The sequence below is a fragment of the Paraburkholderia mimosarum LMG 23256 = NBRC 106338 genome, from assembly GCF_000739815.1.
In the GTDB taxonomy this organism is placed as follows: domain Bacteria; phylum Pseudomonadota; class Gammaproteobacteria; order Burkholderiales; family Burkholderiaceae; genus Paraburkholderia; species Paraburkholderia mimosarum.
The window spans coordinates 55,049-97,669 of sequence record NZ_BBJJ01000027.1 but is presented as its reverse complement, the minus strand read 5'-3'; the positions used below and the strand labels follow the sequence as shown (position 1 = coordinate 97,669).

Sequence of the window (42,621 nt, the reverse complement as noted above, 5' to 3'; positions counted from 1 at the left end):
CGCTCGAGCAGGCGAGAATCGGTTGGATGGGCGATCGCCTTTTGCATGACCGTCGTGTCGACAATTACACGCTTCGCGCTTGAGGCCTTGATCACGCCCGCGCGCTTTGCCGCTTCGATCGTCTCGGCCAGCAACTCCTCAACTCCGGCTTCACCCAGGCGCTTGCGCCAGCGCGTCAGGCTCGACGGATCGATCGGCGGCTCGGTCTGTAAAAATGTTTCGCCGGTGAAGACCTGCCAATACGGGTTCTCCACCCATTGCCAGACCACTTCCTCATCCGACAGATCGAACGCATGCTGGAGATACAACAAGCCAGCAATCAGCCTCGGTGAGCTGGCCGGTCGACCCTTGCGTGAGACGAAGCTCGCGCTCATCGACGCATTCAATCCATCCCAGTTGATCAGATCGGCCAGACGCACCAGTGGATGCTTCAGGTTGATCTGCTCGCGCAGAGGATGCCGGAACAAATCGCCTTCGCTCACCGCTGTCTTCGGACCCATCCAGACCTCGACAGAATTTGCAGGAAACAACCCATAATCTGCCAGGTTCCTGCAAATGCATCAACAACTATCAGCTTCAAACCCTTGCTGCGCAAGGCGCTTCGAGTTTTTCAGGGCCGACTACTGAAGGCCTGCGCAGTGACGGCGCGGGTGCGCCCGCCGTGCTCGCCGAGCGTGCCAAACAGGCTGTCGAGTTCGGCCTGCACGCTAGTACACATGGCCGATATCATCATCGCGGCCATGCGCGGCAATGTAAGCGTGCGATTGCGGGTAAAGGCGGTGGGAGTACGGCGCACGCGCTCAGCGAGCGCTGGATCGAACAGGAAATCGGAGAACTCAGCCAGAAGTCGGGAAGACGCCGGTATTTGAGTTCATATCGTTGATTTATCAGGAAGTTATGGTGTGAAGTTTACAGGTCCTACGCCTTTATACAAGCACTTCCGGGGCTTAAGTTGAGAGCATTGGGGCGCACGGGCCCGAAACCATACCGTGATACTACTCTTTCGACCAAGTCCGGCCTCACCGCCGCGCCTTGTCTTTGGAGCGAGTCTTTCGTTGTCAGCATGCGTTGACCGAGGCTACGCGCCTTGTGGCCCGCAGCAAGGCTACCAGGGTCAGTATGCAGCGCCTGCGTGTAGCCAGCTCGCCTACGCGCAACCGGGCACTGTGCAGCAACCTGTGCGCCGCCGCCGCCGCCGCCGCCTCCGCCGCAACAGCTTACGGCAGGATCTCAAGCGTCTGGCTTCTCAGTACCGCGATGGGTACTTCGGGCATTACCGGAACCGTGGTCGGCGCGCTGGTTGGGGCGTACTCGGGAATCAGATCGGTGGTGGCCAGAGCCGCGACGCCGCGACTTTATCGGCGCACTCGGCCGAACCGGCGCATTATCGGCAGAGCACCCTTTGCGCTACATCGAGCGAGTCAGCTTCGCGTCGCTCATGCGGGAGAGCCCCGCGGGCGATGGCGAGCACCGCGACCAGAGTGGACGACAGACCGCTCGTTGCTATTGGCCACCGTCTCGATGGCTGCATCGCTGCATCCAGCATAGTATTCACATGATCAGCATCCGGACGCCTACCTATCGACAAGCTGATGACCAACCCATCGAAACAGTCGATTAGGGTGAGAGATACACCCTGCCAGCCGGCATCTGGAACTCGGTCAGTCAGCCACTTCTCATTCGGGGCTGCCGCCTGGAAATCCCGGTTGATGATGTTTTCAAGGGTTCGAGCGAAACACATCTGCGAGCAGTAGGGCAAAGATCAGCGGTTGCATCCGTCCAATGCGCCTCGTTCTATCCCCGGAATCGGGGTGACCCTGATTGCTCGCTCCCCTTGCTGATCGGCGTCTCGGCGCACCTTTGCCTTGGCACACTTATATCGGTACCGCCGGATCTCCCGGAATTCTGACTTTGATTGTGGTACCGGCTCCCGGCGAACTGATGATCTCGATCTCCCCGCCAAGCATCAGAACACGCTCTTCCATTCCCGCCAGTCCGAACGATCTCTTTCTGGTTGCACGGACATCGAATCCTTGTCCGTCGTCACACACTTCCAGGACACACCCGTCCGGCGCTCGTCCCAACGTAACGATCACCTGACGGGCCGCCGCGTGACGGGCGACGTTGGTTAGCGCCTCCTGGACGAGGCGAAACAGGACGATAGCGCGATCCTCGCTGACGACGATATCCTCGTATTGCAAGTGGAGGTGGCAGATTGTTCGGCAGTTGCGGTTAAACTCCGCAGCGAGCCACTCGAGCCCAGTCGCAATCCCGGTATCGAGTGCCGCTGGACGTAGAGACGTGATAACGCTCCTTACGACCTGCATCGTTTCGTCTACAAGCGAAATCAGCGCTTGGGTTTGCTCAACCAATTCCGGGCGATCATCGCCGAGGCGCATGCGCAATACCGACGCCCTAAGGCGAAGGGCAGTGAGGTGTTGCCCAAGTTCGTCGTGCATTTCCCGCGCAATGTGCTTGCGCTCTTCTTCGCGAGCCGTCTCGCGATATGAGGTTAGTTCACGTAGCATTTCGTAGGACTCACGCAAGCGTTGTTCTGCTTCCTTGCGCTCGGTCAGGTCAATGACGAAAGCAACGCCTTCCTTTCCACTCGCGTCGAACGCGGCCCGGCCGACCAGGACCGGCACTCGAGTGCCATCCATCCGAGTGTACTCTTTCTCGGTTGGTGGAACACATCCGTCATGCCTGAGCTGTGCCAGAGCCCGTTCGCTGTTCTCGCGCCAATCCGAGGGCGTCAGATCCCTCCAGCTCAGGCGACCGGACACCACATCCTCGCGCTCGTATCCCACCATGCGCAAAAAGGCGTCGTTGGCTTCGAAGACGTCGCCTTCGTCGTTCCAAACGATAATGCCTATGATATTGGCGTCAACGAGCCGCCTGATTCTGGCCTCGCGTTCTGCCAGGTCCCGATAAAGCCGGGTGTTATCGATAGAAGTCGCTGCCTGGGAGGCGAGGAGTCGGAGTATCGCAATACGGGTCGACGTAAAAGCGCGGGTGGTCAAATTGTTTTCGAGGTACAGGACGCCGGTGAGCTTAGCCTGATTCATCAACGGCAGGCAGAGAACGGAGCGGGTGTGATGCTCCCGGATATGAGGATCCGTAGCGAATGTGGTCTCGCTCACCGCATCGTCGAGAATGACGCTCTCGTTGGTACGCAGTACATGGTAGAAGATCGACTCGGGTATCACGCTCGCGCTCACCCGCGCATTGCGCAGTTGCACGCAAGGTTTGTCGTCCTCCGTCCTGACTTCTGCTGCGACCCAATGCTCGCCAGAATGCGAAAGAACCAGCAACCCCCGCTGTGCTCCCGCTTGTTCGATTGCCGTGCGCATGATTGTGTCGATCAGCCTGTCAAGAACGACTTCTCCTGAAACTGCCTGCGATACTTTGATCACGGTAGCAAGGTCGAGATGTTCGACCGGCGCGCCGATCGTGTTGCCTGGCCCGGGCACTCGGTCTTCGTCCATGAGATGCGGGAACTGTTCGTCGAGTTGGCGCACCTTGCCTTCAGCGCCCCAGCGTCGGTAACTGCGGCGAGCGTCCAGCATATAAGCGCGGGCAATCTTGACAAAATCGCGTGCCGCGTAGAATTTGGATGCGAGTTCGTTGGCAAGCGCTTCGTTCTGTACAAAGCCGTTGGCACGCGCCAGGCGGATGCCCTCGTCGTAGAGCCGCATAGCGTCGACGTCACGGCATTCTAGGCGCGCGATCTCGGCGCGCAGTAGCGCGGCGCGGTTGTCAAAATTCGCCGGGCACTGATTCGCCCATAACTCCAGTTGCCGGCAATGTGCATAGATGGCATCGAGGTACCGCCGTCGCTCGTCGGCTGGTGCATGGTCATAATGTGCGGCCAGGGCGAGCGCGCCGTAGAAGTGGTACTCGCATTCCTCCAGGTGTGACGAGGAGCTCCAGAGTAGCTGCTGAACTACCGATGCCGCGTTAACGGCGGCTACATGATCGCCAGAAAGGTAATGCCCTTGCAGCTTTCGGACCCAGTACCAGCACGCTGCAGTCGCGAGTGCTGGGTTACCGCACAAATGCTGCTCGGTACGAAGCTCGTTGAATTCGTCATAGTCGAAGCGACCAAACTTCAGTGTAGAGCCGCGGAGCATCCGAATCAGCGCGAGTTGTGTGGAGAGGTTATCTACGACAAGGCCGAAACGTGACTTCATGGAAAAAGCAAGGCCCTGTTCAGCCTCGCGCTGCACATCGATCAACGGATCACCAGCGAAAAGGTGGTCCGAAATGATATGGCAACACGTATATGCGCCGGACGGAAGGTCGCCGGTCCTGGCAGCTGCCTCAAACGCGTCGCGCAGCACCTCGCTGCTAAAGCGAACATGTTTCGTCCAGCGCACGACGTAGAGCGCGAAGCAGAGATACGTCACTGCCTCGAAACGTTTGAGTCCGCGGCGCTCGACGAGATCAAATCCGAGTTGGCCAAACCGGATCCCGAAGTGATAATCGCCAAAGCGTGGTCCAGCAACCCTAGAGAACATAACATACGCAAAACACGACGCGTCGCAATTGCCATGTTGTAGACTAAGGCTGATCAATTTGCATATGGCTAGAGCCGCAAGCTTCGCGTCGAAAAACCAGGCTGGTCGCAGCAGCTTGCTCAGTACATCGGCCACCGAAAGGGACGCTGGGTCCGTCATCAATGGTAAATCGATGAGCGCCTCGATAGGCCGGCCAGCAAGCAGTGAGCGGATGTTTTCGTATTCCCGCTGTACGTCGCTTTCTTGCGGGTGCGCTAACCACTCGATACCGACTTCCCGGAGGTGTTGGAGACAGACGTCGACAGCGCGATCGCTCCGGTCGAGCGTCAGGTAGACATCCATTCGCAGACACGCGACCAGCGCCTGTTCGACGGTGGTTGTCGCCCGGCGGGATAGCGTGGCGAGCCGCACTCGTGCGTCCGTAAGCCGCCCAGTGAGGAATTCACATTCGGCCCGGTTCAACTCCAGCCCGAAAATCAGTTCGTGCCCGCAGTCCCAGCAGTCGTCCGTGAGGAGCTCCGAACCGGCTGCGAGATAAGAGAGCGCCGACGCATAGGCCGTTGACGCCTTGGCTCGCTTGCCGGCGATTAGGTTGAAGCCGGCCAGTTGTTCGCGTTCCTGCCTGCTGGTCACCAGCTCCGCGCCACGATTGAGCTGACTTACGATCTCGAAGATTGCCTCTTCCCGTTTGTCTGCGGGAGTTTGTGCCGCGAGCAGCCGCCCGATACGCAGATGAGTGTCTGCACGCAATTCACCTGGAATCAGTGAATAGGCGGCTTCCTGTACCCGGTCGTGCACAAACGCGTATATATCTTTCACTTGCCCGACCAGCTCCTGCTCAACTGCCGGTAGCAGCAGCGCCCTGATTCCCTGCGTTGAGACGCCAAGAACCTTCCTGAGCATTGCAAGCGAGGCGGTGTTGCCAAGGCAGGCGAGTTGCTGCAACGCGCGCTGCGTTTCCGAAGGCAGACGCGCCAGTTTCGCGACCATCAGGTCCACCACATTGTCGGCGTACCCTTTGTCGCGGATGCGAGGCAGATCCCAGCACCAGCATGCCGTATCATGGTCGAAGCTAATCAGATAGGCATCGGCGAGCGCATGCAGGAACTGGATGACGAAAAAAGGGTTACCCGCTGTCTTCTCATGCACGAGCTGTGCAAGCGGTGCTGCACGTATTGGCTCGCAATGAAGGGCTTCGACGATAAGCTGCGCAACATACTCACGAGTGAGTGGCGCGAGAGCGATTTCGTCCAGCCGTGCTTCTGCCACCCTTAACATCTCTAGCTTGCGCGGCAGTGGATGGCCGACATTCACCTCATTGCTTCGATAGGCGCCGATCAGCATGAGGTACTGAAGACCCGAGCGTGTGAGAAGATTGTCGAGCAAATCGAGCGTCGCGGTGTCGACCCATTGCAGATCGTCGAGAAAGAGTACCAACGGATGCTCTTTTTGTGCAAAAACACCCATAAAGCGCTGGAAGACGCGTTCGAAGCGGCGCCGCGCCTGGTTAGGCTCAAGCTCAGGGACTGGCGATGTGTCACCGATGACGAGCTTTAACTCTGGGATTAGGTCGGTCACGAGCTTCGCATCTGGACCAAGCGCCCTGACCAACGTGTCGCGCCAGATTGCGAGTTCCGTGTCTGGCTTGCCGAGGAGCGACCGCACCAAGCCCTGAAAAGCCTGCACGGGGGTCGAATACGGTATGTCTCGCTTGTACTGGTCGAATTTGCCTGATGCGAAGAGGCCGCGTAATGGCACCAGTGCCTTATGCAGTTCACTGACGACTGCGGACTTGCCGATCCCCGAATAACCGGAAACCAGCACGAGTTCAGGCGTCCCGGTGCTGACCACCCGTTCGAACGCAGCCGTCAGGGAGTCGACCTCACTCTGTCTCCCGTACAGCTTCTCGGGGATCTGGAGGCGGTCGGGCATGTCGTATTCGCCAAGCAAGAAGTCATTGATGTGGCCTTGACGTTGCCATTCGGTAAGGCATCGGCGCAGGTCACGCTCGACACCCGCCGCAGTCTGATAACGCTCCTCGGGGGTCTTCGCGAGCAGCTTCATGACGAGTTCCGAGACGGTGGGTGGAATCATATCTGAGCGCGCGCGCGGCGGCACAGCTTTCCGGGCAATGTGACAATGCACCCATTCCATGGGCTCGGTGGCCGTGAAAGGCAAAGCTCCCGTGAACAATTGATAGAGGATGACTCCGAATGCATAGAGGTCGCTGCGCGAATCGGTCGAGCGATTCATTCGCCCGGTTTGCTCGGGCGCCATATACGCGAGAGTGCCGGCGATCGTTTCGGGCGGCTGTGGTAATTGCCGCTCGCGAGGCAGCCGCGAAGCGATACCAAATCCAGTGAGCCGCGTCTGACCGTCTGTACAGCTAACCAAAATATGAGCTGGCTTGAGGTCCTTGTGAACGATACCGCACTGATGAAGCTTCCCCAACGTCGAGGCGATGTCGACGGCGAGGCACAAGACCTTTTCCACGCTGACAGGCACACCCATCAGTCGCTCGAGTGGCTCGCCACCCGGATCTTCGAGCACAAGCGTCATCCGTGCGTCTTCGCGTACCAACTTGATGGGGCGCACTGCCCATGTACCGTCGAGCTGCTCCTTCAGCGCGAACTCGTGAGTGAGGCGCTCCATGAGGGCGGTTGAGTGATTTTCGTCGGCGGTACGCACAACCAGCACACTGCCGGTACCGCGAGGGGACCGCACGCGGCAGAACGTGCGTTCTTCATCCTCCCACATGATGTGGACACTTGAGCCCGTGTCGGAGCCGTGTGGAGAGTTCATCTGCCGCCATTCAATATGAGGCTTCACCCTTAGTGCTACCAAGGGAGCAGGGCCTATTCGTCTGTCGATTCTGCCTGGAACGTGCGAAAGCTGCGAGCGAAGCGCGTGCGCTCGGTGTCATCACATATACGGCAGCACTTGTCCGAAATGCGACAAGGGGCCGCGAATAGCAACTGTATCGCACCGTCGCAATGAGAAGGAAATCCGTTACAAAGTACCTGTCTCATGCTGATGGATGGGTTGATTGCGGTCAGCCGATATCCCCGTCCGTTGTTTGCGCTGATGCAGTCGCGCGACGTCAGTTCCACCACGGCCAGTGCCCAACTCTCGAGTATCGGTGCCAGGCACTAGTTCCTCGCAGCCATAGAAGTCGACGGGGGCTCAAGAATTCGCTGCTCATGGTCTTTTTGCTCGATTTAAGGGACGGAAAGTAACTCAACAACCTCGGCAAAACCGTTCCATAGCCCATTCCGCCCCCCTATTCGACAAGGCACAAAGCGTTTCGCCGGGACACTCACGCTAAGCTGCCGGAGGGCTTTGTCCAACACGGAGAGCCCGCCAAACCGGCAGTAACGTCAGTGCGGGATAAGTATCCGCAAACCTCCTCTTGCTCACGTTCCGTGGATCTCACGCCGTTGCGACAGGGTAATAAAGGCCGGTTAGTCTGCTTTCCGAGTACTTGGTTTCAGGATTAAATCAAGCCATATTTAAGAAGTTCCTCAGACCTTCGCATTGCGTATTGATTTCCAGAAAGAAACTCGGCCCCAGAATTGTCTTACAGGCGAATCCGGCATCGACGCCGCCATACGGCGTCACGCTGCTCACGTTTAAATGCGCTGCACCGGCAGAGAACGGCTTTGCGCGTAAACATGACCGACCAATGACATCGCGGCTGCGATGGCGAGCGGGATTCTTCTCACAGGGATCTCCCGAGGTTAATCGGACGAGGCGCCTCGCGTTCATCCGCGATGTAAGCGATGCCACACTGTAGCGCCGTAATTTCCCAGTTGTATTCAAAATCAATCAACCAGACGTTGCACGCAGTGCAAAGCTCGTCGCCCGCGCTACCTTGTGCTGGATGCCAGTCATGTGTCGGCTTGAGGTCCGCGATCAGATGATGGACAAACACGGTGGCGCGTTCGGTAATGGATGCGTTTCGGGCGTCCTGACCTGCAGGCGTTGCTGTTCCAATAGTGCATTGGAAGACGGAGCCGCAATCAAATCCGTCTGCTTCAAATCGTTTCCCGACACGGCGTTTGGTGTTAGCAGGATGGCATCCGAATGATCTGGGTGAACCGGCAAAGCGATGCGACGTAGCGGCTGATGATCGGTGCCACCTCGATATCGTCGACGTTATAGGCGATTCAAATAGCTGGCGAACGCTCGTGCCTGAGTGCTGCGACAGGACTGGTAGAGACGAAGATCCGGCAATGCAAGCGATTGACGCTTCGGAAGCGGGCCTTTAGAGACGGTTTCAAAAAGATCCCATGGCGGCTGTTAACTTTTTCAGCATCCTGTTAACCTTGGCCGTCGTGACAGACAGGGCAGGGAGATGGGTAAGCCAATCATTGATGACGAACGGTGGCACTGATCGAACCACTGCTACCTCCGCCAAAGCCGCGCCGCTTCAAGTGTCCCGCTCGCAAGGCAGTGGCGGACCGCGCGGCTTTGACGGGCATCTTGTTTGTGCTGAAGACGGGCGTTCGTTGGCGCGACTTACCATCCGAAATGGGATGCGGCTCAGGCGTAAGTTGTTGGCGCAGTCTGCGTGATTGGCAGCAAGCCGGCGTGTGGGATCGACTGCATGCAGTGCTGCTGGCGAAACTACGAGCGGCCGAGAAGATCGACTTCTCCCGCGTGGTCGTCGACTCATCGTCGAATCGTGCGATTGGGGTGGGCGAAAAACTGGCCCGAACCCCACCGATCGAGCGCGACCCGGTTCGAAGCGCCACATCGCCACCGACGCCAACGGAACGCCGATCACGGCAAACCTGACCGGCGCCAATCGTAACGACGTCACCCAACCGGTTCCGCTGATCGAGGCCATCGTGCCGATCGGCGGCGTGCGTGGACGGCCTCTGAGCCGTCCTGCCCGCGTCTACACCGACCGCGGTTACGACCACGACAAATACCGACGCATCCTTCACGAGCGCAACATCCCGCCAGTATCGCGCGGTGTGGTCAGCCGCACGGTAGTGGCCCTGGAAAAGTCCGTTGGGTCGTCGAAAGTACTCATGCTTGGCTGCATCATTTCCGCCGTCTACGTATTCGCTTTGAACGTCGCACCGACATTCATGAAGCGTTCCTCAAACTCGGCTGTTGAGCGTGAGCACGTAAATCGATGGGGCAATAGGCAAGCTAAATGATGTTCAAGGCACGAAGTAAAACGGGGGTGATGAAGCCCCCGTTGTTGTTTCAGAACGGCTCGTCGACGACCTGATGCGGCGGTTGCGTCGGACCGCGGTACCACGGCTCACGGTAGCGCCGGATCTGGGTGGCGTAGGCGCGGCTGAACCAGAGATAGAAGTCTTCGATGAAGAACTGCATCATGTACGCGGCTTCGTCGGAGAGCTCGGGCAACGGCAGGCGTCGGGCTGCATCGGGTTTGTGAGGTGATGTTTTACGGGACATGTCATCGGGCTCCATTGGGTTGACGTGCGGGCGTTCGGCGCGAGGATGGCGTTGACGGGGCAAAGACCTCGAAGTACAGCTTCTCGTCGAGTTCGGTCAATTCCCGCTGCGCGGCGGTGGCGAGCAGATCGTTGGCAAGCGTGGTGAGCACGCGGTAGTTGCCCAGCGCATGTTCGCACAGCGTGTGGCGCAGCGTCGGCGTCATCAGCTGCGGGGCGCCGGCGCTCGCGAGCAGATGATCGAGGCAGGCCAGCAGGTCATCCACCGTGGCCTTCTCGGTCGCCAGACGCGAGCGGATGCGGCTGCCCAGCGGCAGCAGTTCGTCGCGCCGCAGCTTGTCGGTCAGGCGCGTGTCGCCGGCGAGCACCACGCACAGCAGCGGCTGCGAATCGAAGCGCGCACTGGCCATGAGCCGCAGTTCGTTGAGCACGCCGGCACTCATCTCCTGGGCCTCGTCAATCAACAGGGTCGGACGTCGGCGCGTGCTCTGCAGATGTGATAGCCACCGCTCGCGCAGCGACCGGAAGCCGCCCCAGCGGTTGTGTGCCTTGAGCTCCAGATTGAAGATGTCGCCCATCTCGCGATAGAAGTCGGCGAGACTGCTTTGCGGGTGATTGATCGAGACGACCATCAGATCGGTGAACCGCTCGAGCTTCTCGGCCAGCACGCGCATGACGACGCTCTTGCCGGTGCCGGGCTCGCCGTGGATCATCGCGAAGCCGCCTTCGCGCACGAGCGCGTTCTCAATGCGCCAGCAGAAGTTCTCGATGCGCGGCGGCACGTACAGCGCCTCAAGCGGTAGCTCCGGTGAGAACGGGTTCCACTTCAGGCCATAGAGGGCTTGCAGACGCTGGCTCATGCCCCCTCCTGCCACTTGGCGGGAATCCAGGCCGGCGGCAGGCCGGTCGCCGCATGCTCGGCCAGCATCTGGCGCAGCAGCGGTGCGATGCCGGGCGCACTGGCCGGCGGCTCGACATTGACGGCATCAAGGCGACGGCGCTGGCCGTCGGCATTGGCGGCCTTGTCCAGTGGGCGCAGCGGGCATAGAACCGTGTCACCGTCGGCGTCAACCAGATCGACGCGGCTCAGGTCCCAGCGCGCGTAGCGCAGGCGCACGCGCTGCAGGTGCCGGTACGCCGAGGGGATCTCGAGGCGAGTGCCGGCCAGGCTGACTGTGCCGTCCGAACGCCGCTGGGTTCGCGTGACGTCAATACGGAATGCGCCGCGCAGCGCGTCGCTCGGCGGGCACTCACGCCTCACATCAGGGCCCGCCAGGTAGCGCTTGAGCGGCGTGCCGCCGATCTCGGAATGATGCGCGTGGTGATACTCGCGCTCGATCCAGGCGTGGGTGGCCTGATTGAGCAGTTCGAGCGTGAGATTGGGCTCGCCTTCGAGCATGGCCATCACGCGCCCCTCGATGCGTGCCCAGAACGTTTCCTGCTTCGCGTTCTGGTACGGAGAATATGGCAACGTCGTCTGGTGCAGCACGCCGAGCGCGAGCAGCCCAGCGGTTGTCTCCTCGGCCAGCATTGCCGCACCGTTGTCGGTCATCAGCGCGCGCGGCAGCACCCGGCGCTGGAACGCCTGCGCAAGTCCGTGGATCAGGCTGCGAGCCGTCTCGTCGAGAAACCATTGCGCGTGACAGACGACGCGCGAGCGGTCATCGATCACGCATAGCAGCATCGGCGTGATCCATTCACCGTCACTCGTGAGCAGCTTGCGCGAGCCGTGATGGAAATCGAGATGCCAGAGCGCGTTGATGTGCTCGACCTCGAAGCTGCGGACCTCGAGCTTCTCGAGACGCTCACGCGCGAGCATCGCGCCGGCGCTCGTGTGCCGGGGCTGGCGTTCCCGGAACAGGCCCTGCGCACGCATGTAACGGCGCACGGTCGTGTACGACGGCAGGTTCGCCGTCCCGAGCGTGACCTTGAGGTTGTCGAAGTGCAACTGGCAGGTCCAGCCGGGATGGTCCCGGTACTGCGTGCGGATCGCCTGTACCGTCTGCGGCGACAGGCTTGCGCCGACGCCGCTGGGGCGCTTGCGGTTGCGCAACCTCGCCACCGGATCGTGTGGCGCCTTGCGGGCCTGATAGAACCATCGCTCGATGGTCGAGCGGCCGAACTGGATATCGTCGCCAGTGACGGGATGACGCCAGCGTCTGGCGGCCAGCGCGGTGACGAGTTCGCGCAGTTGCCCCGACTCGGGCGGTGCTGCAAGCAAGGGGCCGATGATCGCAAAGCGCAGGCGCGCCCAACGATCCAGCACGGATGAATCGTGAAGTTCAGTCATACGTTCTCCAAAGATGCGGCGTACCGCGCCGCGATTCAGGGGAGAGGCGAGACTACAAGCGCTATCCGGAGGGGGCGAGCGAGAAGTTCTGCGGGCGGCTACCGACCCTCACGCACGGTGCTCATGGCGCTGCCGCTGGTAAGCGGCGAGAGCCATCGCAGCAGGCACAGCAGTGGCTCAGGCTGTGACGCCGCAGCGAAGCGCTCGAGCAGGCTTGCGGGTGCATGCGCAGTCTCGACGGGTGGCACGAATGCCGCCCGCCCAAGCGTCCAGAACGGCGTGCTGACGAAGTCGGTCTGCCACCACTGCTGCCATCGCGCGATCGTTGCGCGCGGCACGCCCAGCGCGTCGAGCTGGCGCATCGCTGCGGCCGTGCCGGCGCTCGCGCGCGTGGCACTGACGACGACCATGATCGCGGCAACGTAGACGCGGCGGCCAAGAAAGCGTACGGAGAACGGTGTGGTGCGACGGCGGCACTCGGCGCAGCAGAAGCTGTACCGGAAATCGCCGCACTCGGCACGGGCTTCGCGGGCAAGGCCGCGCGGTTTGCGGGGATAGCGGGCGCTGTGCAGAACGCCGCTGCAGCAGCGGCAGCGCTGCGAGCGGGTCTGCTCGGCGAAGTCTTGATCGATGCGCAGCAGCAGGCGATAGAAGTCGGGATTACGGGCACTCGTGTGGCACACTGCAAAGGTCTCGGGTCTTGGAAAACGCGAGACTCTCCCCTGGGCGTCGTTTGTGCAAGATGCCTGAGGGAGATCCCCTCCGCTACATCACGCAAGCCGCTCAAAACGCCCCGAATCCCCATCGACTTGCGTGCTCATGCTCACTGTTGCCTGATTTGCTGGAATACCTTGCGACGAGCTCAACGGTCTGTATGAAACCGTCTCTAAGGCGTCCGACCTGCCCGGTTGTAGTACCGCAGTCCTTCACCTTCTCACACGACGCCGGCAACGCTGATTCGAACAGAAAGCCACGTAGGGTGCTTGCGCTCAACGGGGGAGCCCTTGTAGTCATTTCTGGGACAGAACACTGACCCGCGGTCTCGAACCATGGGTGTCTACCGGCCCCGATTCGGGTGCAGCCCGGCGCAGCGATGGAATACGTTGAACATTGGGTGCCCCATAGGTCTTCACCTAATCGAGCTGCCGAGCCGAACCATAGGCGTTCACTGTTCTGAGGCATGACAATTCCCGCTGGCTGCGCACCGTTAGCCGTACTTCCCGGCTAGCATTTGAGCTTTGTCCGGGGTGATGGCTAATCTCTCTCCGTTACGCGTGCGGGATCGCTGCGTTCCGCCGTCGAAGCATCTCTTTAGCCTCGGCCTGCATCGATGCCTCGAACATCGCGAAAGCGAGCGCCATGTAGTCTTCCAGTTTTCCAACGTCCCGCAATAGCCTGATCGCGATCGGTGTCTCGATCCGCAACGCTTTCCTGTCGCGCGTCAGCCTTATCCGAACGGCGCTCTTTTCGCGTGGCTCCGGCAACCTGTTCGTCAAGACGTACTCGAGCACATCCTCGATTGAAGCATACCCCAGGTCTTTCGCGGTTCGCGCCCTAGCTGCAACGCCGTCCTCTCCGACGGTGTCAATGGCTGAAAGTATTAGAGGTCCGACTCGAAAAGAAATTCGCGCAGGTCCACCTAATAGCGCAACGACGGTGGGCGGAATGCGAGCAATAGATAGAGTTTTAGTAACGTGGGCCCGCGAGAGGCCGAGATCCTTGGCGATGCTCGTTTGCGATCGCCACAAACCCTGTGTCAGCATTGTCCGATAGAAGACGCCGAATTCGTAAGGGGACGCGCGTCCTGCGATCAGACCGGCATGAACAGCCTTCGCAGTCGCCTTGTTCGGAATTGACTTGGAAGTTATCGATTCGATCATCGTGGGTGGATTCGTTGTTCGTGACCGCGGCGCCCATCGGGCTCTATGGAGTTAGATCGCCGGCTTTAGGCATTCCTCATCCCCATGCGGGCGAGAAGCGCATGCGCGCAATCCATTAAATCCGACGTTGCGCTACAACTGGGCTTTGACAAAACCAGTGGAGAGTCGCTCACGTGATCGATCGCTTTAGGGAAGTCCCCGCTGCGGCGAATCCAGCATTGCAGAAGTGACTGCTTGTGCGTTTGCATGATCGTGCTCAACTGCGTCATTACGTGGATGCTGGCTGAATCGAAGAAATTTGCCACGATGATGACTTCAGGACTTCTTCCGAACTGATCGTGCATTTGCGTCAACACACTCGAAAGGTAAGAAAGCCCCTTGCTGGAATTGTGCTCCATCGAAACCGGGCAGATCACGAAGTCAGATGCGAGCAAAGCACACCGCGTAATGCGGGTCGTCGACGCAGGCGCATCGAAAAGCACGATGTCGTATTCGGAAGTGTCGAAGTGTGGGTCCTTCTTTACTCGACCGTCTTGCAGGAGCTGCGCGAGCATCCGGTCGCGGGCGGGGTTTTTCTGGTCTTGGTCTTCGTAGCTCAACATCGCATCAAGTCGATCGAGCGTGACATCCGCAGGGACGAGATGCGGGCCGTTTTCCCCGTACGGTTTCTTAGCGACTTCGGGTAGCGTGCGGCGACCCATGGGCCAGTTTGGCATCAAGTTGCCAAAGTGGTATTCGACGAGGCGCGATCGAGGAACGCCCGTCTCGACTGCCTCGTCAGGTGTGAGATCGGCGTTGTAACCGAAGCTCAAGGTCAGATCGGCCTGCAAGTCGAGATCGATGCTAAGGGTACGCAATCCGCGAAGACCAAAGCACAACGCAAGGTTGCCAGTCAGCGTTGTTTTCCCGACGACCCTTTTCGGCGCGTACACGGTTGCGACGACTTGTTTCCTATCGCCACGTCGATCTTTTGTTTTTCTCGTTGCCTGGTGGCGAGCGAGATCGAAGATGTTCTCCGCTGAAAAGATCCGAGTCTTGGGGCCGTGCTCCTGACGCACGACATCGATACCGGATTCATCGAGCATACGACGAACGTTGACGGTGCTAGTTCCAAGCAGTTGCGCAACCGCCTGAACCTTATACGGCTTGATATCCAAGATCCCGGCCCCCCTTCGTGGACGTTTCTAAGGTTCCCTGATTATGGGCACAAAGAACGTTGTTTTGCAAAGATTTGTCGATTCATGGAGGAAAAAAGCTAACATTGGATGGCTGTTATGATGCACTCAGGCTGTAATGGAAATAGCGAACAGTTCCCCAACGAACCAACTGAAATGAAAACAATAGACATATTGATGCGGAAACGCTTGTAATTGATGGTCTTGTGCGGGCCCTTGGCACCAACATTCTCATTAAATGCAAAGGTGCGTGCAGGCGCCTGCACGAAAGTGACCGTTTTTCAGGGTACCGGTTGACGCAATGCACTGATTCGCAAGGTTTTTGCGGTTAGGCAGCCCCGCGCTTGACGTGTGAAATTGGTTACGCAGACGTGGTCAACACTATGTCGGGGATTCGACGCGCCGAGGGGGGTAAAAGCTCAACAAAAAGTGCAGCTTTCCAGGAAAAGACGTGCAGGCGCCTGCACGAGATAGGCCGCGGTCGATGGCCGCCCGCAATGGTATGCAAAATAGCTTCCCTTTTGCCCCGAAGGAGGAGGTGCCGGACTGTTTCAATCGACGCAAGCCAATCTGTCCGCGCGCGTCATGTCCCTGTTCCGTCGTTCCCGCAAAGATGTTGCCCTTTCGCCTGCACCGGGAGGGTATTCCGAGGAAGATCCCGAAAAGATCATTTTCGATCGCGGCACTCGCCTGCGTGTCGAGGCCAACCACTGGAAGACCTTCTGCTTCGTGCTCGCGTTTATCGCCGGCGGGGCAGTGTGGACGCGCCAGCCGCCGCCGTCGGTCGTCAAGACCTACGGCATTGCCGCCGATGCGGGTGGCCGTCCTCTCATGAAGCAGCTCGCCGCCTACAAGCCCGACGACCTTGCGCTGCGCTCGTCCGTCGCTGACTCGGTCCAGCGCTGGTTCACCATTGAGCCGGTCCTGACGCCGACGATCGAGGGCTCGCGCCTCGCGCGCAACATCAATGCCGTCAAGGCTCAGATGACAGGCAACGCCAGAAACCAGTTCGGCGACTGGCTGCACCAGGACGCGCCGTTCCAGTCGATCCTCACCAACCCGAAGCTCGTGCGCGAGGTGACGGTCAGCAGTGTTTCCGTGCTTGACGACTCGACGGTCGTCGTTGAATTCTCCACCTCCACCACGCAGTTCCCCTCGGACAAGCCCGTCGTGCAACGCTATGCGCTCACGCTGCGCTACCAGATCGTGCCGGCCAGCTCGGACGAAGCCGTGGGAACCAACCCGTTCGGGATCTTCTTCCCGTTCTTCACTCTCCAGAAAACGGTATGACGATCCAGGCCCCCCGCGCTCTGGCGCTCGTGGTTGCGCTCGCACTGTCCGGTTCCGCCCTCGGCGCTTCGCGGGCCGCTTCCGGCGCAGCCGCCCTCGACGTTGGCTCGATCATGGGCGACCCGATGAGTCCGGTGAACCCGTACAACTCCGGCACCGATCCGGTCACGATGCCCAACGACGCGCGCATCGTCGTGTTCAGCTACAGCCGCGACCAGATCTTTCGCATCATCACCGCACCGGCCAAGAACACCACCATCGAGTTCGCGCCGGGCGAGAAGCTTATTGCCGAACCCGCCATGGGCGATTCGGTGAGCTGGCTCATCGACACGGACGGCGCAAACCACGTGTTCATCAAGCCGGTCAGGCCGGGGCTGGTGAACACGCTGCACCTGACGACGAACCTGCGCGAGTACGACATGACGCTGGTGTCGTCGCCGCTGGGTGGCCTTTTCTATCAGAGCGTGCGCTTTCACTATGGCCAATCGCTGATGGTAAAGGTGCGCGCGCGCGGCGATGCCGACGGCGCGGATGGTGCGGTGAGCGGGAACGGCGGCGGGACCGATTCGGGACCTCTTGGCGTGCCGCCCGACAAGCTCAATTTCGACTACAAGGTCGACGGCTCTGCAGCGTTCAGGCCCGAGACGGTCTTTGACGACGGCAGGTTCGTGTGGCTGCGGCTGCCCGCGGGCGCGCCGTTCGCGGTGCCCATCGTCAAGGACCACGGCGACGACGTGAGCCCGAATTTCATCCGTCGCGGGCAGTACATCGTTGTCCAGCAGATGGCCGACCGGATCGTGCTGCGCGCGGGCGACGACGAGGTCACCGTCACACGCCGTCGTCCCGGCATCTTCGGGTTCTGAGCCATGTCGAGCCAGAGCCAGGGGGTAACCGCGGATCAGGAGCGCGTGGTCAAGGGCAAGTCGCCGCGCAACGCGCTCATGGCGGTGGGTCTCATCTTCGCGCTCGCCATCGGGGCGATGGGCTTCTATTACCAGTCGAAGGTAAGCGCCCGTGCGGCCGAACAGGCGAAGGAGGACAAGGCCGCGAAGACCGCCGCGTCGGTGGATCATGCACCTGCCAGCGACGATATCGACCGGATCATTGCCGACCAGCAGGCGCGCGCCCGCGCAGCCGAGCAAAAGGCGCGCCGCGAAGCTGCCGCCGCATCGGACGCCCAGCCCGTCTCAACGAAGCCGGCGCTGTCGCTGGACCAGTACGAGCGTGAGTCGAACAACGGGAACCTGGCGGCCAGCGCGAAGCAGGACAGTCTCTACGCCTCGCCGATTTTCATTCCGGGCCTCAAGGTCAAGGAGCAGGCGGTTTCCCAGAACAACGCCGCCAACGGGATCATGACGCCCCAGCAGATGGCAGTGCAGCAGCTTGCCGCGCAGCAGGCGGCGGCAGGCCAGGCCGCCGCGCAAGCCGGGGCGCTCGCGGCGGCGGTAGGGCAGGGCAACGCCCGTGCGTCGTCGGCACAGCGCGATCTCGATTTCCTCAAGGACGCCAAGGCACAGTCCGCCTCGGGTGAGGGCTTCCTGAGCGCTGGTTTCGTTGGGCAGGCTCAGTCCTGCACGCTTTCGCCGCCGCATCACATCGGCGTGCTGGTCATGGAGGGCGAGAACTCAGATCGTCCGGGTACCGCAGCGCTCATGGTCGAGCAGGACGTCTACGACAGCGTGACGGGCAACTGCCTGATGATACCCAAGGGCTCGATGATCACCGCCCCTTACCAGAGCGACATCAAGGTAGGCCAGGAAAGCATTCTCGTCGCGGCGACGGAGCTGCGCCTGCCCAACGGCAAGCAGGTTCCGCTCTATGGCTCGGAGGGCGCGGACCAGAACGGCTACGCCGGGTTTTCGGGCGACGTGAATAACCACTTTCTAAAGATCTTCGGTGCGTCCTTCCTGACCGCGATCCTGCTGAACCACTTCACCAGCGATACGACTTCGACCACGACCGGTCCGTTGGGCGTCACGCAAGTGGGTAACACGGCGGGGCAGGTCGCGGCACAGACCTCACAGTCGATCCTCAACCGCTACGAGAACATTCCGCCGACGATCACGATCAAGCCTGGTCAGCGCTTCATGATCAAGGTGAACCGCGACATCCACCTGGAGCCGTACCGTGGCTAGGCGCGTCATGGTTCGGTTCATGGCTCCAGTCCTGTTGTCGGTCGCGGCAAGTGTGGCAGCGCACGGCGCGACCATCGAGCAGGTCATCAGCCCAGACTCGTTCGTGCTGGCCTCGCACGACGCGCGCGAGGTCGCGTCGCTCGACGGCGCGCCCGTCCTCTACTGCGGGCTTGCGCCGTTTCACACATGGGCTTCGCGCCTCGTTGGCCAGACCGTGGCGAGCACGCCGGCACAGGGCATCACCGTGCCGGTCGATTCGCATGTGGTCTCGCTCGCCGGGCTCATGGTGCGCAGCGGCTGGCTGCAACCCGGGCAGCTCGATGACGACGCACAGGCGGCGATCGCCGAAGGCCGGGGCGGCTGGGCGTGCGCGAAGGCCGAGACGCTCTTCGTCCTGATGCACACGAGCGTTGATCCCAAGGTGCTGGCCGGCATCGCACTGAACGAAACCGCCTACCACGGGCGCGCGTGGCCGTGGACGCTGAATGTCGCAGGGCGTGGCTACTACTTCCGTTCCCGCCAGGATGCGTACGGCGCAATGCGCGCCCTTCTTGCGGCGGGCCGTTGCGACTTTGACGTAGGGGTCATGCAGATCCATTGGTGCGCTCACCGGCAGCGCTTCGCCTCGCCATGGGATGCGCTTGCGCCCGCAACGAACATTCATGTTGCGGAAGCGATCCTCAACGAGAACTACAGCCGTACGCACTCGGTCGCGAAGGCCATCGCGTACTACCACAGCGCCAACCCGGTGCCGGGCAGTGCTTACCTCGCGCGCTTCGCGCATCACCTCAACCAGATCCAGGCTGGCCTATGACGCGCAGTCTTCTTACGTTCGCGACCTTGTGCGCATTCAGCGCAGCACACCTCGCTCTGGCTGCCAATACCGATCCCTTTGATTTCGACTACGAGATCGCGGGCGGCATCGCCGAGCGTCCGGCGCTCGTCTTCAACGACGGCTCGAAGACCTATATCCAGCCGCGTGCCGGACAGGTCATCACGGTAGCCGGTGGACACGCCGAAGGGCCGTACATGGTCGTGGTCGGCACACCTGCCATGCTCCAGTACAGCGTCGCCGGACATACTGCCGTGGCGAGCTGGAAGCGGGCCAACACGTTTATCGGCGGACATGGCACGGTGCCAGGCTCTGGCGACGACCAGCCTGTAGCGTTTTCCGGCTTTAGCGGCCGCCTCTCGCTCGTGGGCGAGCGCGGAACGCTGGAGGCCGTGCGCACGGTGAGCGCTACCATGCCGGTCGCCTCGATCGTCAAGGCGCTGGTGCCGCAGGGCTGGAGCGGATCGGCGCAGAAGGATGTCGATCTCACCGCCCCGGACCGCTTCGAGACGCGGCAGGGCGAGAACTGGATGCAGGCGCTCGACCGGCTCATGGCGCAGACAGGCCTCTACGCGGATGTCGATTTCGACGCGCGCCATGTGCGCCTGCGTCGCGACGTTGAAAAGTCCGGCGCACTCGCCTACGCCGCAGCAACGGTGACGCATGCCGACCCGACGGTGGTTGCGGCGGCTTCTGCCCCGGCGGCCCCGGACGCTGTCGCGGCAGTGCCGCCCGCGCAGTCACTCCTCGCAACGTACTTCGGCGCAAATGCGATCCGCGATGGCGACGACACGCACACGCAGATCCGCTTTCCCGCCAGGCCGAAGGACCTGAAGTTCGTCTCGACCGATGGCGTGTCGCTGCACCCGAAGTGGGATGCGGACACCGGCGTCATGACCATCGACCGTGCGGAACGCTTCATCGTCTCGGACGAGGCGCACCACGTCGAGGTCGCTCGCAGCGCGGGCACGGTGTACGACTTCCCCGTTGGCAACAGCGCGCATCTGGAAGCGGTGTTCGACGAGAAGGGCGAGACGTTCTTCAAGTTCGCGCCAAGCGTCATCAACGTGACCGTCGCTGACGTACATCACCTGGGCTCGGGCGAACAGAAAGGCCGTTTCTACAAATTTAACGGCACCTCGGAGCAGTTCATCGTCACGGCCGATGGTCAGACCGTGAGCGTGCTGCGCCGGCACGACGTGAAGTACTTCGAGCGTGCGGGAGCGACCTCGTGATGCGTTATGTACTCCTTCCCGTATTGGCGCTCGCGGCGGTTCCGGCGATCGCGCGCGCTGACTGCATCGACGATGCGGCTGCCTACCGGCATATTAGCGCGCGACTCGTGCGCGCCATCGCGCAGCAGGAGTCGGGCATGCGTGCGGGTGCGATCAACGTCAATGCCAACGGCAGCGAGGATATTGGTCTCATGCAGATCAATAGCTCGTGGCTGCCTGCGCTCGCCCGCTATGGCATCCGCCGCGAGCACCTTTTCAACGGCTGCGTGAACGCCTACGTGGGCACGTGGATTCTCGCCTCGAACTTCCGCCAGTTCGGGCCAACCTGGAAAGCTGTCGGCGCCTATAACGCGACGTCGAGCTCACGCCAGCTTGTCTACGCCAATTCGATCTACCGACGCCTTCAGGGCCACTGAAAACCATGAGAAATCACTTCCCCAAGGATTCCGGTCCGCGTGTCCGGACCATTGTGCAGGCCCTGCTTGCACTGGCGCTCGGTAGCGCCGTATCCATGGCGGTCGCTGCCATGCAACCCGATCAGTCGAAGGTTCCGGCGCCCGCAGGCGATGGCTGGCAACTGCTCGGCAGCGGTAGCGCTCCTTCAGCGCCGGCCGCACCGAGCGCGGCAAGCACGGGCGCTGCTGCGCCCGCTCAGCAACCGGCGGCTGCTCCCGTGTCCAGCCAGGCGCCAGCCGCGCCGACGGTCCTGGCTTCCGCTGCACCGATCACGCCGGCCACGCCGCAAGCTTCGGCTCAGGTTTCGCCGGACGCTATGACGGTGGTGGTCCCCCCCGCTGCGGCAGGCGGCGAGCCTGTGGGCACGATGTCCTTCACGATCACGCCGCAAGACACCAACCTGCGCAACGCACTCGACCGCTGGTTGCAGACGCAGGGCTGGCAGCTTGCGTGGAAGATCGGCGATGACCTGCCGGTCGAATTCAACGCGACGTTCAGCGGCGACTTCCGTTCGGTGCTCACGCAGGTCATGCAGGCGACCGACCACATGCGCACGCCCTCACGCGTGTGCGAGCACACCAACAACGTCATTCGCGTGATCGCCCGCGCGGCCAACTGCAAGGACTGACCATGCGCCTCTATCCCATCCGTACCCTGATCGCGACGGCGAGCGCCGTGATGCTCGCAGGCTGCGCCGTCACGCAAGGCGATGTCAACAGTGCCTATGACCAGGGGAACGCGACGGCGAGCGCTGCGCTCGACGGCGCGGGAAACAGTATTCCGCTCGTTGAGGTGGTGCCGAGCGCCTTCCTCGGCGATCGCCCGGTGCCCCTCGCGTATGAGGCCACGCTGCCAGCGGTGTTTCGCGACAAGAAGGTCACCTTCCCGCCGAAGCTCGACGTGCGGACGCTCGCGACGCTTGTCTCCAACGCTTCGGGTTTTCCGGTGCGCGTGAGTCCTGACGTCTACATCCCGCGCGACAGCCTGATTCCGCGCGGGTCGAACGACGACAAGAGCACGCCGGCAAGCCTGGGCGGCGCCAGAACCTCCGAAGTGCCCGTGTATGACCAGCCCTGCGAATCGTGCGCAATCGGTCGCTATCTGCACGACGTCATGGAGGATCTCGGGCTCGACTGGTCCTTTGATGGTTCGACCATCACCATCAGCCGGTTCGTCACGCGCATGTACCAGATCGCTGCGATCCCGGGCAAGGTGTCGATCGAGTCGCGGATGTCCAAGGGGACCGACACATCGACGGGCAACCAGTCGACGGGTTCCACGGGCGGTGCCAATACGGACACCGGCACGTTCTCGGCCATGACTTCCAGCGGCCGCAAGGGCGACTTCGACCAGATCCTGTCGATCGAGAATACGCTCAAACAGCTGAAGTCCCCGATGGGTCGCATTACCGTGAACCCGCAGAGCCGCCTCGTGACCGTGTACGACACACGGGAAGCAGCGGATCGCATGGGAGACATGCTCAAGCGAGAGAACGCAATCTCCACGCGCCAGGTGATGCTGCGCGTGCGCACGATCCAGATTGCGCTGAACCGCGGCACCCAGGCGGGTGTGAATGCCGATATCGTCTACACCAGCATTCAGGGCGGGCTCGCCAAATGGGCGGTGAACTTCACCTCACCGACGTCGCTGTCCTCGGGCGGCGGCACCGTTGGCCTGTCTGTGCTCGAGCCGAACGCGCCATTCACAGGCACCAACGCGGTCATCAACGGCCTGAACAAGTATGGCCGCACGATCTCCGACAGCACGGTCTCGAAGCTCACGCTCAATGGCCTGCCGGTATCGGTGGCGAATTTCCAGAGCGACGACTATCTGCGTTCGACCTCGCCCTCGGCGGGCAGCGTCACCGGCACGTCGAGCGGGGTGGTGGGCCTCACGCCTGGGACGCTTACGACCGGCGATTTTCTGCACATTCTCCCCTCGGTCAACGATCACAACCAGATCCTCCTCGCGTACTGGCGTGACAGTTCGAAGCCGAATGGTCCATTCACCTCGGCGGGCACAGGCTCGGGCCAGACGGCGCAGCAGATCCAGCTTGCCCACACGATCGGCAGCAAGGACGACGAGACGATCGCGCTTTCGGACGGACAGACCGTCGTCCTTTACGGCGCGGTCACCGACACGGCCGACGGCACGACCAACGGGGGCATCGCGGGCATTACCGGGGCGTGGAACAAGTCGCATACGTTCCAGGTGGTCATGCTCACCGCAACCGTCGTCCCCTCGATGTAGGCATGGGCATGTATATCACCGAACCGTTGCCGGGTGAAAAGCGCGCGAGGCTGGTCTTCGGCCTCGACTGGCGCGCGTATCCGCTCAAGGGAAAGAAGGATGGACGCGCCCGCTATGCGGAGGACTTCACCGCGACGCATTACGTCGAAATGCAGGTCGGCGACGTCATGCTCGGCGGATTCTGCGCGCCCGACGCTTCGGACCTCAAGGGCGTAAAGCTTTACTCGGGCGCCGCGCGTGTGGCGATGCTCGAACGCGTGCGTACCCGTCCCGCCGTACTGGTGCTCATGCAGGACGGGCAGCGCGCGCATCTGGTCTACGTCGTGCGCGGCGCGGTCAACAACGACGAGGTCGTGAGCCTCGCGCAGGCGGAAAAGCGGCGAGATGAGATTGCGCAACAGTGCCGCAGGCAGGGCCTGGCGCTCGTTGTGCTCACCTCCGGCGAGGCGCTCGCTCAGGGCGACGAGCCTTTCCAGACGGTGGAACTGCTTGCACTGAAGAAGGCCGGCAAGCTTGCCCGTGTCCCGGTGGGCGTGCCCAATGCCGTTGTCTTCCTCCTCGCGGCAGGCGTGGGCATCTTCGCGGTCAAGGAAGCGGTCAGCGTATTCAGCCCGCCCGCGCTGCCCGCGAATGCGCGGCCGACCTGGACCCAGCAGTACGAGAAGGCCCTGCGCCACGAATTCGTCGCGGGCACTCCGATGGCGTCACAACTTGCGCCACAGCTGATCGAGACGATCGTCGACTTCGATTCGAACCGTGAGGGCTGGCAGTTCAGGGATGCAACGTGCCCGCGCGCGGGCTACTGCTCGCTGGCCTACACGCGCACGGGCGGGACCTTCGAGGACTTCGCGCGCCGCGCACCGGCTTCGATGCTGCCGCTCACGTTCGACCGTTCGGGTCTCGCGCTCGGTGCGCGCGGCCCGGCCGTGCCGGAAGTCGCAGCGGTCGTCGCTGCGCAGTCGAAGGCGTGGCCTGGCGAGCAGCAGCTCATCGACATGCTGCAGACGCCGGCGCAGCAGTTGTCTACGCGCCCATTCGATCTCAAGAGTTTCGGCTACAGGGTGAGGCTGTCGCCCGCCCAGCCGCTCATCAATACGCCGCCGCCGGCAAACGAGCGTCACGGGCCGCTCATCCGTGCGGGTACCTGGGAGATCGACGGTTACCGGTGGCAGGCGCCGCTGCTCGCGCGGCTGCCACCGGACATGACGCTTGAAACCCTGAAGGTGACGCTCGACACAGAGGCGCCTGAGGAGATGGGCAAGGTCGGAATCAAATTCGTTGCGAAGGGCAAATACTATGTCGTCCAATAAACGTCTCACTACCGTGCTTGCCACGACGCTGGCAGCCGGGCTGGTCCTTGGCATCGGTCCGGCGAATGGCGCGCTCGCAGCCTCCACGCCCTCGTTCGATGGGGCCATCGCGACACCGCCCGCGCAGTCGGTAAAAACGGCTACCGCAATCCCGAACACGTCGAACGTTGCGTCCGCAACGTCAGGTGCTGCATCGGCCGTCCACATGGCAGCCGCGCCGGTCGTAAGCGCCTCGCAGGCGGCCGCGACCGTGGCAGCACCAGTTATGGCTCCCGCCCCGGCCAGCGACGCGCATCTGACGCTGCGCGATATCGACCAGCTCGCGCGCAACAAGGTCGCCCGCGCGCTGCGCGACGGCGACGGCGCGGGGAGCGCTACGCCCGCGGCCCCGGCGTCGGCCGCGCCACTTCGTGCCGAGGCGCCGCCCCCTGCAACGCCCCCGGCACCTGTACTTGTGGCGCCCGCCTGGCGTTCACCGCGCGTCGATCCGGTCACATTCGTCGGTTCGTTCACGGATCAACAGGGCCTGCACGTTCTCTATCAGTACGGCGGCGCAGTCTATCCGGCGCGTCGTGGAGAAAAGCTGCTCAACGGATGGGTCGTGCGCAAGGTCGAGGGTCTGTTTGTGACGGTCGCCGAGGGCAAGGCCACCCGTACCGTCGCCATGCGCTCGGGCGTTCAGGAGGGCGTCGCACCGGCGGGCAATGCGACGCCCGTAGCCGTGTCGGGACCGCTGCGCGACGTCGGCGCGCCGCTGCCCCCATGGATCGCGCCGTCGACCGCGCAATAAGACAACTTCAGTCGGGGAGGAAAACATGTCTTTCTTTGGGAATGTCGAAAACGAGCCGAAGCCGCGCGCGTCGCTCTTCGCGCGCCTTCGGGGCTGGCGTCCGGGCTTCGTGGAGGAAAGCGACGCCGCGCCGGTTGAGCCCGTGTTCGAAACCGCCCGGCCCGCACGCAGGGGCGCGGGTGCGCCGCCCGGGTCGCTTGGCGCGCGGCTAAGGGACGGCGATATCACGGACGTCGATCCGATCGAGGTGCCGGGTGGTGCGTTTGTCGACGTACCCACGGGCGCCAAAGTAACGTTCGCCGATGAGATCAAGCCGGGAACCGTGCGGGTTGATGGGGAGCCCGTGAGCGACGCTCCTCTGCGCGCGAGTGAAGCGTATGCGCAACCGGGCGATGGCGCGACCGACCAGGCGACGACAGTTCCGGAAGATGAGGTGAGGGCGGACGCGCAGGCCGAGGTTTGCCGCGAGGAAAGCTCGTCGCATGAAGGGGACGGCGCACATGTCCCGCCGCCCGAAGCCGAGGCTGCCCCGGTAGCCGGAGAGCACGCGATCACTGTGCCGGACATCGAATACGCGCCGGTGGGTATGCCGCGCCTCGTGTCGGCCGAGGCGCTCGCCGATTTCAAGCGAATCCTCTGTGATACCACGGCCGAAGCGACGCTTCGCATCACGTCCGAGACGCGGCGCAGTTTCGTGGCCGTCGACATGCAGGCCGGCATGGCGGTGGTGATCACCACACGGGAGTTCCACCAGACGCCGCTCTACACGACATACCTGCGCGACCTCGATCGTCTGCACATCTCGGTGCGTGAGGAAATGATTGCTACCCAGGACGTGATCGCTGGTGTCTACGAGCGTGGGCGTATCCGGCTCTCGTCGCACGTACCTGAAGGCTCACGCGCGATCGCGCTGTTCCGCGACATCATCGACGCGGCGCACGCCTATGGCTCCAATGACGTGCACTGGGAGTCGCGCGACTACGAGTCCGATGCAGAACTGCGGTTTCGCGTCGACGGCGATCTCTACACCTACCGTCGCATGCCGAAGGCGACTGTGCTGCGTGCGCTTTCGGCGGCCTATCAGGATCTCGTCCAGCGCAACACGAACAGCGGCAACGCGTTCCAGCCAACGGCCGCGCAGTCGGCCATGATTCCGCTCGCGCTTTCGACCGATACGCTGAACATCCGCTGGCAGAGTGCGCCGCAGGTCGCCGGTTTCGACGTCGCGCTGCGGCTGCTGGACGGCAACTTCCGTAAGTACAGCGTGCGCCTGCCGCACACGATGGGGCTGGAGGCGAGCCAACTGGAGATCGTGGATTCGCTTGGCCACGCGAGCGGCGGTGCGGTGCTGCTCTCGGGCGAGACGGGTTCCGCCAAGAGCACGCTGCTGCGCGCGCTGGCATGGATGGTGGACGGGCGCGAACTCATGAAGCAGTACGCCGTGAGTATGCCGTCGGAATACCCGATGCCGTGGCTCTCGGACCAGTCGGTGCCGCGCGGTCTGGATGAAACGGAAGAGGAATTCCGCCGCAAGGTGGCCTCGATCATCCGCACGCTCATGCGTATGGACCCGGACGATCTGACCGTCGCGGAAATTCTCGACTCGACCGTGGCGGGCCTGGTCGTCGAGCTTGCGCTGACCGGTCACCCGGTGCGCACGACCATCCACGCGGACAGCATCATCGGCGTGTTCATGCGGCTGCTCGGCGATCGTCTGCGGATGACGGCCGATGAGGTGGCCTCCGAGAAGTTCATCAATGCAGTGGGCAACCAGAAGCTGATCCCGATGCTGTGCCCGCATTGCAAGCTGCCTGCTGCCGACGTCATGCGTGCGTCCGATCTCGAACTGCTGCGCACGAAGTTCGGCCTTGACACCTCGAAGATGGCCTGCCGCAACGACGATGGCTGCGAACAGTGCCGCAAGAAGGGGCTGCTTGCGCGCGACGGCAAGGTTGCGGCCGGCACGAAGGGCCAGACGCTCGCCATGGAACTGTACCGGCCGACGCCTGAATTCCTCGACAAGATTTCCGTGCGCGACTGGCGCGGCGCGGAAGAGGCGTGGCGCCGCGAGCGCAAAGCTGACTTCAATTCGGCGGACATGACCGGCAAGACGATCTATGAGCACGCGCTGTACAAGGCGTCACAGGGGTCGATCGATCCGCGCTTCATTGACCGCTCGATGAAGCCGTTCCGAACCTATCGAGTCGTGGCGGATCGCGACGGGAGGATGCCGTCGTGAGCGGACGTTTCCTGTATCCGTTGCTCATGCGCCTGCCGTACCGGGACCGCATGAAATTCGCGACGTGGCGCTTCCAGAAAGTGCGTGAAGCCTTCTATGAAGAATCGAGGCTCGATATCGAGGCGACGAAGGGGCTGCGCAACCGCGAGACGCTGATGGAGCGGCTCGGCGTACTGGAGGAGCGTGCCCGCAAACGCCGGCAGATCGTTTGGATGGTCTATCACGCGATCGGCGAGCGGCTCGGCAAGGGTGAGGGCTTCGCGCAGTCGATGAAGCCGTTCATTCCCGGCGAGGAGTATGCACTGCTTGAACTGGCCGAATCCTCGACGAAAGAGGATGCGGCCCGGCGCGGATTCGAACTGTGCTCGATGACCGCTTCGGCGCGACGCGTGCTGGCGACCACGACGGCGATGCAGCTGGCCTACCCGGTGATGCTGCTCGCGTACATGTACGGGCTTGGCGCCATGTTCGGTGCGCTCATCTATCCGCAAGTGCTGGAGATCCGGCCGCTGAAACAGTGGAATGCACCCGGGCACTTCCTGTACGCCATCGACACGTTCTGCGCGGACTACTGGTGGCTGAATGTGGCGCTGATCGGCGCGCTGGTCTGGGCGTACTTCTACGGACTGAAGCGCTGGACCGGGCCGTTGCGTAACCGGATCGACGCGGCACCCCTGATGTGGCGCAACCGTCGCGACCTGCGTGCGGCGCTGCTCATCGTCTCGTTGTCCGGGCTTTTCGATTCAGGACTCACGCTCAGCGGCGCGCTCGAGCGCATCAAGGTCAATGCCGATCCGTGGCTGCGCTGGCACGTCACGCGCATGCTGCGGCGGCTGGAACTGAAGCCCGAAGAGCCCATGCGTGCGCTCGAAACCGGCATCTTCTCGGCGCTTGTCGTGGACCGCATCGCGGACGCGGAGCGGCGCGACAACTTCGTCGAGGCGGTCAAGTCGCTTGGACGCGGCTCGCTCGACCGGGTGGTGGAGGCGGTGCGCCGCAACGCCCGTATTACGCACTACGTGCTGCTGGGCATCGCAGCGGCGCTTTTTATCGGGGTGGGCGTGGGCTCCTATGCCGTCACCGGACTCGTTGGCCTGCAAAGCGCGCTGGGTGCAAGCGCAGGCAATTTCTGACAAGGACAAGAACTATGAAGACGCAACAAACCACGATGGCCCGCCGGGAAGCGCAACGGCGCCTCGCGCGCAGGAAAAAGCAGACCGGCGAACTCTCGCTCATCGAAGCCGGTGCAGTGCTCGGCGCGATGGCGCTGCTCGCGCTGATCATCTATCTGGGCGTGCCTTTCGTGCGCAACATGGTGCAGGCCGCGCACTTCAAGAGCGAGGCCACGATGTTCCACACAGGCATCCAGAACGCCACGCAGAACGACGCGAACTTTTCGGGCGAGTCGCTGACGTCTCTCGCGCAGAACCACGCCTTTGATGCGGCAGGGGCACGCGTAGCGAGCGACTACAGCACGGTGCAGGGCATGTTCGGCGGCGACGTCACGGCCACGCCGGGTACGGTCACGAACGCCAACGATGCGGTGATTACGTCGTATCCCGTGCCGGCCGCCGTGTGCTCGATGAGCGCGGCGGCGCTGTCCAACGTCTTTACGGAAGTCAGCATCAACGGCACGGTCGTCTACAGCCCGACGACTGCGTTCAGCAGTTCGGCCGCGGGCAGCGCGTGCAGTTCGGCGGGGCAGGTAGCGACCGTCGAGCTTTACACGACGCGCAGCTGAGGACGGCGAGCGATGGGCAGCCTGATCGAGATGGTGGTGTTCCTCGCGGCGTCAGCGATCCTGACGGTCGTGTCGATCCAGCAGGACGTTGCGAAGCGCCGCTCCGAGGTGCTGGCTGCCGAAGGGCAGAATGAGGGGGTGATCGTCAGTGCGCTCGCGAGCTGGGTGAGCGATAACTTCTCGAACCTGCTGACGCAGTACACCGCTTCGGGCGGCAACCCGATCCTGAGCGCACCTACGCTGGCGCAACTGAAAAGCTCCGGTGAGCTGAAGCAGAACTATGCGGCAGGGCCGTTCTGGGGCGGAGCCTACACCATCCAGATGTCGATGGTGCCCGCAGGTTGCACGCAGGCCGCGGGCAACTGTCACGTCACATGGGCGTTTTACCCGTCGATGCCCTACAAGCGCAACGGCGTGTCGGACGTCGAGGGCGCCGCGCAGATCGCGCTGGCAGGCAACGCCAGCAACGGACAGTTCGGCTATTCGTCGACGCGCAATTCAGCGACCGTCTACGGGATCAACGGGGCATGGAATGCCAGCAATCCGTTGCCCGGGGCCCCGGCCGCGGCAATCCTCGCGACCAACGGCTCTGTCGACGATGGCACCTCGCTCTATATCCGCCGTGACGGGAGCCTCACCTGGACGGGCGACCAGAACGTCAATGGCGTGAGCCTGCACAACGTCAACAGCATCGACGCGACTGGCACGATTGCGGCGCCGACCCTTTCCGCCTCGAACGTTGCGGTGAGCAATTCGGTCCGCACGCCCGGCACCTTGCAGGTGGAGAACGCTGCGGGCACGGCGCCGGCACCGATTAACACGGGTGCCGCGACGATCAATGGCAACGCAACGATCAATGGCAACGCAACGATCTCGGGTACGGCGCAACTCGGCAACATCGCCGTGCCGCGCGGAGCCTGTTCCGGCACGGGTTCAGGCACGGTGGTCGCTGGCGAAAAAAACGGCTCGGGCGTGATGTTTTCGTGCCAGGGGGGAATTTGGTTGCCGATTGGAGGGACGACGCTCCGGTACGACTACTACCAGGTTTCGAACGGACAGGTAGTACCTGCACCGCCGTGCTCGCCCAACGCGGCCCCGGCTGTCGTCATTGATCCGAAGAGCATCTATGTCGACAGCACGGCGACATGGAACGTCTCATTCACCGGCACTGGCCCGTGGACCGTGTGGTTTACGGACGGATCGAGCAATGCAGGGCAAGGCGTGGCCATCGCCACGACTTACTGTGCGTATTAGGGAGAGGAAGACGATGGGTCTGACGAAGTGGGTGGTGCGATGGGCGCTGCTCGTATGCATGCTGGCAATGGCACACGTTGCGTCGGCCAGGCCAGTGCGCTGCTCATATGGATATCAGGATTCGAGCTGTCCGCCGAACCTCGTGAATGCACCGCAACCGCAGCCACAGTGTCCAGCTTCGGCGGGGTGGACGACGACCGCAGCGTCGCAGTGGATTGGATCGCAGTGGAGTGCGCCGTCGTGCAATTACCAAGCGCCTCCATCATGTCCGAGCGGCTGGCAGGAGATGGCTGGTCCCTCATGGAACGGTAGTGCTTGGGTCGGTCTGTCATGCCAGCCGCCGCCACCACCGGGGCCAAATACCTGTCAGGACGGCTTTGCGAGTGGTCCCGCTTGGAACGGTAGTGCGTGGGTTTATGCCTGTAATGCGCAGCCGCAAAATCCGGCCGCGATTTGTACCGCTGCTACCGCAAGCTCGACCGTCACCGTTTCGGGCGTTGGTTTTAGTATTCATAATGTGCCCGGTACGCAGTTTACTCAGTACCAGAATTTTTCCCAAATAGTTTGGGGCCCAAATACCGACCATTACTTTAATTGGCCGACGATGGCGGTCGATGATCCATTTGGGAACACCGATATAAATAATGCACGGTTAGGGATGGGGCTACCGCAATCAGCCGATTGGGTGGACTCATGGTATTTCGGTACTTATACAGGCCCACAGTTTGACATCAATGGAACGCTCTATAACACTTACTTTGCTGCCTGTGCATTAAGCCCTACCGGAAGTGTTGATGGAGTGCAGTTGACACCATCTTATCCAGCAGTTTACGACGCAAACTGAGAAACGGCCCACGCGCGCAAAGCGAGTGGGGCGTTTTTGGGGCCGTCGCGTGAATGAACAAAGGGACTGACGCCAGGGGGAAGATCTTGTTGACTGAGGAACCAAACAAAAAGCCCCACACGCAAATGTGGGGCTTCTTATCAGGCGGAGTGATCGCTTTCGTTACCCGACGATGTTCCCGGTCGTGAACGTGAACGGCGGCTTGGTGAAGGTGTTGCCGTTCACCGTGCCGGACACCGATACCGTGTACGTGGTGTTCGGAGCCAAAGGCGTTGCCGGATAAGCGACCGCTGCGTACGGCTGCGTCAGCTTGTTCGGATCATTGGCCGAATAGAGCAATTGCAGATTGATAACGTTGCCGGACGGGTCCGTCATCGTGCCCGAGGTCAGCACAATCGTATCAGTCGCATTGCCCATGACAACAACCGGCGTGCCCCACGGACCCGAAGTATTGGGCGGCGTCGGATTTTCCGAAACAGCTTTGTACGGAACGCCCGTCGTGCCTTGGCACGGGAACGTAATGGGTCCGCTCGTGGTGAGTTGCTGCATTTTAGTATTCAGCAGGCTCATCGAGCCCCACACTTCCGGCGAACCGTTGAACGCGGTCTCATACTCGCCAATGCCAATCGTCGTAACCGGCGTCAAGATGGCCTGCGAGTGATACACGGTCGAAATCCATTCGTTCACCAACGTCTGGCCGTACTGCGTTTCGGAAGTATTCGTTGTGGTGTAGTAGGCCGCGCTCACGCCCGCGCCAATTGCGCCAGACGGAAATCCGAAATGCACGGCACGATCAAGGTAGCTCACGCCGGTAAAGCCTTGCTGTCCAGCCGTTTCGTTGTCGGCCACCGTGTTGTTCAGCCCTTCCCACGTCGCATGCCCTTGCGCAGCTTGATCGAGAACCGTGTTTTGCTGAACTGCCGGGAAACCGCATTGCTGCCGGTAGGCGTTCACCTGATTAAACATCGCAAGTTGCGCGGTGTTAGCTGCGTATTGCGGCGTCGTTTGCGTGCCTGTGACTGTTTGGCTGCCCGAACTCGACGTACCACCGGACGACGAAGTGCCGCCGCTGTTGTTGCTGCTGCTACCGCTGCTGCCGCCACCGCCACCGCCGCCGCACGCTGCAAGCATGAGCGCGGCCGCGAAGGAGAGAGCCGTAAGAGCCGGGAAATTCTTCTTGTTGTTCATGAAATCAAGTTCCTTTTGGTTTGAAGCCGCGCCCCTCGCGCGAGCCTGATACCAGTTTGCCAGGCCCTGCGCGAAGTCAAGTCACCGCAGCGGCTGAGCGGCGCACTCTAGCGGTAACGGAAAGAATCCGGAAGTTCTTTAAGTGGGAGCATAAGAAACCCGCCGCACAGGACGGATTTCATGCACGGTGCATCGATTAGCCGGACTTGCGCCGTTTTCGATGGAAGACGCGCAGACCGACGAACGCGACTCCAAGCAATACCGCGGTCGATCGTGGCGCGAGCCCCGCCGCGTGAGGGAGGGCCTGGGCCGCGACCCACACGGCGAAAAACCCGACCAGCGCACGGCCGATGAGTGGCCGGTTGAGCAGGTGGACGAGCCTGCCAGGGCGCTCGTTCACCCACTGCCCGTATTCCTCGTTGATTTGTTCGAGGTCGCAACCTGAGCCGTCCGCAGTGCGCGCGTTGCGATAGAAGCTCTCGTACCGGTCGAAGCGCAGGTCGCCGTAACCGCGAAGCCAGGCCGATGTGCTGTCGCGAACCATCCAGGCGAGATCGTCCATCGCAGCACTCCTCTCAGTGCATCGAGCCAGCGTGCCACTGCACGCCGCCTACCGCGTCAATGATGCAGTGCCCGTCGTCCTCCGCGTAGTACGCACCGGTTTCGGGATGCTGCCAGCCGAACTGCGCTGAACCATCGGCGCTGAAGACGACCATGCCCGCGGGCAGGTCCAAACGTTCCTCGCCGATGTGCATCATTTCGCTCCCTTGCCGCGCGTGCCGAGGCCGTTGCTGCACGCCGGGCAATGGAAGCTGTGCTGCATCTCGATCTTCGACTCGTTGTTCGACACGATGTAGTGCGTGCGACACGCCCTGCACGGGGCCATGGACAGTCGCGCGTCGGCCGCCATCGCGCGCGTCAGGTTGAAGCCGCGATCGGTGGCGAGCAGCGCGCGGTCCGCGAAAAGCTGGTTGTACAGGTCTGCGGAGGCGATGAGCGCCTGGGGCGAGTTGGCGCCCATTTCCAGCGCGGAGCGATACAGCCAGATGAATACCGTCGAATGCAGGCGCTGCTGCGGCCGCTCAACGGACCATTGGACCGAATTGGGCTGATTGCCGCAGGGGGAGCGCTTGCCGTGGATGTCCATGTACATCTGGCGTGTCTTGCTTTGCGGCAGTCCAAAGAGGTTCGAGGCCGTGCTCGCCCGGCAGCCGTGTGCCATGAGCGCCGCCGCGTACATTTCGTGGGTCTCGCGCCCGAGGCGCAGCTCCGTCCAGTTCGCGGTATGGGGCAGCTCGCCCGCGCGGTACGGCGTCGTCGCCATGATGTGGTGGGCAACCTGGTCGACGTTAAGCTCGTTGGCCGTGAACTCGAACCAGAAAGCGGGGCTGACGAAGCGCCACCGGAAAAGCGGCAGGTCGCCGATACGCTCAAGTGCCGTGCGGAACTTGTAGCCGGGAAGGGCGCCGAGATACTGGGCGACGTCGGGGGACATGGCGAGCAACGGCGCGCTCAGCACGGTCGTGTTCGCGACGGACTGCACCAGGTCGAGGAACTGCCGGTTGTGATGCTGGATCGCCTGGGTGGTGAACGGCGAGCGCAGCGGCGGCATCTTTCTGCGCAGCGTATCGACGGTTAGCGTCGTCGGCGTGTCGTCAAATAAGCACCGCCAGTCCTCGATCGTCGGCAGCGACGGCGCGAGGATGAGGAACGGCGTACCCAACAGGTTGCGATAGGAGACCGCGTTTTGCACCAGATGATCGATCTCCCGGGAGTCGACCCCATAGATCTCATTGAAGGATGGCTCTTTGACCAGCACGTGCTTGATGTGCTCGACCAGATCGTAATTGACCGCCAGGATGCGCTGCGCGATCCAGCGCGGCACGTGCAGCCGCGTGATGGCCTTGTAATCGTCGACGGTTTTCGGCCGGTTGTGTGTCGTTTGCATTTTTGTGTTTTTTCTGTGTTTCTCAACGTATGTCATCTCGTGTGGCCTCAAGCGGGCCACGGCCCCGTGCCCCGCCGGATCAGGCCGCCTTGCGTGCAGCCATAATTTCGGTGTGGAACTTCCCGACGAGGTCGCCCAGCGCCTCGAAAACCGGTGCGAACCGGCCAGCGTTGCCATCTGCGGTGCACATCACCTGGACACTGTGGTATGCCTGCACGAACTCGCCGAAACGCCGCACCAGATCGTTCATCTCGCGTTCGAGCCGCTGGCTTGCCTCGAGCGCTGCGGCGTTCGCGTCAAGCTGCGCCGCGATACGCTCAGCTTCCTTGGTGCGCGTGGCGATCTGATCTTCCAGTTCGTCCGACTTCTTCATCAAGTCGTCGTAATGCGCTCTCATCCGGCGCAGGTCTTCCTTGACCTGGGGATCGTCCTGGGCCGGGGGGCGGGTCTTAAGTTCAGTCACCTGCCGGGTCGTAGCGTCGAGTTCGCGCTCCATCTCGTGCAACTGCTGATGCAGGGCGTTCTTGCTCTGCGCGACCAGCGAAAGTTCGTTTTGCAGGCGGTCGCTCGCGGCCTGCGTCTCGGTCTGATGCGCGCGCGCCCGCTCGACTTCCTGCCGCAGGCGCTGGGCTTCAAGGTTGGCCGTGTTGAACTGCTCAAGCAGACTCGCGTACTCGTCGTTGGCGGCTTCCAGTCGTTCCTGGTCGGCGGCAATGCGGTCCTGTTGCTGGCGCAGCACCTCGATGAGTTCCTTCACCTCCCGCGTCGACATCTCCGGGTCATTCTTCTTCTTCGCGATGATCGCCTCGACGATGTCGTCGCCGATGTCGTTGACGATCAGAAGCTGCATGTCGGTCAGCCGCAGGAATTCGACGGCGTCATTGTTGTCATGGAAACGCGCGTAGGCTTTCAGGTGCACGCGGATCTTCGACTTCGACATGCGATGCAGCCTCTCAAGATAGGACAGCGCATCGGTGTAGGCCCGCGTGGTGGTGGTCGGGGTGTCGCCAAAGCTCAGCGCATAAGCCGTCTGCAAAAGCCTCAAGGTCTCGCCAAAGCGGAACCCGAGTGCCATGTGCTCGTGCATGATGCGCCGCACCGATTCGTTGATATCGGTGCTGATCTGCATCAGCTGCTGGATGATCTCGTCAGGCAGCCTGCCGCCGAACATCTCGCGTGCGACCTGCGAGATCTCCTCGCGCGAGGGCAGGTGGACGCTGTAGACATCCCCGATGCTCTCGCCGACGGGAACGAGGGCGCCGTCCTCCGGGACAGTCGGGTCGAAATCAGGATCAACGGGTGGCGTCTTCTTCTTCGTCATTTTTTTTCCTTCGTGTTGGTTTCAGGAGTTGTCCGTTGCGCGTGCAACGGATCGGGCGCGGAGCGGGCGCCGGTCCCGGTTACAGAGCTAGGGTACGCGTGCTTTTTGGCGACACTTGCTCGAAAGGCGATCAAAAACACACAGCTTTCACAATCGGGTGCTCTCTTATTCGGCACCTACCGGGCATACTTTAGGGTTTACCCTTAACCTTTTGACGTGTTCCTCTAACTTCGTTTTGCTAATTGATGCATTGAGCATAATTGCGCCCCACGCCGTCTTGACGTTCACGGGTTTCTGGCCCGAGCGCAGGAACTCGTGGCGGCGCATTCTGAGGAAATAAGCCAGCTCGCTCACGTGGAGGAGGGTGGGCGGAAGGTCGCGATCGAGTGTGCACGCAGCAGCGGCGAACACGCCGAGCCCTTCGATGCGCCACAGGCGCGGCAGCTTCTCGTTTAGAAAAGCGACCTTGGTGCGGTTCTGCGCGAGCGGCGAGCGTCGCGTCTCGCGCGTGCCGTCCGGGCGGATCACGTCCAGGTCGTCGTATCCCGCGCCGTGGGCGATGCGCCCGGTCCAGTTTTTCGTTTCGATCACGAATATCCCGAACGGCGTCACGGCCAGGTGGTCGATTTCGGCGGTGGGGAACGCGGTGCCAGGCGCATGCTCAATCAGCACGGGCCCGTCATGCAGATGAAAGTCGTCGCCGCACAGCCACGTCAGCACGCGGTGCAGTTCAGCATGCACGGCGGCTTCCCCGGCCTCGCCGCGCTGGCTTGCGCGTGTGGCGGGCGGTGCGAACGGCTCGCCGCGGTCCGGCACGTAGGCGGGACCGAAGAATCGCCAGCCGGTTTTGCGGCGGGCGCCACGCTTCGAATAGCGGTAGCCAATGTAGGCAAGGATGGCGAGGACGATAAAGGCGGTCATTTGTTGGAGCTCAAAGAGTTGGGGTGATTCGAGTGTGTCAGACGCCACGCGAAGTCAAGTCGCCGGGATCGTCGCCGTTTGTGCGTCCGGTTGCGGACCGAAAAGCTCAACAAAAAGTGCAGCTTTCCGGGAAAAGCCGTGCAGGCGCCTGCACGAGACCGTCCCTCGGCATAAGCTGCCCCGAATTCGCGATCATTTCGCCCTTCGTTGTGCGCGCAATTGCCGTAACCTGCCTCTATCCCCCGCGTCCTTGACGCATCGAACCTGCCGCACGGTCCTCGTGCTGCCCATTCCTTTTCCACTCCGTCTCGCGAGTCCGATCGCGGTGGCCTCATCCGGGTCACGGCGAACGCGCTACGCGCAGGATTTCCTTGCCCGATCCGGGCATCGAAACCGCCAGGCAACGCCTGGCCATTCCCTTGTGCGTCAATTTTTCTGGAGAGAAAAATGCTGAGTCTTTTGATTAAGGACGTTCTCAAGTCACCCGGCAAACTCGTTGCCGTGTGCTTCGTCCTCTACCTCGCGTCGATGTCGATGTTTGTCAGCCTGTTCCTGGCGCTCGCTGTTGGTGGCAAGTTTGTCCAGACGCTCAAGCGCAAGGCCAAGGCGCTCGAAGCTGCTGAAGCCGAGGCCGAGCGTGCCCGCGCCGAAGCAGAACGCGTTGCCGCTGTGGAAGCACAGAAGCAGGCGACTGCTGCCGCTGCTGCTGCTGCTGCTGCTGTACAGCCTGAAGCGTCGGCACCGACACGGCAATACGCCAAATCGGCCGTCGTCATTCCCCTGAAGCGCACAGGTACCCACAACTAGGGTCCTGTCCATCCCCTGCACCGCGGCGCTTGCCGCGGTGTTCCCTTTACCCGGCCCGGGAATCCATTCCCGGCCAGGGGTGCGATTGCCCGGCCATTCCGGAGCAATCCCATGAAACGAGACGTCGCTGCCTGGCAGCTCGACATCTTCGGCGGCGAGGCCACTCCGGTGCTCGTCGTTCAACCCAAACCCGACCCGCTCCCCGATCCGCAGTACTGGAGCGCGTCCGTTCGCGAGGCGATGATCGATGCGCTCGTCTCACTCGCGCGCGACAGTCGCCGCGGCGACCGCATGCCTGAGTCCCTGATGGACTGCGCTGCGATGCTCAGCGAGCGCCTGCGCAACGTGAAAGTCGACGCTGACGACTATCGCGCAACCCTTGGCTGGATCATGGGCTACTGGAGCGGCGCGCTGCCCTACGAGCACGTGTGTAGCGTGAACGGCATTGATCCCGAGACGCTGCAGCAGGTGATCCTGGATACGCCGTTGCTTGCGCGCGATCTGGAGGAGCTGCGCCGCCTCTGTTTTGGTTCGCTGATCTAGGGAGTCAATCATGGCTGCGATTCATCTTCTGCGCGCGTTCGCGGAGTTCTTTCCGTCCCGTCCTCCCGTCGCTGCGCCCGCCGCGCGGCCTTCGCCGTCGCGGCCCCGTGCATCCGAAATCCGCACGGTCGGGCAGGGCGCGCCCAACGAAACGTTCGTCTTCATCTGCGGCGTTCCCAATCTGTTCGTGGATGAGGGTGACTGCATCGTGCAGTTCAGTCCGGCATTCGAGGAGGGGCCGCGCGATACGTGCTTCGGCACCAAGATCCTGCCGGAACCCGAGCCGCACTGGTCGCTCGTGAGCGAGCACCGCGCGTCGCTGAAGGACGCGATCGCCACGGCGATCCGCGCAGAGGGCAAGGCCCAGGGTATGGCCGCAACGGCACAGGCACGCAGCGCGCCGGCCGCTGAGATCGTTCATGAGATAGCCGGTCACGCGCCGGATCATGCCGATGCCCACGACGTGGCCACTGCGCCGCGGCAACCGCGGGAGCGGGTCCCTCGGCGCGACGATCGCGGGGCAGCGACGGTAGGCCGGGTGCTTGGCTGGGGCGAGGAGCAGTTTCCGAGCCGCAAGCCGCAGGGCAAGCCGTTCTATACGTCGTTTGCAATGCACATCGACACGCTGTCGGGCGAGCGCACCTTGCAGGGCGAAGGCCTGAAGGACGCGATTGCGCAAAGCGGTTGCCGCGTCGGCGACGTCGTGACCGTCAGACGCCTCGAAAAGATCCAGGTACCGGCGTTCACTGACAGTGGGCGCCCCATCATGAAAAACGGCCAGCAGGTCCTCTGGGACAAGTGGCTCTGGTCGATCACACGTTAAAAGGAGTACTCAACTCATGGCATCAGTCAATATGGTCATCCTCGTCGGCAATCTCGGCGCGGACCCTGAAGTGCGTTATTTGCCTAGCGGCGACGCTGTGGCCAACATCCGGCTCGCGACGACGGACCGCTACAAGGACAAGGCATCGGGCGAGTTCAAGGACGCGACCGAGTGGCATCGCGTCTCGTTTTTCGGCCGTCTCGCGGAGATCGTCAGCGAGCACCTGAAGAAGGGCTCGTCGGTCTACATCGAAGGGCGCATCCGCACACGTAAGTGGCAGGCGCAGGACGGCACCGATCGTTACTCGACGGAAATCGTCGCCGACAAGATGCAGATGCTCGGCGGCCGCAACGGTGGCGGCCGACGCGAACCGGGCGGCTACGACGACTTCGAGAGCGAGCCTCAGGGCCGCAACCCGCAACCTGCGCGTGAGCAGCCGCGTCAGACGCCGCCGGCAACGGGAACACGCGCACGTCCGCCGCAATCGTCAGCGGGTGGCGGCGCGGGCATGCGTGCTCCGTCGGGTAGTAGCTTCGATCCGCTCGATGACGACATCCCATTTTGACGTTCCCTAACCGAAAACTGTAAAGATCAACCCCGCCGTTTGGTGGGGTTTTTCTTTTTATATCTGGGCTCCAGGATTTTCCCTGACCAGCAACATTTGCCGGAGGGGTACCGCGGCTGCCGCCGATTTTTTGTTCGTAACTCTTACCGTCAACTTCAGGATTGGCTGGAGCGTACGGTCGGGCGTCGCGGGGTACTGCCACGGAAAAGTCGTAAACATCGCCTACGGTGGTTCGGAGCATCCGGGAGATGTCGATGGATCCCCGATTTCACGTAGTCACGGTGCGGCATCCGGGCGGTGAACGTCTGCAGATCCTGCTGGACGCCGACAGGCAACCGGTAGCGTGGGTCAATGCGTATCTGATCCGGCGCCTGCGGCCTCGGCTGTCGGTCAGCAGCCTTGTCAAGACGCTGTACGTGCTGGGCTATCTGTGGGCCTGGGCTTCGAGAGAGGCCTTTCCGCTTGAAGAGCGGCTCGTCTCCGCAGAAGGCCTGACGCAGGACGAAGTCGTCAGCCAGCTATACCCTTGGCTACGGCGCAACTTCCGGCCCGGAAAAGTCCGCAGACTGGTTGTCTCGCCCACCACGGTGGCGTTCCGGCTGAACGTCGTTTCGCAATGTGTCGTCTGGCACCTCGAGTGTGCAATGTCGGCGATGCCTGCGGGCAGCCCGGAAATCCGGGACATGCGGGCACGGCTGACGCTCATCGAGCGCGGCTTCGCCACTGCGGCACGAGCCCGTTTGCCAGTTGCCGTACACGCCGCACCGCTGTCGGCAGAACAATTGCAGCGGCTGCTGCAGGTTTGCCGTCCGGACTCTGGCGAAAATCCGTGGAAAAGGCCGTATCGCCAGCGCAACTTCCTGATCGTGCTCATCTTGGCCACGCTCGGGTTGCGGCGGGGCGAGTTGCTCATGCTCCGGGTTTCAGACTGCCGCCTGTCCCGCGCCCTTCCCGAGATCCGGGTGGAGCGCTCGCCCGACGATCCCGCTGATCCGCGGATCAACGAGCCGCAGGTCAAGACCGAGTCGAGATATCTGCCGTGCGATGCGTCGCTTGCCAGATATCTCAACGAGTACATCTGCAAGGTGCGCAGGACGATTCCTGGGGCCGGGAAGAGCCCGTTCCTGTTCCTGAGCCGGGATGGCCAACCGATGAGCCTCGCGCGCGTGAACGGTCTGCTTGATCAGGTTGCCGCCGTTCATCCCGAATTTGATGACCTCCATCCGCACTGCCTGCGTAGTACCTGCGCCACCAACTTCCGCACAGCAGGCTTGAGCAGCGGCCTGGATGAGGAGCGCATCGACAAGGACATGATGTACTTCTTCGGCTGGCGCTCGTCGGACTCGGTGAGACCGTATATCGATGCCGCGATCCGGCGGGAATCGTGCGAGATCAGTCTGGGTTATCAGGCCACGCTCTTTGCAAAATCTGCCGGGGTGGCGTGTGACCAACGGTGACGTGAACCGGGCGATGTCCGTGCATCGGCGGCGATACAGACTTCCGTCGTTGCCCAATTACGTTGTGGATCGTGACGGACGGCGGATGGACCTTAGTGGCACGAGATGGAAATTCAATGTAATGACCGCCCACGTGTCTATCGATTGGTCCGACCTGGTCGACTGCAACGTTATCGTGAACTACGCATTGCGACGATGGGCTGTGCACCTTCTTGCGCGGCAGTCTGGCGCGAGCGTCGCGGGTGCCGTACGGGTAACGGTGGCAGCGCTTCGTGGCCGGCCTCTCTATGACGATGAGCCTGCTGGTGAGCTGCAGAAACTGTGGGAGCACCTCTCGATAATCGACGATCCGTTGCGCCTTCGAACCGCCCTACGCATCCAGATGGAGAAAGCAATCCAGGCCCTGCGCGTGCGGAAAGCGATGGATAAGTTTTATGAACTGCGCAGCTGGTACATCTGGTCATCGGAAATACTGGACTGCCTCGGTTTCGACGAGGAATTCGCTCTCGAACTCGATGAGGTCCGGATCCCGGCGCGGGCCTCGCGTCTTGCGGTTGAACTCGAAGACGAAGACTGCGGGCCGCTCTGGGACACCGAGGTGATGGTTCTGCGTCGCGCGTTGCAGGACGACGTGTCGATGGCACGACTGCACGTGATGCAGCGCACGGCCGTCGCGCTCAGTCTTGCGTATGGCCGCAATCCCGCCAACTTCTGCCTGCTGCGGGAGGCGGATCTGAAGAATGCGCTCGAAGGATTCGACGTACCGGCGCAATGGATGCTGGCCATTCCGAGAACCAAGAAGCCGGGTGTTGGCGTCAGGCAGGTGTTCATTGAGGAGCGGGTGAGCGACGAGCTGGCAGGTCTCCTGAGGAAGCTGATTGAGGTCAACGAGGTGATCGACTGCGGAAACCGTCCCAGGCCGCTGTTCATGCGGCGCAATGTCGACGGGTGGCGTGCGGGAACGGATATGGGCGAATACGCTTACCACGTCACTGCGCAGTCGTTCACCTGGCTGCTAAAGCAGTTCTCGAAGCGCATGAATCTCGTATCGCCTCGCACAATGGGCCCGCTGCGTATCAGTTCACGGCGACTGCGCTATACGTTCGCAACGACGATGGTCGAACTGGGTGTGTCCAGGAAAGTGCTGGCTGCCATGCTTGACCACTCTGATACGCAGCACGTTCAGGCCTACTACGCGCTGAAGGGGCGGCGACTGACGGCAATCCTGGATCGCGCAGCCGCGCTCAGGATTGGTCCATTGATGAGACTGTTTCGCGGAACCCTGGTGCCATCCGCGGCGTCCGCAGTGAATGGTTCCGATCCCGCCAAAAGCATCCGGTTTGTTGGAGACGTCTCGGCCATAACTCCCGTTGAAATT

35 protein-coding genes and 2 pseudogenes (1 of these 37 running past the window's edge) are annotated in these 42,621 nt (G+C 62.1%); 22 read left to right on the top strand and 15 right to left on the bottom strand.

The window, feature by feature from the left end:
• A partial coding sequence (locus BMI01S_RS20510; protein WP_036045544.1) for an IS5/IS1182 family transposase occupies positions 1-500 on the bottom strand: 500 nt, incomplete at its 3' end.
• A 17-nt stretch (positions 501-517) separates the two neighbouring features.
• Between BMI01S_RS20510 and BMI01S_RS40935 the strand changes: the two genes are divergently transcribed.
• Positions 518-883: a hypothetical protein gene (locus tag BMI01S_RS40935; RefSeq protein ID WP_154671313.1), complete on the top strand. Its 366-nt coding sequence runs from the start codon at positions 518-520 to the stop codon at positions 881-883.
• A 527-nt stretch (positions 884-1,410) separates the two neighbouring features.
• Here BMI01S_RS40935 and BMI01S_RS42000 read toward each other — a convergent pair.
• Both BMI01S_RS42000 and BMI01S_RS20505 read right to left on the bottom strand, forming a co-directional pair.
• A pseudogene (locus BMI01S_RS42000) lies at positions 1,411-1,720 on the bottom strand (IS3 family transposase); the annotation flags it as partial.
• Positions 1,721-1,874: 154 nt separating this feature from the next.
• Complete coding sequence (locus BMI01S_RS20505) at positions 1,875-7,319, bottom strand: AAA family ATPase (RefSeq protein WP_028231559.1); 5,445 nt, start codon at positions 7,317-7,319, stop codon at positions 1,875-1,877.
• 1,552 nt (positions 7,320-8,871) lie between these two features.
• On the opposite strand from BMI01S_RS20505, the pseudogene BMI01S_RS39165 reads away from it, so the two are divergent.
• Positions 8,872-9,642, top strand: a pseudogene (locus BMI01S_RS39165) (IS5 family transposase).
• A 92-nt stretch (positions 9,643-9,734) separates the two neighbouring features.
• Here BMI01S_RS39165 and BMI01S_RS20500 read toward each other — a convergent pair.
• The 6 genes from BMI01S_RS20500 to BMI01S_RS20475 form a co-directional block, all read right to left on the bottom strand.
• A complete protein-coding gene (locus BMI01S_RS20500) occupies positions 9,735-9,950 on the bottom strand; it encodes a hypothetical protein (protein ID WP_028231560.1) in 216 nt (71 codons plus the stop codon).
• A 1-nt stretch (position 9,951) separates the two neighbouring features.
• A complete protein-coding gene (locus BMI01S_RS20495) occupies positions 9,952-10,809 on the bottom strand; it encodes an ExeA family protein (protein WP_042290329.1) in 858 nt (285 codons plus the stop codon).
• Positions 10,806-12,239 (bottom strand): DDE-type integrase/transposase/recombinase, encoded by a 1,434-nt coding sequence (locus BMI01S_RS20490; RefSeq protein ID WP_042290327.1) that lies wholly within the window; start codon positions 12,237-12,239, stop codon positions 10,806-10,808. The genes BMI01S_RS20495 and BMI01S_RS20490 overlap by 4 nt, the downstream gene beginning before the upstream one ends.
• Positions 12,240-12,337: 98 nt before the next feature.
• Positions 12,338-12,922, bottom strand: coding sequence for a hypothetical protein (locus BMI01S_RS20485; RefSeq protein WP_042290326.1), 585 nt, complete (start codon positions 12,920-12,922; stop codon positions 12,338-12,340).
• Between the two features lie 585 nt (positions 12,923-13,507).
• A complete protein-coding gene (locus tag BMI01S_RS20480; protein ID WP_028231564.1) occupies positions 13,508-14,119 on the bottom strand; it encodes a hypothetical protein in 612 nt (203 codons plus the stop codon).
• 65 nt (positions 14,120-14,184) lie between these two features.
• Positions 14,185-15,276 carry a ParA family protein gene (locus BMI01S_RS20475; RefSeq protein ID WP_036045514.1) on the bottom strand — a complete coding sequence of 364 codons (1,092 nt, stop codon included), beginning with the start codon at positions 15,274-15,276 and terminating at the stop codon, positions 14,185-14,187.
• A gap of 603 nt (positions 15,277-15,879) precedes the next feature.
• Here BMI01S_RS20475 and BMI01S_RS20470 point away from each other — a divergent pair.
• The 14 genes from BMI01S_RS20470 to BMI01S_RS20405 all read left to right on the top strand — a co-directional run bounded on the left by BMI01S_RS20470 (position 15,880) and on the right by BMI01S_RS20405 (position 30,826).
• Positions 15,880-16,584 (top strand): VirB8 family type IV secretion system protein, encoded by a 705-nt coding sequence (locus BMI01S_RS20470; protein ID WP_028231566.1) that lies wholly within the window; start codon positions 15,880-15,882, stop codon positions 16,582-16,584.
• The gene (locus BMI01S_RS20465) at positions 16,581-17,447 is read left to right on the top strand and encodes a TrbG/VirB9 family P-type conjugative transfer protein (RefSeq protein ID WP_036045517.1); all 867 of its coding nucleotides are present in this window, start codon (positions 16,581-16,583) and stop codon (positions 17,445-17,447) included. Before BMI01S_RS20470 ends, BMI01S_RS20465 begins: the two co-directional genes overlap by 4 nt.
• Before the next feature lie 3 nt (positions 17,448-17,450).
• The gene (locus tag BMI01S_RS20460) at positions 17,451-18,719 is read left to right on the top strand and encodes a TraB/TrbI/VirB10 family type IV secretion system protein (RefSeq protein ID WP_028231568.1); all 1,269 of its coding nucleotides are present in this window, start codon (positions 17,451-17,453) and stop codon (positions 18,717-18,719) included.
• Between the two features lie 7 nt (positions 18,720-18,726).
• Entirely contained in the window at positions 18,727-19,533 is an 807-nt protein-coding gene (locus tag BMI01S_RS20455) for a transglycosylase SLT domain-containing protein (protein ID WP_028231569.1), read from the top strand.
• Positions 19,530-20,786 carry a TrbG/VirB9 family P-type conjugative transfer protein gene (locus BMI01S_RS20450; protein ID WP_028231570.1) on the top strand — a complete coding sequence of 419 codons (1,257 nt, stop codon included), beginning with the start codon at positions 19,530-19,532 and terminating at the stop codon, positions 20,784-20,786. Before BMI01S_RS20455 ends, BMI01S_RS20450 begins: the two co-directional genes overlap by 4 nt.
• Positions 20,786-21,202 (top strand): lytic transglycosylase domain-containing protein, encoded by a 417-nt coding sequence (locus tag BMI01S_RS20445; protein WP_028231571.1) that lies wholly within the window; start codon positions 20,786-20,788, stop codon positions 21,200-21,202. Before BMI01S_RS20450 ends, BMI01S_RS20445 begins: the two co-directional genes overlap by 1 nt.
• A gap of 110 nt (positions 21,203-21,312) precedes the next feature.
• Entirely contained in the window at positions 21,313-21,870 is a 558-nt protein-coding gene (locus BMI01S_RS20440; protein WP_154671317.1) for a toxin co-regulated pilus biosynthesis Q family protein, read from the top strand.
• 2 nt (positions 21,871-21,872) lie between these two features.
• Entirely contained in the window at positions 21,873-23,492 is a 1,620-nt protein-coding gene (locus BMI01S_RS20435) for a type II secretory pathway protein (RefSeq protein WP_028231573.1), read from the top strand.
• An 8-nt stretch (positions 23,493-23,500) separates the two neighbouring features.
• Positions 23,501-24,802 carry a hypothetical protein gene (locus tag BMI01S_RS20430; RefSeq protein ID WP_028231574.1) on the top strand — a complete coding sequence of 434 codons (1,302 nt, stop codon included), beginning with the start codon at positions 23,501-23,503 and terminating at the stop codon, positions 24,800-24,802.
• Positions 24,789-25,592 carry a hypothetical protein gene (locus BMI01S_RS20425; RefSeq protein WP_154671314.1) on the top strand — a complete coding sequence of 268 codons (804 nt, stop codon included), beginning with the start codon at positions 24,789-24,791 and terminating at the stop codon, positions 25,590-25,592. The genes BMI01S_RS20430 and BMI01S_RS20425 overlap by 14 nt, the downstream gene beginning before the upstream one ends.
• Before the next feature lie 25 nt (positions 25,593-25,617).
• A complete protein-coding gene (locus tag BMI01S_RS20420; protein ID WP_028231575.1) occupies positions 25,618-27,831 on the top strand; it encodes an ATPase, T2SS/T4P/T4SS family in 2,214 nt (737 codons plus the stop codon).
• On the top strand, positions 27,828-28,964 hold the full coding sequence (locus tag BMI01S_RS20415; RefSeq protein ID WP_244145377.1) for a type II secretion system F family protein: 1,137 nt from the start codon (positions 27,828-27,830) through the stop codon (positions 28,962-28,964). Before BMI01S_RS20420 ends, BMI01S_RS20415 begins: the two co-directional genes overlap by 4 nt.
• Before the next feature lie 14 nt (positions 28,965-28,978).
• Positions 28,979-29,572: a type 4 pilus major pilin gene (locus tag BMI01S_RS20410; protein WP_244145378.1), complete on the top strand. Its 594-nt coding sequence runs from the start codon at positions 28,979-28,981 to the stop codon at positions 29,570-29,572.
• A 12-nt stretch (positions 29,573-29,584) separates the two neighbouring features.
• Complete coding sequence (locus BMI01S_RS20405; RefSeq protein ID WP_028231577.1) at positions 29,585-30,826, top strand: hypothetical protein; 1,242 nt, start codon at positions 29,585-29,587, stop codon at positions 30,824-30,826.
• A 1,006-nt stretch (positions 30,827-31,832) separates the two neighbouring features.
• Here the strand turns inward: BMI01S_RS20405 and BMI01S_RS20395 are convergent.
• From BMI01S_RS20395 to BMI01S_RS20370, 6 genes are all read right to left on the bottom strand, one after another.
• A complete protein-coding gene (locus BMI01S_RS20395) occupies positions 31,833-32,858 on the bottom strand; it encodes a CAP domain-containing protein (protein WP_028231579.1) in 1,026 nt (341 codons plus the stop codon).
• Between the two features lie 196 nt (positions 32,859-33,054).
• Positions 33,055-33,420: a hypothetical protein gene (locus tag BMI01S_RS20390; protein ID WP_028231580.1), complete on the bottom strand. Its 366-nt coding sequence runs from the start codon at positions 33,418-33,420 to the stop codon at positions 33,055-33,057.
• A gap of 13 nt (positions 33,421-33,433) precedes the next feature.
• Positions 33,434-33,616, bottom strand: coding sequence for a hypothetical protein (locus BMI01S_RS20385; protein ID WP_028231581.1), 183 nt, complete (start codon positions 33,614-33,616; stop codon positions 33,434-33,436).
• A complete protein-coding gene (locus BMI01S_RS20380; RefSeq protein WP_028231582.1) occupies positions 33,613-34,806 on the bottom strand; it encodes a FlhC family transcriptional regulator in 1,194 nt (397 codons plus the stop codon). Before BMI01S_RS20380 ends, BMI01S_RS20385 begins: the two co-directional genes overlap by 4 nt.
• A gap of 79 nt (positions 34,807-34,885) precedes the next feature.
• Positions 34,886-36,127, bottom strand: a complete 1,242-nt coding sequence (locus BMI01S_RS20375) for a hypothetical protein (protein ID WP_028231583.1) — start codon at positions 36,125-36,127, stop codon at positions 34,886-34,888.
• 165 nt (positions 36,128-36,292) lie between these two features.
• Entirely contained in the window at positions 36,293-37,048 is a 756-nt protein-coding gene (locus BMI01S_RS20370; protein ID WP_051381454.1) for a nuclease-related domain-containing protein, read from the bottom strand.
• 447 nt (positions 37,049-37,495) lie between these two features.
• Here BMI01S_RS20370 and BMI01S_RS20365 point away from each other — a divergent pair, with 447 nt between their 5' ends.
• The 6 genes from BMI01S_RS20365 to BMI01S_RS20340 all read left to right on the top strand — a co-directional run.
• Entirely contained in the window at positions 37,496-37,855 is a 360-nt protein-coding gene (locus tag BMI01S_RS20365; RefSeq protein WP_028231584.1) for a hypothetical protein, read from the top strand.
• Between the two features lie 111 nt (positions 37,856-37,966).
• Positions 37,967-38,398: a hypothetical protein gene (locus BMI01S_RS20360; protein WP_028231585.1), complete on the top strand. Its 432-nt coding sequence runs from the start codon at positions 37,967-37,969 to the stop codon at positions 38,396-38,398.
• Between the two features lie 10 nt (positions 38,399-38,408).
• On the top strand, positions 38,409-39,221 hold the full coding sequence (locus BMI01S_RS20355) for a hypothetical protein (protein ID WP_028231586.1): 813 nt from the start codon (positions 38,409-38,411) through the stop codon (positions 39,219-39,221).
• Between the two features lie 16 nt (positions 39,222-39,237).
• On the top strand, positions 39,238-39,786 hold the full coding sequence (locus tag BMI01S_RS20350) for a single-stranded DNA-binding protein (protein WP_028231587.1): 549 nt from the start codon (positions 39,238-39,240) through the stop codon (positions 39,784-39,786).
• 254 nt (positions 39,787-40,040) lie between these two features.
• The gene (locus tag BMI01S_RS20345) at positions 40,041-41,243 is read left to right on the top strand and encodes a tyrosine-type recombinase/integrase (RefSeq protein ID WP_028231588.1); all 1,203 of its coding nucleotides are present in this window, start codon (positions 40,041-40,043) and stop codon (positions 41,241-41,243) included.
• A 121-nt stretch (positions 41,244-41,364) separates the two neighbouring features.
• A protein-coding gene (locus BMI01S_RS20340) for a site-specific integrase (protein WP_051381455.1) crosses the window boundary here: on the top strand, positions 41,365-42,621 show its 5' portion. It continues 249 nt past the right edge of the window; 1,257 of the gene's 1,506 nt are visible here — the first part of the coding sequence; it begins with the start codon at positions 41,365-41,367; the stop codon falls past the right edge of the window.

Excerpts from the sequence above, each read along its gene's own strand:
- BMI01S_RS20350 (WP_028231587.1), top strand. The coding sequence starts at position 39,238 with ATGGCATCAGTCAATATGGTCATCCTCGTCGGCAATCTCGGCGCGGAC.
- BMI01S_RS20440 (WP_154671317.1), top strand. The coding sequence starts at position 21,313 with ATGCAACCCGATCAGTCGAAGGTTCCGGCGCCCGCAGGCGATGGCTGG.
- BMI01S_RS20390 (WP_028231580.1), bottom strand. The coding sequence starts at position 33,420 with ATGGACGATCTCGCCTGGATGGTTCGCGACAGCACATCGGCCTGGCTT.
- BMI01S_RS20490 (WP_042290327.1), bottom strand. The coding sequence starts at position 12,239 with ATGACTGAACTTCACGATTCATCCGTGCTGGATCGTTGGGCGCGCCTG.
- BMI01S_RS20465 (WP_036045517.1), top strand. The coding sequence starts at position 16,581 with ATGACGATCCAGGCCCCCCGCGCTCTGGCGCTCGTGGTTGCGCTCGCA.
- BMI01S_RS20505 (WP_028231559.1), bottom strand. The coding sequence starts at position 7,319 with ATGAACTCTCCACACGGCTCCGACACGGGCTCAAGTGTCCACATCATG.
- BMI01S_RS20435 (WP_028231573.1), top strand. The coding sequence starts at position 21,873 with ATGCGCCTCTATCCCATCCGTACCCTGATCGCGACGGCGAGCGCCGTG.
- BMI01S_RS20430 (WP_028231574.1), top strand. The coding sequence starts at position 23,501 with ATGTATATCACCGAACCGTTGCCGGGTGAAAAGCGCGCGAGGCTGGTC.
- BMI01S_RS20355 (WP_028231586.1), top strand. The coding sequence starts at position 38,409 with ATGGCTGCGATTCATCTTCTGCGCGCGTTCGCGGAGTTCTTTCCGTCC.
- BMI01S_RS20365 (WP_028231584.1), top strand. The coding sequence starts at position 37,496 with ATGCTGAGTCTTTTGATTAAGGACGTTCTCAAGTCACCCGGCAAACTC.
- BMI01S_RS20450 (WP_028231570.1), top strand. The coding sequence starts at position 19,530 with ATGACGCGCAGTCTTCTTACGTTCGCGACCTTGTGCGCATTCAGCGCA.
- BMI01S_RS20410 (WP_244145378.1), top strand. The coding sequence starts at position 28,979 with ATGAAGACGCAACAAACCACGATGGCCCGCCGGGAAGCGCAACGGCGC.
- BMI01S_RS20385 (WP_028231581.1), bottom strand. The coding sequence starts at position 33,616 with ATGATGCACATCGGCGAGGAACGTTTGGACCTGCCCGCGGGCATGGTC.
- BMI01S_RS20480 (WP_028231564.1), bottom strand. The coding sequence starts at position 14,119 with ATGATCGAATCGATAACTTCCAAGTCAATTCCGAACAAGGCGACTGCG.
- BMI01S_RS20500 (WP_028231560.1), bottom strand. The coding sequence starts at position 9,950 with ATGTCCCGTAAAACATCACCTCACAAACCCGATGCAGCCCGACGCCTG.
- BMI01S_RS20470 (WP_028231566.1), top strand. The coding sequence starts at position 15,880 with ATGTCCCTGTTCCGTCGTTCCCGCAAAGATGTTGCCCTTTCGCCTGCA.
- BMI01S_RS20455 (WP_028231569.1), top strand. The coding sequence starts at position 18,727 with ATGGTTCGGTTCATGGCTCCAGTCCTGTTGTCGGTCGCGGCAAGTGTG.
- BMI01S_RS20360 (WP_028231585.1), top strand. The coding sequence starts at position 37,967 with ATGAAACGAGACGTCGCTGCCTGGCAGCTCGACATCTTCGGCGGCGAG.
- BMI01S_RS20495 (WP_042290329.1), bottom strand. The coding sequence starts at position 10,809 with ATGAGCCAGCGTCTGCAAGCCCTCTATGGCCTGAAGTGGAACCCGTTC.
- BMI01S_RS20460 (WP_028231568.1), top strand. The coding sequence starts at position 17,451 with ATGTCGAGCCAGAGCCAGGGGGTAACCGCGGATCAGGAGCGCGTGGTC.
- BMI01S_RS20395 (WP_028231579.1), bottom strand. The coding sequence starts at position 32,858 with ATGAACAACAAGAAGAATTTCCCGGCTCTTACGGCTCTCTCCTTCGCG.
- BMI01S_RS20425 (WP_154671314.1), top strand. The coding sequence starts at position 24,789 with ATGTCGTCCAATAAACGTCTCACTACCGTGCTTGCCACGACGCTGGCA.
- BMI01S_RS20420 (WP_028231575.1), top strand. The coding sequence starts at position 25,618 with ATGTCTTTCTTTGGGAATGTCGAAAACGAGCCGAAGCCGCGCGCGTCG.
- BMI01S_RS20445 (WP_028231571.1), top strand. The coding sequence starts at position 20,786 with ATGCGTTATGTACTCCTTCCCGTATTGGCGCTCGCGGCGGTTCCGGCG.
- BMI01S_RS20380 (WP_028231582.1), bottom strand. The coding sequence starts at position 34,806 with ATGCAAACGACACACAACCGGCCGAAAACCGTCGACGATTACAAGGCC.
- BMI01S_RS20345 (WP_028231588.1), top strand. The coding sequence starts at position 40,041 with ATGGATCCCCGATTTCACGTAGTCACGGTGCGGCATCCGGGCGGTGAA.
- BMI01S_RS20405 (WP_028231577.1), top strand. The coding sequence starts at position 29,585 with ATGGGCAGCCTGATCGAGATGGTGGTGTTCCTCGCGGCGTCAGCGATC.
- BMI01S_RS20375 (WP_028231583.1), bottom strand. The coding sequence starts at position 36,127 with ATGACGAAGAAGAAGACGCCACCCGTTGATCCTGATTTCGACCCGACT.
- BMI01S_RS20370 (WP_051381454.1), bottom strand. The coding sequence starts at position 37,048 with ATGACCGCCTTTATCGTCCTCGCCATCCTTGCCTACATTGGCTACCGC.